A 57,671-nucleotide genomic window follows, 5' to 3' on the forward strand; every position below is an offset into this window, starting at 1 on the left:
GCTCTCCATCCTCGCTACCGGTCGGGAAGACGTTGGTCCCATTGTGCCGCAGCGGGTACGGACTGTTGCTCCGGTGGTTTTCCTTCCACGACATGACGTCGTCCACGCCGTGCAGATCGGCGCGAATGAAGTCCTCGTAATCGGTGGCCCCGGTGTCGCTCGCACAGCTGAAGGAGATGTCGTCGGTCATCAGCGCCCGCAATGCCGCAGGGTTCCATTCGTCGTAGTGGAACCACCATGCCGCAAGGAGAGCAGCGAGATCGCCGGGCGTGGGGGCCGAGTCGTTCATGGAGCCTCGCTTGTCTGCGGTTGTGGACGGCCGGAATCCGGGCAAGTGGGCGGGGCACACCCGCACCCGGCTGTCAGAGAATCAGGATCGGTAATCGAAGAAGGCCGGCGTGTGGTCGACGCGCAGACGGGTGAGGTTCCGGTACGCAATCAGCCACACGCCGTCGACCTTCCGGTACTCCTCGTGGTAGTGACCGTACCCGTGCAGGTGCTCTTCGACCGGGCCGTTGGTCCACCACAACATGTCCTCCATGGCCCGATCCAGCTGCTGCCGGCGACCAGCCCGTCGATGCAGGGCGGCATTTCGACGTCTTCGATGGCTACCGCGACTCAACGCACGTCGAGCGGCGCCTCAACCGGGTACTGGCTCGGGGCCATCTTGTAGAACTCGGTCAACTGCGCAACGAAGGCGGTGTCGTTCATCGGGTCACCCGGCTCCACCACTTCAGTACCCTGAGACCACATGTCGTCGATCAACATCTCGAAGACTTTATCCGGGGTGAGGTCGTCGGTGTGGTCCTGGAAGCGCCGAACCTCGTCGAGATCATCGAACAACAATGCGGTGTAGTGGACGAGCATGCGGGTGTCCTCGTCACCGAATCTTCTGATCTCTTTGTCTCCATTACGGATCGACCAGTGCCCCCCGGGCATGGAGTGCAACTCGGAGGTGATCTCCAGCCCTGGGTAGTCCCGCTGGTCCCTGGAACCGTTGGACTCACGGCGGTGATACATCCGGGAGTTGTCGGTGAGGAACGCGGTATTCCAGAACGGTGAGGCAAACCGAGCGGGAGCACGGTCAGGGCCGTCGGGCCAGTAGGTGAAGCCACCGTCGATGTCGGATTTGTTGAAATAGGTGAGGATCTGCGCCGACTTGACCTCCCATTCGTCGAACAGCCCACACTTCGACATGATCGCCAGGAGCCAGATCGGTGTGTTGAACAAGCCCATTCCGCGAAACACGGCGGTGTCGAAGTGTCCTGCATCGAAGCTGTGCGAGGGGCCGCACAGATTGAACAGAAGATCATGTGCCATACCGTACTTCGCGCCGTGAAGCCCCCGGGCGGTGTCGAGTAGCTTGCGACCGAAATAGATGTCGTGCAGTTCCGGATGGAAGACGACACCCTCGTTGGCAAGGAACCCGCGGAATACCGGCGCGACGAAGTCGGAAAGCTGCGCGTCGGGCTTGCGGTCTTTGCCGCCCGATATCGCAAGATACTCCTCGGTCGACGAAAAGTGCTGCGCGAGAATCAAACGCCACGGACCGTTCTCGCGGACGACCGCGAAGAGCGTCGAAATCTCCTCGGGAGTGTAGAAGTCTTCGATCAGGGACGGCGGCGCAACAGGGACCATCGGATGGCGCTCGCGGGTCGTCACGGGAGCTCCTCTCTACGTTGGATGTCACAGCAATGACGGTGATCCGCGCACGGTATGTCCGGAACAGCGGCCGATCCAGGTCGGGTTCCACCAGTCGGGAGATTGCCCGGGAACCACAATCACGGTCGGCCGGCGTGATCGTGGTGCCCTGGTTCGGAACTACACCCTCCCGCTCACAACGCAGTTCGAGATCGCTCCGGGCTCATTGCCTAGCCAGGAAGGTCGGACCGTTCGAGTACGAAGACCGGGATTGTGCGAGCGGTCTTCTCCTGATATTCGTCGTACGGCGGGTACGCGGCGACAGCACGCTTCCACCAGAGGGCGCGTTCCTCTCCTGTGACCTCGCGGGCAAGGTAGTCGCCGACCGACTCCTTGTCTCGCAGCTCGACATGCGAGTTCGCCTTCAGATTGAAATACCACACGGGATGTTTCGGCAGGCCGCCCTGAGAGGCAACCACGGCGTACACGCCATCGTGCTCGACTCGCATGAGCGGTGTCTTCCGGAGCTTTCCCGATTTCCTGCCCACCGAGGTCAGGATCACCACAGGCATACCCTGTAATTCGTACGCCTCGGCCCCACTGCCTGCTTCGTACGCAGCCACTTGTCCACTGACCCAGTCGCTCGGACTCGGTTCGTACTCGCCGCTCAGCGGCATGGCTTCCTCCTCGTTGCGCGCCGGACGATCACTCGCCGCCGACGGACCTCAGCGGGCTAAATGGTTTGCCCCCCGCATTTCCCGTTCAGGATAGAGATGCCCGCATGGACGCAAAGCCTCGATCTCCCGCTCAGCGGAAGGGTTCCGAGCGGGCGGTGGCGGAGCAGCACGGCGGGGAGAATCGCACCGGCCGCACGGTCTCGGAGGATATGTCCCTCCCAGTGGGAGATGCGCCATCCAAACAGGTGTGACGGCCGTTATGTTCGCCACCGATCACGTCGGTCGCGTGGCCGGCACCTCGGAGCAGAAGGAGCCGGCTGTGCTCACCGACAGCAAGGACGAGCGGGACATCTACCGCGCTATCGTGCGCATCGCTCGCGCGATGGACCAACGCGACTGGGCAGTTATCGAGAACATCGCCGTGCCCGAAGCCACCGGCGACTTCGGTACCGGGCCCCTGAGATCGGCAACCGAAATCATCGCCCTCCTACGCAATTTCCTCGACGACTGCGGCCCGACTCAACACATGATCGGCAACGTCCTGATCGAGATCGACGAGAACACCGCAACCAGTCGGGCATACGTCGCCGACATGCACCTCGGGGCAGGTGACCTCGCGGGACAGTTCTTTCGAACGCTGGGCGACTATCACGATTCGTGGATCCGCACATCCGAGGGATGGCGCCTGACCAATCGCACCAAGAAACACAACGGGGTGCTCGGCAATATCGCAGTGCTCGCTCACGCGTCGTCGCCTGACGCCACCCGGGCGTAGCAGGAGGCACTACGGCCGATTCGGTTCGCGGTTGCGACCGGATCGAGACGAGCGCACTCGAATTCCTGTTTCACAGCGCAATTCAGGAGGAGACGTCATGACCGATTCAACCCTCACTCCAGTGTCGGACACTGCGATCACAACCTGGGGATACGAAGCAGACGTGGTTGTCGTCGGCTACGGCATCGCCGGCGTCGCCGCTGCTGTCGAGGCTGCTCACGCCGGGTCCGAAGTACTTGTTCTCGAGCGTCTCGGCGGGTGGGGTGGCGCAGCCGCAATGTCCGGCGGCTTCATCTACCTCGGGGGCGGGACGCCCCTGCAGAAGGCATGCGGATTCGACGACAGCGTCGAGAACATGAAGACCTTCATGAAGGCAGCATTGGGTCCCGGCACCGACGAGGAGAAGATCGACGCCTACTGCGAAGGCAGTGTCGACCACTTCCGGTGGCTGACCGACCACGGCGTCGTATTCGACGAGTCGTTCTGGGGTGAACCGGGTTGGGAGCCACCCCACAGCGAAGGTCTGATGTACTCGGGGGGCGAGAATGCACATCCGTTCGACACGCTGACACAGCCTGCCCCCCGCGGTCACCTTCCGAAGAAGGCCGATCCGGGCAGCGCCGAGCAGGCGGGCGGCTTCATGCTGATGAAACCGCTCGTCGAAGCCGCCGAAAAGCTCGGTGTCCGAGCCGAGTACGACATGCGGGCACAGCGACTTGTGGTCGACTCCGCCGGCCGCGTCGTCGGTGTCGTCGCGAAGCAGTACGGCTCCGACGTGGCGGTCCGCGCCCGGCAGGGTGTCGTACTGGCGACCGGCAGTTTCGCATACAACGACGATATGGTGCGCGAGCACAGCCCGCGCATTCTCGGACGTCCCACAGCGTCGATCGAGACCCATGACGGCCGCTCCATCCTGATGAGTCAGGCTCTCGGAGCGGCGACTGCACATATGGACGCCACGGAAGTAGCCATCTTCAGTGATCCCCAGCTGATGGCACGCGGCATCCTGGTCAACGGGCGCGGGCAGCGGTACATCAACGAGGACACCTACGCCAGCCGTATCGGGCAAGCCACACTGTTGCACCAGGAAAACCAGGCGTTTCTCGTCCTCGACGAGCAGGCCTACGAGGAAGCCCTGCGCACCATCTCGACCAGCGCCCCGCTTCGAACGGCACCGACGTGGGTATGCGAGACCGTCGAGGAGCTCGAGGCGGAGATGGGTCTTCCTGCGGGAGCACTGGAGACCACTGTGGGACTCTTCAACCGGCACGCCGCCGATGGCGTGGACCCGTTGCTGGGCAAAAACTCTCGTTGGGTGCGACCGATCGGGACACCGATCGCCGCCTACGATCTGCGTGGCCGTACCGGAGGTTTCACGCTGGGCGGCTTGAAAACCGACATCGACTCGGCCGTTCTCCACGTCTCCGGGGAGCCGATCCGCGGCCTCTTCGCTGCCGGCCGCTGCACCTCGGGAATCTGCGCCGGGGGCTACGCGAGCGGCGCGAGCCTGGGTGACGGCAGCTTCTTCGGCCGACGGGCCGGAACCAGCGCGGCAGCACAGACCCGCCTCCCCTGACCGATCCCGACACCCCCAATCAGGAGGACCCGCATGTTCGATTCCCTGCGACGTTCAGCCGCACCAACTCCGGACGGTCCGATGGCCCCCAAGTCGACGACATACATCATCGTGGCCCTGGTACTTGCCGAGTGCGTCAGCGCATTCGAAGCCGGCATGATCTTCATCGCGCTGCCACGCTTCGGTGAGATTTTCGATGCACCGGCATCGACAACAGGGTGGGCAGTAACTGCCTACATGCTCGTGGGCGCGACGACCGCACTCGTCGGAGGTCGCCTCGGCGACATGTACGGCCGCAAGAAGGTCCTCATCATCGCAATGATGGTGTCGACGCTCGGTTCCGTGATCAGTGTCTTCGGCGACTCGATGGGCGCAATCATCGTGGGTCGAGGCGTACAAGGTGCGGCCGGTGCGATCCTGCCCCTCTGCTACGGCCTCGCACGCGAGGTGCTGCCCGCCGGCAAGGTTTCCCTTGCCGTCGGATACATCAGTGGGGCCGCCCTCCTCGCCGGATCCGGTGGCTATTTCATCGCCGGGGTGCTGCTCGATGTGGCTGACTGGCATATGATCTTCGTCTTCGCCGCCGTTCTGGCCCTCGTTGCGTCCGCAGTGGCCGCACTCGCGCTCCCCGGCACCCACACACGCACGGAGCTACCACGATTCGACTATCTGGGCGCAGCACTGCTGACGCCCGGCCTGATCGCAATCCTCTACGGCATCACCCAGGGTCCGGCGTGGGGATGGGCAAGTTTCGGCGTCCTCGGTCTCATCATCTGCGGGCTCGCGATCCTGGCCGTATGGACTGCCTGGGAACTGCGTCAGGAAGAACCTCTCGTCAACCTCCGAGCACTCGCCACCAAGCGGATGACGCTCAATCTGATCGGGGTATCGGTACTCGCTCTCGGTCCGGTCGGCGCGGTGCAGATCGTCACCCCGATGATTCTCCAGGCGCCGACGTCCTTGCCCATCGGACTCGGCATGTCGGCGACCGTGGCAGGTCTCATCGGCGGAATCGGCGCAATTGTGGGGTTCGCCGTGTCTCCGATAGCGGGTGTGGTTGCGGGACGCTGGGGCGGGCGGACCGCGTTCTTCATCGGAGCCGCTCTGTTCGCCGTAGCCAATGTCATGATCCTCGTCGGCCACAAGTCGCTGCCGATCATGATCGGCGTCTTCGTTCTCGCCGCTGTCGCAACGGCGTTCGCCTACACCGGTTATCCGAAGATCGTCATCGAGTCCGTCCCCGAGGACGTCACCAGCGTCACGACGGGCGTATTGGCCACCGCCCGCCAGGCATTCTCTGCGGTGAGCGTGGCCATCGTGTCGGTCATGCTCTCCATCTGGACCGTGCCGGGAACGACCGCACCCGCGTTGTCCTCGTTCAACCTCGCAGTGGGGTGGTTCGTCGTGTGCTCGCTCATCGTCGCCGCCATCTGCTTGTTCATCGGACGGCCCCGGCAGGCGGGCGACTCCGACGAGCACACCGCAGGAGAAGTGGACCCGGAGGTATCTGCGACCTCCGCTTGACATCTCCGGCGAGGTCCGATGTCCCGATGTGCTTTCGCGGTGCAGGCTCGGCGTCGAGCCTGCACCGCACCTGCAGGTAACGATCCGACGCACCGTTGTCGACACACGATCGTCTCCCGCGAGGCGGGAGATGACGGTGCCCCAGTGCTTTTCGTGACCGTAGGGTTCCAGCATGGCTGACGAAACGATATATGTGATCGACCGCGTGGTCACCAAACCCGGATGTGCACGCAAGTTCGTCGACGCGTACGTCACGGAATACGTTCCCGGTGGTCGCCGGCGCGGGATGACACTCGACCGGATCCTTGTCAGCCCACCGATCTGGTTCGACGACGACTCCAACACCGTCACCGTCACGTGGACCGTCGACAGTGTGGGGGCGTGGTGGGAGATGACCCGCCAAGGCCGTCGCGACCCCGGTCTCGGTGAATGGTGGTCGAAAATGGAGGAATTGATCCTCGAACGTTCCCGCTCCATGGCCGCCGGGGCCGACGATGTCGAAGGGTTGACCGATGTATAATGTGACACGCGTTGTCCACTTCGAGGACTCTGCGAACGCCTCGGACCGGGCCGAATACCTGGAGAAGATCCGCCACACGGTGAAGGGGCTCGGCGCGCCGCGCCACCTCGTGGCGCCGACGCTGCCGGGGGTGATCAACGGCGGTGAACTGCTTGTCCACCTGCAACTCCCCGCAGCAGACGGTGCCACCGACGTGATCGGTGCACTCGACCGCGCCCTCGAGGGTCCCGCCACCGCTCGAATCGACGGCGTGCAGTACCCCGCATCTCCGGGGCAGTCACGCCCGGACGCACCTCGGAGTGTCTACCGTGCGCTGCTGCTGCGTATCGCTCCGGGCACGCCGACAGCGACCGTCGAACGATTCGAACGCGATCTGCTGACGATGCCCCGATACATTTCGTCGATCGGCGCGTGGCGGCTCGACCGTGTGGAGAAGTCGGTGGGCCCCACTGCCTGGACCCACGTGTGGGAGCAGGAATTCACCGATCACGCTTCGCTCATAGGCCAATACCTCGACCATCCGGTCCACTGGGGCGTCGTGGATCGTTGGTTCGACCCCGAGTGCCCGGAAGCCGTGGTCCGCGATCGGGTGTGCCATACCTTCTGCCTCATCGACGACACCGTCATCCGATGAATACGCACTCCGACGCCACTCCGGCAGACAACGACGACCGGATCTACGATCGGGACGTCCGTTCGATCATCGACGCGATGCGCGCACGCCGCGCTCCGTCTCTGCAGGCCATCGGAATCGACGCGACCCGTCGTGCACTCGAATCGATCCAGCGGCCACCGGGACCGGACATGCAGGCCGTTCGCTCGCTCGAATTCGACGGTCCTCACGGTCCCGTCCCCGTACGGGTCTACCACCCCCACTCGGTACGGGAGCGGGACGCACCGGCCCTCGTCTGGTTCCACGGAGGCGGGATGATCATGGGCTCACTCGAGTCCTTCGATCGCCTTGCACGCGAGGTTGCCGCAGCAGCGCATGCCGTGGTCGTCAACGTGGGCTACCGACTCGCTCCGGAGCATCGGTATCCCGTCGCCCACGACGAGTCCTATGCGGCCGTGTGCTGGGTACAGGAGAACGCCGGAGAGTGGGGGGTGGACCCGACTCGAATCGGCGTCGGCGGCGACAGTGCCGGAGGTGGCCTGGCGGCCGCGACTGCGCTGCGGGCACGCAACGAGAAAGGACCGCACCTCGCTCAGCAGGTCCTGATCTACCCTGGCCTGGAGCGGCGACGCGAGTCGCCGTCGATGCTCCGATTCGGCGACAGCCCTTTCCTTCGCGCAGGGGACATCGACTGGATGAAATCCTTGTACCTCGGAGACGATCCCTCGACGGACGACGAGTACGGCGTTCCCTCCTCGGCAGCCGATCTCTCGCAGTTACCACCTGCGATCGTGGTGTCTGGGTACGCCGATCCCCTCCGCGACGGAGTGGAGGACTACGGCCGGCGACTGCAGGAGTCGGGCGTGTCGACGGCAATCATCCGCTATCCCGGTGTAGGGCACGGCTTCTTCATGCAGACTGCATCCGTTGCGCGGGCACGGATGGCGATGGCCGAGGTCGGCGCACTGGTCTCCGCGCGCTTCGCGCACGGGAGCTGACGTCCACACGGATCTCCCGCTGGGTAGAACTCCTCCTTCCCGCGAATCCCCCTGTCTTCGTAGCGTCTCCACGGCGGCGCAATCCCGACCGCCCGTACACGCCGAGGAGGCGCGGTGTCTCGAAACCCGGAGTCGCACGCGGAAAGCCACGATGTCCGCGAAGTGGACGTGGTCGTGGTCGGAATGGGCGCCGCCGGCTGCGCCGCAGCAGTGACCGCCCACGACGCAGGGGCCACGGTGCTGGTACTGGAGAAGGCAGCCGCCGCCGAGGCCGGTGGAAATACCCGGGTGTCCGGTGGCGGCTGGTTCCACCACGACGACCCCGAACGCGCAGCAATCTATCTGCGTTCTCTTTGTGGCGACCGTCCGCTGCCCGAGCCTGTCGTGCACGCCTGGGCACACGGCACCCGCGAAGTCTCCAGGTGGGTGGAGTCACTCGGAGTATCGGTGGGCCCCAACGGCAATTACAACGCCACAGGCGCCGAGTACCCGGAGATGCCGGGCAGCGACTGTTACGGTGGCCTGTACTGCGTCGACGGGGTCGTCGGCGACGGTCGGCTCTTCGCCGCGCTCGAAAAGGCGCTGTTCGAGCGCGGAATCTCGGTGCACTACGACTCTCCCGCCTCCGGACTGATCACCGAGCCTGCTTCCGGCGAGGTGACCGGCGTCGTCACTGCAGCGGGCGACCGGATCCTTGCCCGTCGCGGCGTCGTGTTGGCCACCGGCGGTTTCGAGGGGGATCCGGAGCTGGTGCGTACCCACCTCGGGCTCGACGACGCGCCGGTGTGGGGCAGCGTGGCCGCCACCGGTGACGGACTACGCATGGCACAGGAGGCCGGAGCCGATCTGTGGCACATGGACAACATGATGGCGGTCAACGGCATCACCGAACCAGGTTCGCGGCACGGATATTTCGCGATGTTCCTGTACTCGCGGGGTGTGCTCTGGGTGGACGAGACGGGACGTCGTTTCGTCGACGAATTCGTCCCGTCAGGTCACGGCCAAGCTCTGATCGACGGACGATATGTGCTCCATCCGCAGCGTCCGATGTGGGTGATCTTCGACGAGCACACTCGGCTGGCCGGCCCGATCAGTCCCTCGGCCGACGTACTCGCCGTCGGATGGAACGTATTGATGAACGGTTATCGGTGGAGCTCGGACAACAGCGCGGAGATCGCGGCGGGGTGGATTCACCGTGGCGACACCCTCGACGAGTTGGCTTCGCTGACGGGATTCCCGGGTGATGCGTTGAACGACAGCGTATCCGCGTACAACGCCGCGTGTGCGGCAGGAGACGACGGGGATTTCGGTCGTTCCCCCGCCACCCTCGTGCCGATCCTCGAGCCGCCCTTCTACGCCTACCGCAGCGGGCCGCTGTTGGGCTGGACCAACGGCGGCCCTCGCCGGGACGAGCACGCACGTGTTCTCGATACCGCGGGCGCGGTGATCGAAGGTCTGTATGCGGCGGGCACTGTCAGTTCCACGTTCAGCTGGGCGAAGGACGGCGGGTTCCATATAGCCGATGCAATCGTCTTCGGCCGGGCCGCCGGAGAGCACGCCGCCGGACGTAGCCGTCGAAACCCCGAACACTGATCCGGCGCTGTACAACGTTCTGTGAGAGCTGGTCCGGTCGATCGGCCGGACCAGCCCTCACAGAGTCATCGTTCAGCGTCACGCTCCGGTGCCGGCGGGCTGGTTTTCGCTCGCCTGGAACGCCTCGATCCGCGGATCGGAGGTGACGAACCTGCCGGCAGCGATGTTCTCTTCGACTTCCCTGTGCCAGAAACTGATCGCGCGCTCGGTGTCGATCTCGAACTCGAACCGCCGAGTCATCTCGGGCGTGACGTCCTCGACGTCGACGTAGAACTGCTCGTACCAGCGACGCAACTGGTAGACCGGACCGTCCTCCTCGCACAACAGCGGATTGTCGATCTTCGCCTTGTTCCGCCAGATCTCGACGTCTTGGACGAAACCGAGCTCGACGCCCTTGGTGAAGGCCTGCGCAATCCCGGTCGCCTCTTCGTCGGTCAAGCTCTCGGGCTTCTTCACTGCCGCTCCCCATTGCAGTACGAAGCTGGTGGGTGATACCGGGTAGTGGCAGTTGATCAGGACCGTCTCGAGCTCGCCGACCGGGGACGGGCTCCACAGGTAGTCGATCATGTATGACGGTCCGTAATAGGCTGCCTCCGAACGCCCGATCGCATCGTCGTCGCGCGAGTAGCTCGTACCCAGATCCACGTCCGGTCGCGGTTTGGTGTTCATGTTCTGGCTCGCGACGTGGCCTTCGAAGACATTCTTGAAGTACACCGGGAACGAGTAGTGGATGTAGAAGAAGTGGGCCATGTCCACGACGTTGTCCACGATCTCGCGGCAGTGCGATCCTTCGATCGTCAGCCGGTTCCATGTGAACTCGGTCCACTCACCCGTGTCGTATCCCGGGATCTGCGGGATGGTGACCTCGGGTGGCGGTGGGTTGCCCTGCGGGTCGTGCCAGACGTACAGCTGCCCGTTGCGCTCGAGCGTGGTCCACGCTTTCGTCCGCGCCAGAGGCGGAACTCTGCGGGCGTACGGGATGTTCGAGCACCGGCCGTTGCCCGCCCAGCGCCAATCGTGGAACGGGCATGCCACGGAGTCACCCTTGATCGTGCCCTGCGTGAGGTCACCGCCCATGTGGGGGCAGTAACCGTTGAGAACGTTCAACGACCCGGCGCTGTCGGCGAAGACGACCAGCTTCGAGCCGAACGCCTCCACCGCGTGTGGCTTGCCGTCACGGAACTCGTCGAGCAAGCCCAGGCAGTGCCAGCCTCGGGCATAGCGGGCGGGCGGCGGGGCCGACTCTATGACGCGAACTTCGTTGTCGGGAAACGTCATTGTTACCTCCGTGTCGCAGATGACATGAGTTGAATATGCAAGGCGTGAGTGAGGAATGCAGGCCGGAAGAACTCACCGGACTCTAGGAAGCCCCCGAGAGGCGCGGATACCGGCGATTTCGTTCAGTGGAACACAGGATGCCCCTCTCGAGTGACCCGCTTCACAATCACGCTGGGGTGTGGCACTATTCCTAGTAGAAATAGCCACGTCCCCGCGCCGACGGCGCTGCGGTTGTAGGAGCACAATGACGATCCAGGCCGAAGCCGACCCCACGACACCCAGCGCAGTCCTCGACCGCGTCAACCTCGTACTCGATGCATTCAACGGCGTCAGCCGTCTCACTCTCGCCCAAATCGTGCGTCGGACGGGCCTGCCCCGATCCTCTGCCCATCGCATGCTCGAACGGCTGGTGTCGATGCGATGGCTCCACCGCGAAGGCCGTGACTACACGCTGGGATTGCGGCTGATGGAACTCGGCTCACTCGCCGTCCACCAGGACCGGCTTCACGCCACCGCACTACCGCACCTGCAGGAACTCCAACGCGTCACCGGCTTCGTCGTCCACCTCGCTGTTCTCGAAGGTGACGACCTCGTCTACCTCGAAAAGCTCGGTGGACGCCTGGCCACGGTGGTTCCCACCCGCATCGGAGGGCGTCGTCCTGCGCCCAGCACCGCCCTCGGCAAAGCACTCCTCGCCTACGACGGCACACCCGGGCCTTCATACGACCACATCCGCGAGCACGGGATTGCTTTCGAGAAAGAAGAATCTCTGCCCGGATTCGGGTGTATCGCGGTTCCGATCGGCCTCATCGGCTCCGCGGTCGCCGCGGTGTCGGTGTGCGGACCACTATCCCACCTGCGTTTCGACCATAAGTTCGCCACGCCCGTCCGACTGACAGCGACCGCCATCTGGCGCGCTCTCGATCGCAACCATGTCACTCCCACACTTCAGCGCCGCCGTCCGCTCCACTCGACGGCCAGCGCACAGGAACCTCAATACGCCTGAGTGTCGGCCTCGTTCGTGGAAGAGGGCTCGACGTTGTCGCCGCCGAGCCCTTCCGACACCCCGTTCCAGCTACCTGGGTTACGGGGACGCGGCAGACCGAGGTCGTCGATGTCGCTACGCGCGAACTGCGCTGCCGCACGGTCGATATCGTCGAGCAATTCGTTGGACAGCTCGATCTCGGCCCGGAAGTACCGCTCGGCCCACCGCAGGCTCATCTGCGAGAAAGCCCAGCCCGGTTCACGATCGGAGTGTTCCGCATGCTCTCCGGCGCGGCGCAGCTTGTCTTCGAGGTTGACGATATGCTCGCGCACGATCGCCTTCAGCTGGTCCGGATCGTTGAGATGGCCCATATACATCCGAAGCATGACGCCGTGCTTGAGTACGGGCATCTCCACCGGTGCCTCACGCGACCACGTGCGCACCGCGTCGATCCCGGACTCGGTGATGGCATACAACCGGCGACCACGCGTGCCCGGTTCATTCACCAGACGGGATTGCACCAATCCGAGCTTCTCGAGCTTCTTGAGCTCCGCGTAGACCTGACTGACCGACGGACTCCAGTAGTAGAACCCGATACTCCAATCCGCCCACTTCTTCAGTTCGTTGCCTGTCAGTTCCTCCCCGAACGAAAGCATCCCGAGCACCGCCCAGCTCGTGGGGGGTAGCGCGGGGTACTGCTCGCTTTCGGGTTCCGACACCACGAAAGCGTAACAACGGCAGTGCACCACCCGTGCTCCGAATCTCCCGCTACGCGGGAGGACCACGCCTACCCCTGCCACCCCGCCGATAGCCTCGGCCGATCGATCCATTCTCCGCGACGCCCCCAGGAGCACCCGTGACCACTTCTGAAGCAACCGCCCAGGCGGAACGCATTCGAGCTACCGTGACCGCCTACCTCGACGCAGTAGCTTCCGGTGTCGCCACCGACGTCGCCGCGCTGTACACCGAAAACGCCACCCTGGAAGACCCGGTCGGCAGCGAACCCCGCGTCGGGCGCGCCGCGATCACCGAGTTCTACAAGGCTATCGAAACCACCGAGAACACAACGGAATTGTTTACGCTCCGGATCAGCGGCGCAAACGCCGCCTTCCACTTCCGGGTCACCACGAAAGTCGCCGAGCAGACCTACGCGATCGAACCGATCGACGTCATGACATTCGACGAGGCCGGCCGCATTACGACCATGCGCGCATTCTGGGCACCGAGCGACACCGTTCAGCACTGACGGAACGAGACGATCGACGATGCAACCCGTCACCTGCCGCACGTGCGGCACCGATGTACTCGCCGAGAAGTACAGCGAGGCTCACACCAGCATCCAATGGCTCACCGACGCCCCTCGGTCATGCCCGCGGCTTTACACCGACGCCGGAGCAGGCCACACACCCGCATGGGTTCCCTCCTGCACCGAGTTGCGCGACACGATCGACGATCTCGCCCACCGAGGCGTAATGCCCATCAGCCACCGCAGTCAGCCTGTAACCGGCCCTGTACCAGGAGACCTCCCGTGACCGATCGAAACATCCCCGACGTGTTCGCACCGGCGAAGTTGGGCCCGATCACCCTGCGTAACCGCATCATCAAGGCTGCCACGTTCGAAGCCGCCACTCCCGGTGCGCTCGTGTCGGACGACCTGATCGAGTACCACCGCCGACCCGCTGCGGGAGGGGTCGGAATGACCACCGTCGCATACTGTGCCGTTGCGCCCGAGGGTCGCACCGAGGCGAACCAGATCTGGATGCGTCCGGAAGCCGTGCCGGGCTTACGCCGTCTCACCGACGCCGTTCATGCCGAAGGCGCTGCCGCTTCCGCACAGATCGGCCATGCCGGGCCCGTCGCCAACGAAGCCAGCACCGGACTGCCCGCGCTCGGACCGACCCGCCAGTTCAACCCGCTGGGCATGCGCATGGTTCGCGGCGCCACCCTCGCCGACATCGACCGCATTCGGCGAGCACACGGTGACGCAGCCCGCTATGCCGTCGAAAGTGGATTCGACGCCGTGGAGATTCACTTCGGTCACAACTACTTCGCCAGTTCCTTCCTCAGCCCGAAGATCAACAAACGCACCGACGCATACGGCGGATCCCTCGCCAATCGCGCGCGCCTGGTACGCGAAACGGCACAGACGGTCCGAGACGCTGTCGGGGGGAAGATCGCCATCCTGGCGAAACTGAACATGGATGACGGTGTCCCGGGAGGATTCTGGCTCGACGAGGCAGTCCAGGTGGCGCAGTGGCTCGAGCAGGACGGCTCCCTGGATGCCATCGAACTGACCGTGGGCAGCTCTTTGTTGAACTCGATGTACCTCTTCAAGGGCGACGTACCCCTACGCGAGTTCGCGGCGGCGATGCCCGAGCCCGTCCGCACCGGAATGAAACTCGTCGGCAAGCATTTCCTCAAGTCCTATCCCTACAAGGATCTGTACATGCTCGAGGAAGCGCGGCAGATCCGTGCTGCAGTGAGAATGCCGCTCGTGTTACTCGGGGGTGTCACCGATCGGGCTGGGATGGACATCGCGATGGCCGAAGGATTCGACTTCGTGGCGATGGCCCGGGCGCTGCTGCGCGAACCGGATCTGGTCAACAGGATCGAAACGGAGCCGGCCACTCGATCGTTGTGCATCCACTGCAACAAGTGCATGCCCACAATCTTCACCGGGACACGGTGCGTTCTTGTGACCCCCGGCACCCACCCCTGAACGCGTTCGAGCGGGCGTCACGGACGGCGCCGATCGGCGTCGCGACCGACAGCCACAGCTGTTCGTTCCCGTTCTCCGGGATACCAGGCGCGGAGCCCGAACACCCATGACGGACACTGAAGGAGTACCGACAGTGAGAGGAACCAATCGATGACGGCAGAACATGCGGTGCTCGATCCGCGCACGATGCGCGACGTGATGGGCAACTTCTGCACGGGGGTCACGGTCATCACCGCCCTCGACGGCGACAAGCCGCTCGGCTTCGCATGTCAGTCGTTCACGTCGGTGTCGCTGGAGCCGCCCCTCGTCTCGTTCTGCCCCGCGCGCACGTCCACGACCTGGCCCAAGATCCGCGAGATCGGCACTCTCGCCATCAACGTCCTCGCGGAGAGCCAGCGCACGTTGTGTGCCGCGTTCGCCGTCAGCGGTGGAAACAAGTTCCACGGCGTCGACTGGGTTCCCGGCGACAACGGTGCTCCCGCCCTCGAAGGGGCGCTCGCTCGCGTGGAGGCGACCGTAGAAACGGAGCACGACGCCGGCGACCACACGATCGTCGTGGCACGCGTCACGGGCCTGACGGCGCTGCCGTCCAACGGGCCGTTGCTGTTCTACCGCGGCACCTATGGGCACTTCGACCGGCTGTGACGGCCGCCTCCCGGAATAGCCTGCGGCCACTCCCGGTTGCACCGAGGGTGTGCCCAGCTGCCGGTGGCGGGCCCCGGACGAAGGATTCTCGGTGACTGTTCCTCTCTCCATCCTCGATTTGGCCCATATCGGCGAGGGTGAAACCGCTCGCGACAGTTTCGACGCCAGCGTGAAGATGGCACAGCTCGCCGAACGGTGGGGTTACCGGCGCATCTGGTACGCCGAGCACCACAACATGCCGTCCATCGCGTCGTCTGCGACGAGCGTGCTGATCGCGCACGTCGCGGCGCACACGTCGTCGATCCGGCTCGGCGCAGGCGGCATCATGCTCCCGAATCACTCGCCGCTCACGATCGCGGAGCAGTTCGGCACCCTCGCCACCCTTCATCCGGGTCGCATCGATCTGGGGCTGGGCCGGGCGCCGGGCAGCGACCAGAAGACGATGCGGGCGCTGCGACGCGACCCGTCGTCGGCCGACACCTTCCCGCAGGACGTACTCGAACTGCAGGCCTATCTGCGCGGCAACTCACGGATCCCAGGTGTCGACGCGATTCCCGGGAAGGGCACCGACGTTCCGCTGTACATTCTGGGATCATCCCTGTTCGGCGCCAAACTTGCTGCGATGCTCGGTCTTCCGTATTCCTTCGCGTCGCACTTCGCGCCGCAGGCACTCGAGGAGGCGGTGGCGCTCTACCGCCGCGAGTACCAACCGTCCGAACAGCACCCCGAACCGTACGTCATCGCCGGCGCAGGTGTGATCGCCGCCGATACCAGCGAAGAAGCCCATGCCTTGTTCGAGGCCGCCAAGAGGCAGCGTGTCGTGCAGATGGTCGGGCGCGGTCGCACCTTCACCGACGACGAGATCGACATGCTGCTCGACTCCCCCGCCGGCGCGCAGGTGCTCACCATGCTGCGGTACACGGCCGTGGGCACGTCCGACGAAGTTCGCGACTACCTCGACCGGTTCGCCGAGCGCGCCCAGGCGGACGAACTGATCGTGGTGTCGTCGGCGCCGGGACGCGATGCCTGGTTGCGGTCGCTGGAATTGCTGGCGACGGCGAGCGGACTCGTCTCGGCGTAAATCCACTGGCGCTCTAGGCAGTCACACCCGGTGGGCACTCGGGGCGGTGTGACGAATCGGGTCGACACCGCCCCCCGACATGTCTTCGCGGGTACACTGCGGCCGTCGATCGTACGGTCGTACGGTCGTGAGTCCAGATCCCCGATCGTAGGAGCACCATGAACCATCGCACGCGCGCCTTTGCCGCCGCAGTTGTCGCGGCTGTGCTCGCTCTCGCCGCCCCGTCGACAGCACTCGGCGACGAGCTCCCCACCGATGGGCCCACGATCACGATCACGATCACGAACGACACCGACGCACCCATGGTTCTAGCCGGGAAGTGCAATCCGTACGGACGGTGGATCGACGAGCCCGCAGCGGTGGTCTCCGCGCGCGCATCCGAGACCGTCACGGCGGTCGGCTCCGACCGGCGCGGGTTCGGTGTGCAGGTGAGCTACACGATGCCCGGAGAGGCGAGCGTGGTGCTGATGGCGAACGACTTCGGCACCGGCCCTGCCAATCCCGACGGAACAAGGGTGGCCGGCGCCAACCGGCACGGCTACTCCGTCGAACCGAATGTCGATACGGGCTATCCGTTCATGACCATGAACGTCGTCGTCGCCCGCCCCTGAACACTACGGCCGAACGTCACTCCCATAACGGAGTGACGTTCGGCCGCAACGGTGTCAGCGCGTGGCCGCATCCATAACTGCCAGATGCGCGAACAGAGCGCTCGCACCGATCGGGTTGCCACCACCGGGGTAGACGGTGCCGCTCGCCGCCGCCATCGTGTTGCCCGCCGCGTACAGACCGGCGATCGGAGCTCCCGCGGTGTCGAGGACGCGACCGGCCGTGTCGGTGCGCAGCCCGCCCTTGGTGCCGAGGTCGGAGAGACCGAACTGCGCAGCGTGGAACGGTCCCTGCTCGATCGGGACCAGCGGCGAGCCGCCACCGGTGAATGCGACGTCGTACGGCTCCCCACCGCGGTCGAAGTCCTCGTCGACACCCTGAACTGCAAATTCGTTGAACCGCGCGACCGTCGCCTCGAGCGCCTCCGCCGGGACACCGATCTGCTCGGCGAGACCGGCGAGCGTGTCGGCGCTCTTCCACAGCCCTGCCTCGACGTACTTCTCGGTCTCCACGAGCGGCACGTTCGTTGCTCCCACGGGCGGAACGATCCCACCGCGATCGTCGTAGATCATCCAGAACGGCAAGGTCATCTCGCCGGCCTCCATACGGGCGATGACATCGCGGCCGAGACGATCGTACGGTGCGTATTCGTTGGTGAACCGCTTCCCGTCCTGATCGACGAAGATGCCGCCGGTGAAGCACAGCGCGAAGGCGGACCGGCCGTCCGGATGCGTCAGGCCCGGGGACCACCACGCCTCGCCCATCAGGTCGACGTCGGCACCGACCGCGATGCCTGCCTCGTGTGCCTTACCGAGATTCGACCACGGGCCCATCGAGTCGCGCGCAGCACCGGGAACGCCGTACTTGCTGCGCATCTCCTCGTTTCGATCGAAGCCGCCGGCCGCGAGCACGACGCCCTTCCTGGCACGGATCGCACGACGCTCGCCGCCGTTCGAGACGATCGCGCCGACCACCACCCCGTCTTCGACCACGATTTCCTCGAGCGCGGTGTTGCGGTGCAGCTGCACGTCCGGGTACTTCCGCAGGGCGCGGAGGAACCTGCCGACGAGAGCGCGTCCACCGATGAGTGTGTCGGGCAGCGGGTCGCCGTTGCGTTCGCGGCCGAGCGGTCCGCGAATCGACTCGTTGAGTTCGGGATCGTCGCCGATCGGCAGCGGTGCCGGGATGATGTGCCGCCCCTGCGCGCGTGCTTTCGGCGCCTTTCCGAAGTAGTCGGGCCACGGATAGATCATGAACTCGAGATCTTCGTCGGATTCGAGGTAGTCGATCAGCGGTGCACCGCCACGGACGTACGCTTCCTGCAGTTCACGGGGGGCATGGTCTCCGACGACGGCGTGGAAATAGGTCAGCGCGTCTTCGATGGTGTCGTCGTCGCCGGCGCGTTGCAGTACCGCGTTGGTCGGGAACCAGACGCCGCCGCCACCCGAGTACGCGGTGGTGCCACCGAAGTACTCGGATGCCTCCACGAGCGTGACCGACAGTCCTTCACGTGCTGCGGTGTACGCACCACTGCATCCGCCCGCGCCCGATCCGACGACGAGTACGTCGCATTCTTCCGCCCAATCCACCATGCTTGCTTGCCTTCCGCTGGTCCTGTGGAACACGCCACAGTAGGCCGGGGGATGTGGGGTGCGGGACAGGTTTCTCGCTGTGCGGGAGAAATACGGAAACCGGGCCGACATCGAATCGATATCGGCCCGGAATTCGGTGGGTCGTCAGTCGCGCGCGTGCTTCGGCTTCCACACGACGAGCGCGTTTGTGCGCGCCACGGGTACGAGATCGCGGCGGGCGGACCGCAACTGTGCGATCTCCGCGGACATCTCCGCGACCCGCTGTTGCAGTGCCTCGACGTGGTTGGTCAACTCGATGATCCGTTTGATGCCGGCAAGGTTGACGCCTTCGTCCTGCGACAGTCGCTGTACCTCGCGGAGCAGTTCGACGTCGCGCGGTGAATACCGCCGTCCGCCACCGCTGGTGCGGTGCGGGGTAACCAGTCCCAGCCGGTCGTAGTTACGCAGTGTCTGAGCGTGCATCCCGGCGAGTTCTGCGGCGACCGAGATGACATAGACACGCGCATCGGGATCCGGCGGGAGATTGCGGGGAGTTCCCGTATCGCTCATCACGCACCTGCCCATCCTTCACGCGGGTCGAATCCACCGGACTCTTCGGCACGAAGGTATTCGCGCAGCGCTTCCGTCGCCTGTTCGTCGAGCTTCTGAGGGATGGCAACCTTGACGGTCACGAGCAGATCCCCCGCACCGCCCGCGCGCTTGGGGACGCCGCGGCCGCGGACCCGCAGAACCCGGCCGTCGGCCGTGCCCGCCGGGATCTTCAGACCGACCCGGCCATCGAGCGTCGGGACCGATACGGTGCTGCCGAGCACGAGTTCGCCGTAGCTGACCGGCAATACGAGTGTCAGGTTGTCGCCGTCACGACCGAACACGCGGTCCGGCCGGACGTGCACGGTGACGAACAGGTCGCCCGACGGTGCACCCCGCAGACCGGCTTCACCTTGTCCGGCGAGGCGGATGCGGGAACCGTCCTTGATGCCGGACGGCACGCGCACCGTGATCGTACGGGTGCGTTCCTGGACCCCGCTGCCGTGGCAGTCGCGGCACGGGCTGTCGATGATCGAGCCCGACCCGCGGCATTCGTCGCACGGCTCGGAGAACCCGAAGGCGCCCTGGTTGCGGGAGACGATGCCACTTCCGTTGCACTGCGGGCACACTCGGGGGCTCGTGCCGGGCTCGGCACCGCTGCCGTGGCACGTGGTGCACGGCGAGGGGCTCGTCAGGCGCAACGGGACGGTGACACCCTGGACGGCGTCACGGAAGTCGAGAGTCGTCTGGGTCTCGATGTCGCCGCCGCGCCGGGGCCGCGAGCGATTCGCGCCCCCGCTCGCACCGCGGTTGAACAGACCGCCGAAGAGGTCGCCCAAGCCGCCGTCGCCGGCACCACCGCCGCCGAACAGGTCACCGAGGTCGAATGTGGTGTTCCCGCCGGAGAATCCGCCACCGCCTGGTTGGAAGCCGCCGCCGAAACCTCCGGACGCGAACATCCGGCGAGTCTCGTCGTATTCCTTGCGCTTGGCCGGGTCGGACAGCACGGCGTTCGCCTCGCTGACCGACTTGAACCGCTCCTCGGCTGCGGTATCGCCGGGGTTCGCATCGGGATGCAGATCCCGAGCCAACTTGCGGTAGGCCTTCTTGATCTCTTCTTGCGAAGCGTCGGACGAGACGCCCAGGTCCTTGTAGAAGTCCTTTTCGATCCACTCCCGCTGGCTCACCGGGCGTCTCCTCCTCTCGCTCTTGTTGTTCTTACTCTGTGTCGGTGCCGTCGGACGGCGTTTGTTCCGGCGTGTCCGCCGGGTCGCCGTCGGTGACGGTCACCATCGCGTGCCGCAGCACCCGATCGCCGACGCGGTAACCCTTGCGCAGGATCGTGCCGAGCACCGGGTGGGTGCCGTCGCCCTCCATCTGGACCGCTTCGTGCAGTTCCGGATCGAAGACGTCGCCTTCTTCACCGAAACCTTCGAGGCCGAGTCCGGTCAGAATGCGGGTCAGCTTGTCGCCGACCGCCTTCAGCGGACCGGATTCGAGGTCCCCGTGGGCGCGGGCCCGATCCAGGTCGTCGACCACGTCGAGGAACTGGGCCACCACCGACGCCTTCGCGGACTCGCCGATGGCGGCCTTCTCGCGTTCGGCGCGACGACGGTAGTTGGTGTACTCGGCGGAGACGCGCTGCAGATCTGCGGTGCGTTCCGCGAGTTCGGCCGATTCGGGAGACGCTTCGGGAGACAAAGCCTTCTCGACGCGAACCTCCTCGTTGCCGTCCTCGTTCTCGACGATGCCCTCGGCAGGGGTACCGGTGTCCTCACTCGACTCGGTGGTCGCGTCCCGCACCTCGAAGGTCTCGGGATCGATCCGCCGCTTGTCGGTGACGGTCACCGGTTCCTGCTCGGGCTTACCCGACGTCACTTCTTCTCCGAATCGGTCGGCTCGTCGACCACCTCGGCGTCGACGACATCGTCGGCACCGGCCGCGGCACCGTCGCCGGCTGCCGCACCCTCGGCGCCACCCTGCGACTCGTAGATCGCCTGGCCCAGCGCCTGGGACTCGGTCGCGAGCTTCTCGACGGCGGACTTGACCGCGGCGATGTCGCTACCGGCAAGAGCGTCCTTGGCGTCCTTGACGGCCGCCTCGACCTTCTCCTTGACGTCGGCCGGCACCTTGTCCTCGTTGTCCGTGATGAACTTCTCGGTCTGGTGCACGAGCGACTCGGCCTGGTTGCGGACCTCGGCCTCTTCGCGGCGGGCGCGGTCTTCCTCGGCGTGCGCCTCGGCGTCCTTGACCATCCGGTCGATCTCCTCCTGGGACAGGCCGGAGCCTTCCTGGATCTTGATCGTGTTCTCCTTGCCGGTGCCCTTGTCGCGGGCGGTCACGTGCACGATGCCGTTGGCATCGATGTCGAAGGTGACCTCGATCTGCGGGACGCCGCGCGGAGCCGGAGCGATGCCGCCGAGCTCGAACGAGCCGAGCAGCTTGTTGTGCGCCGCGATCTCACGCTCGCCCTGGAAGACCTGGATCTGCACGGACGGCTGGTTGTCGTCGGCCGTGGTGAAGGTTTCCGAACGCTTCGTGGGGATCGTGGTGTTGCGCTCGATGAGCTTGGTCATCACGCCGCCCTTGGTTTCGATACCGAGGGAAAGCGGGGTGACGTCGAGCAGCAGCACGTCCTTGACCTCGCCCTTGAGGACGCCGGCCTGCAGCGCGGCACCCACGGCGACGACCTCGTCGGGGTTGACGCCCTTGTTGGGCTCCTTGCCACCGGTGAGTTCGCGCACGAGATCGGTTACGGCGGGCATACGGGTCGAGCCACCGACGAGGACCACGTGGTCGATGTCGCCGACGGAGATTCCTGCGTCCTTGACGACCTGCTGGAACGGCGCGCGGGTGCGCTCGAGGAGGTCGCCGGTGATCTTCTGGAACTCGGAGCGGCTCAGCTGCTCGTCGAGGAACAGCGGGTTCTTGTCCGCGTCGACCGTGATGTACGGGAGGTTGATCGACGTCGACTGCGAGCTCGACAGCTCGATCTTCGCCTTCTCCGCGGCCTCACGAAGACGCTGCAGGGCCATCTTGTCCTTGGTCAGGTCGACGCCGTGCTGTGCCTTGAACTTGTCGACGAGCCAGTTGACGATGCGCTCGTCCCAGTCGTCGCCGCCCAGGTGGTTGTCGCCGGAGGTCGCGCGGACCTCGACGACACCGTCGCCGATCTCGAGGAGGGAGACGTCGAACGTGCCGCCACCGAGGTCGAAGACCAGGATGGTCTGTTCCTTGCTGCCCTTGTCGAGGCCGTATGCGAGGGCTGCGGCCGTGGGCTCGTTGACGATGCGCAGGACGTTGAGGCCGGCGATGGTGCCGGCTTCCTTGGTCGCCTGACGCTGGGCGTCGTTGAAGTACGCCGGAACGGTGATGACGGCATCGGTGATGTCCTCACCCAGGTACGACTCGGCGTCGCGCTTGAGCTTCATCAGCGTGCGTGCGCTGATCTCCTGAGGGGTGTACTTCTTGCCGTCGATGTCGACGTTCCAGTCGGACCCGATGTGCCGCTTGACGGAACGGATGGTGCGGTCGACGTTGGTGACCGCCTGGTTCTTGGCAGGCTGACCCACCAGAACCTCGCCGTTCTTCGCGAAAGCGACGACGGACGGGGTGGTGCGTGAACCTTCGGAGTTGGCGACCACGACGGGCTCGCCGCCCTCCAGAACGGAAACGACCGAGTTGGTGGTTCCGAGGTCGATACCGACCGCACGAGCCATGATTTCCTCCAATTTTTCGCCGCGATGCTGTGCACACCGCGAAACGTTCATGTTCCCCAACCTGAGCCAGTACGACTCAACTTAGCTCAGCCAAGTCGAGCCTGCACCCGTTCGGGCGCTCCAGTCAAGTGGAGTTGAGCCTGGGTAGCTCAAGTTGTCTGATAGCTCCAACCACAGATCTGCCCGGATCGTTCCCGAATGTGATGCGGTTCATAATCTGCCCACGCGACACTTGCGGCTACGCCTCGACCGCTTCCCGGCGCGGAATCACACCCGCAGGTCCGCAAGGCGGGCAGCCCGACGGGTCGTTTCAAGATTCACCTATCGTGATGTCCGCATACGCCTGTACATTTCCGCGGAGACTGTGCAACATCATGTCGCTCGAATCCGGCGCGGATGGTCACCGTTGCACCAGCTCCGACCAGATTTGGGGGATCTTCCGCATGTCCGTAGGCGTAGGCCTGAGGGTGGGCAACTCCGTGTCCTCGGTTGCGGTCACCTCGTCGTCGCCCGGGCGACCCGACCCCGCACCCATCGAACGACGCAGCGCGGTACACCTGCACTCCGACGGCACCGCAACGCTCGGTGACCACGACTTCTTCGACGGCACCACGAGTTCGTTCACCAATTTCGTCGGCAGCATCGGCCGGTCGGGTGGCGTCCGTGCCAACGACGGTTCGCTCTCCCGCGCCGAAGACCTCGTGGCAACCGCCATGGAATGCCTTCTCGCCGACGCTGCCCGGCTCATCGGCGACCAGCCGTACACCGCAGTCGCGACCCATCCCACCGAATGGCCGCCCTCGACCGTCGCCGTTCTCCGCAACGCGCTCGACTATGTGGGGTTGCGGCACGTCTCCCTCATCTCGGACGCCGAGGCCGCCGCCGCGTGGTACGAATCGCAGGTCGCCCATCAAACCGGCCGGCTCGTCGCGGTGCACCACATCGATCCGCTGGGCTCGACGGTCACCCTCGTTCGCTCCGGCGTGGCGGCCGGTAAGTCCTTCCGATTCGCCGAAGCCGACGCGCCCTCCGTGACGGCGCAGTTGTCCACCGCCCTCGGAGCGTTCGGATGGCTCGTCAGCAACCTCGACGCCATCGTCGTCACGGTGGACGAGGCCATCGATCCCACCGCAGCCCAACTGGTCGCCCAGTCCTTCAAGACCGGACTCGGGGTGCGGAGCGCACTCGCGCCCGAACCCCATCAGACGATGGTGCGCGGCGCGGCACTCGCGGCGGCTGCGGGTTCGGTGGATCTGCTCGGTTCGACGCAGATCCTCCCCGTCACGCGCCTCACCGGTCCCAAGCGCAGCGAACTCGACACCGAAACCACCACCGTGATCGCCAAGATCACCACCACACCGCCGCCGGGTTTCGCCTCGACGGTCCGCGCCACATCCTCACCGACGCCATCGCGGACGCCGGTGCCGTCGCCGCCCAGCGAGGACGACGACGAGGACTCCGATACCAAGAGCCGCTCCTCTTTGTTCACCGTCGGTGCCGCGGCGGCTGCGGTCGCGCTGCTCGTCGGAGTCGGAGTGTGGGTGTTCACGATGCGCGATTCGTCCACCGCGACCGCCAACACCGCGCCGATGGAGACGACGATCGTGCCGACCGGCGAGACCACCGACGCGACCCGGTCGCAGCCCCCGACGAAGGCTCCCCCGGCCGCCTCGACGACCTCCACGACCGACTCGCCCTCGGTCCCACCGGCCGGCGCACCGGCGGTTCCCCAGTCCGGAAGCGTCGGCGGAGAACCCGTGTGGACCGATCCGAGCACCACCCAGGACGCCACGACCCCGTCATCGAGCGTCGGTTCGTCGAGCAGCAGCACCACGACGAGCACCGGATGGTCGCGTCGCAATCCGCCCTCGAGCGGTGGGGGTGGCGGCGAGAACGACTCAGGCGGGTCGAGCACCTCGTCTCCGACGCCGTCGACGTCCCCGCAACCCGAACCCACCGAGCCGACCACTGATCCCGAACCTGGGGAACCGACCACTCCACCCGGAGACGACGGCTCCACCGAGGGCTGAAATCCCACGTGATCTATGGCACATTTTTTGCACTGCCGTTTGTGCCGTAGGCTGTCCCGCGGGTCGGTACCTCGCGTACTGCACTCACGAACATAACCGCAGTTCAGACCACTGATACACCTGTAGAAGGGCCCTCATGCGTCTCTTGCCGGCGTCGCGCGCCGCTCGTTCCACCGCCCGCCGTGTCGCCGTCGCCGCGGCGTCGGCCGTGTTGCTGGTGGGACCGCTGACCACCGTCGCCCACGCCGGCCCGGCAGAGCAGCTTCCCGTCCCCGATCTGCCCTCCGAACTGATCGAAGCGATCACCCGGGATCTCGGGCTGTCGCCGGAGGAATACCTCGACCGCGCCGCCCGCGCTCAGGAGCTGGGCGACTACGCACGTTCGTTCCGTGCCGAGAACCCCGAAGACTACGCAGGCGCGTGGCTCGGCCTGGACGGACAGGCCGTCGTCGCGGTGACCAACCGGGACGCCGCGGAGAAGGCACAGAGCGACGGTTACCAGGCCACGGTCGCCCTGTTGTCCGCCGACGGCCTCGAGCAGGCCCTCGCCGAACTGAACCGGTGGGTTGCCGCGCTTCCGCGCGAGGTGTCGTCACAGGTGAACTCCACGTCCATCGACGTGCTCAACAACCAGCTCGTCGTGGACATCGTGAACTCGCCGGCCGGGCGCGCCCTCAACCTGCCCTCGCTCATCGCGAACGTCCAGGTGCAGCTGAGCCCCGGCCTTCCCCCCAACGATCCGGCTCCGCTCGGCGGCGACACCTACATCACCGCCGACGGCGACGTGAAGACGACGCCGCTCGAGCGAATCGGCATCTGCTCGTTCGGATTCAACGGTGTCGACGCGAACGGCGATGCCGTGAACCTCACCGCCGGCCACTGCGATGCCGTCGCCCGCGAGCAGGGCGGCTCCACCGTGTACCTCCCCAACCGGGAGAACATCGACGCCAGCACCAAGATCGGGACGTTCACCGAGTCGACCGTGGGCACCGACAGCACGCTCGACTACGGCGTGATCTCCCTCGACGAAGCCGGCGTCGCCGCCGGCCTCGACCGGCCGGTCGTGCGCGGCGGCAACGGTTCCACGCTGACCATCACCGGTACCGCCGTTCCCGTCGTCGGCGCGCCCGTCTGCAAGTCGGGACAGTCCTCCTCGTTCACCTGCGGTGTCGTCGCCGCCGAGCGTGTCGAGACCCAGCTCGTGTACAACTCCGGGTATTCGAGCACCATCCGGGGCTTCGCAACAACGGCCTGCACCTTGTCCGGCGACAGCGGCGGAGCCATCGTCACGGGCACCCTCGCCCTCGGCGTGATCAGCGGCTCCAACAGCGCCGGTGCCCCGAACTGCGTCGAAGCGAACCTCGTTCTCGCACCCAACGGCGGCACGTCCAGCCTGGGCATTTCCATCCGCGACATCGAGAACACCACCGGTAGCCGAGTGCGGACGGTGAACGGGGCTTAAGTCCCGCAGGGTTGTTCACAACGGCAACATCCGACACACTGGTCGCTCCCAACCAGCTGTGAGTCGTGCCCGTTACCCCTTACGATCGACCAATGCCGGTCCGTTCGGGTCAGCTACCTTTGCGTGCTCGAGCCGCGGAGGGACAACGAGAAAGGTTTTCATGCGACGCACCTTCGCACGTCAGGCGGCCGTTATCGGCTCAGCCGCCGTGTTGCTCCTCGGCACCGTAGCCACCGTCGCCCAGGCCGAGCCTGCGCCGGCCGCCCCGGCGACCGCACTGCCGGCCGAACTGGTGGAAGCGTTGCAGCGGGACCTCCAGATCGGTCCCGACCGTTTCCTCATCGACGCCCAGCGCAGCCAGGAGCTTGCTCGTTTCGCCGACAAGGCGCGCGAGCAGTTCGAAAGCGTCTTCTCCGGTGTCTGGCTCGACGACCAGGGCACGCCCACCGTCGGACTCACCGAAGGCGAGCAGTTCGACAAGGCCCGCGAGGCCGCGGAGAACTCCGGATTCGTCGTCCAGAAGACCGAAAACAGCGAGACCGCGCTCGAAGGCCGGTTGAAAGAGCTCAACGACTGGCTCGAAACGCAGCCGCCCGCGATCGCCGACCTCATTCGCGGCGTCGCTATCGACGTGGTGAACAACGACGTCGTGGTACGCGCCGAGAATGTCGCAGGCCTCGAACTGCCGCCGTTCCTCGACGGTGTTCGTGTGCTGTTCGCTCCGACCGAACTGACGCCCGACCCCAGCCCGGACTTCGAGTACATCGCCGGGCTCGCGGCACCGGATGCTCTGCTCGGTGGCGACGCTTACGCTGCGCTCGGCGCCGGCATGGGTCTCCGTTGCTCCTTGGGCTTCAACGCCGAGGACGGCTCGGGAAGCCCGGTCAACATCACCGCCGGTCACTGCGACCCGAATCGTTCGCAGGCCGGAACCCGATGGGCGTCCGAGGTCTATCAACTGCTCGGCGATGCGCTCGGACAGCGTCTCGGAACCTTCGAGAAGACCAGCCTCGACAACAACGACTACGGTCTCATCCGGCCGGCAGCAGATGCCGCGGGTCGTTTCGAGAACAACGGGGTCCGCGTTCCCAACGCCGCTCCCCTGCCCATCACGGGCACCGCAGATCCGATCGTGGGAACCCCCGTCTGCAAGTCGGGCCTGCGTACCGGTTACAGCTGTGGTGTCGTGACGTCGGCGCAGCAGAACGTCGAAATCGGTGAGCGCGTGCTCAGCAACGGCTTCTCCACCAACCTGTGCGCACTGCAGGGTGACAGCGGCGGAACGCTCGTGACGGGCACGCTCGCCCTCGGTATCTCGAGCGCCTCGAACGTCGGCCAGTACAGCCTCTGCGAGGTCGCCGGCTTCGTCAGCGGTCTCCTCGGCGAGACGCCCGAGTTGTTCGCGACACCGATCAACGCGGTGCTCGCCGAGAACCCGGGTCTGAAGGTCCGCACCTGGTAATCACCGCACCGGTGAGTACTCCGTACAGACGAGAGGCCCTCCTTCCGATCACGGAAGGAGGGCCTCTTCTCTGTCAGCGACGGATGTATCCGAGTTCGGTGGCCGACGCCACGGCAGCCGTTCGCGAATCGACCCCCAGCTTGGAATAGATGCGTGCGAGATGGGATTTCACCGTGCCCTCGGTGAGGTGCAGTCGCTGCGCGATGCGGTGGTTCGACAACCCTTCCGCGACCAGGCCGAGAACTTCGACCTCACGTCCGGTCAACGAGGTACCGGGAGCGCGGAGCCGATGGACGAGCCGATCCGCGACTGCCGGAGCGAGAGTCGTGCGACCCGATGCGGCGGTACGGATCGCGGCCGCCAACTCCTCCGGAGGCGCGTCCTTGAGCAGATAACCGGTGGCACCGGCCTCGATCGCGGGCAGTGTGTCTGCGTCGGTGCCATAGGTGGTGACGATCACGACGTGCGGAGCCCCGGGACGGGCGGTGATGGCGGCCGTCGCGGCAGCACCCGACATCCTTCCCCGTCCGAACTGCAGGTCCATCACCACCACGTCGACGTCGGAAGCGGTCGCCCGGGCCACCGCGTCCTCGGCGGTCGCCGCCTCGGCGACGACCTCGATTCCCGGTTCCGTCTCGAGGACTGCGCGCAGGCCAGCCCGGACGACAGGGTGGTCGTCGGCGAGCAGTACGCGGATCGGGTCGGTGCTCACGGATGCCTCTCGGAAGACGATTCGGAGGGAAGCGGAAGAACAGCGATGATCGAGGTCCCCTCGCCGTCGCCGGATCGCACGGTGAACGTACCTCCCAGGTCGTCCACTCGGGCGCGCATCGCCGGCAGCCCGAAACCGCTCTCGGGCGCGGGTTCGGGCGCCGAGCCGGGATCGAAGCCCACACCGTCGTCGACGATGTCCACCGCTACGCGGTCGTCCCCGAAGTCGAGGGTCACATCGACACCGGTTGCCCGAGAGTGACGGGTGGTGTTGGCGAGCGCTGATTGAGCCACCCGGAGCAATGCGACTTCGTACTCGGCCGGGAGACCGATCGGGGCGCCGCGTAGGTGGAATCGGGCGTCGATGTGATGCCTGTCGGTCGTCGTTGCGCACAGTCGCTCCAGCGCGCCCGCCAGCGTGGTGCCGTCCAGAGCCGGCGGAGCGAGCGCCGCCACGAAGCGTCGCGCTTCTCCGAGGTTGTCCACAGCGACCGAGCGCGCGCGGCCGACATATCCGGCGGCGACGTCAACTCGTTCGGGGAGTGCCCGCTCGGCGGCGCGCAGCAGGAGCTGGATACTCGAAAGCCCTTGCGCCAGGGTGTCGTGGATCTCTCGGGCGAGCCGTTCGCGTTCTTCGAGAACCCCGGCACTGCGCTGGGCGGCGGCGAGATCCGCGCGCGTGGCGGTGAGTTCGTCGATGAGCATCCGGCGTTGCTCGCTCTCCCGGTACAACGCCTGGTAGCTCCACACCACCGCCACCGCCACCGCGGCGCCCAGTGACGGCCCGATGGCGGTGGCCGGGCTGAAAGCACCCTGGTGGATCGAAAAGCCGACGACGGCCGCGGCGGTGGTGAGCAGTACCGCAACGAGCCCGCTGCGCCGGGGCAACAGGTGCAGTTGCACGAAATAGAGAGGGAACGCCAGCCAGACTGCCTCCGCCGAGAGCGTCAGGAGCACCAGCCACGCCGCCCCCACCGCGCTGAGCCATAAGACGGCTCCGGTGTAGGACCGGCCGACGGCGGGCAGCAGGGGTCCGAGACCATAGGTCACCGCTGTGATCGCCGCCACGACCGCGACGAGGCCCGCGTCGGGTGCCGAATCCGCGAATGCTCGAACCACGGCGAGTGCAAGCAGCCCGGCGACGAGCAGATGCAGGCACCACGCCAGGAAGCGGACGGTAGGGGTCAACGTATTCACTTCAGTCGAGCGTACGGGCGCGCAGCGGCCTGCACATCCACCGAAAGATACAACCCGGCGCGTCTCCTTCGGCCTGCAAAGTCCTCTCTCCTGCCCGATGTCCTTCCGCTCCCTCGCAGCAAGAGTGGAGAGCACACCGTTCCCGATCAGAAAGCAGCCCACGCCGTGTTCGTTGCCTGGAGAGACCTGAGATTCGCCAAGGGCAGATTCGCCCTGATGGGATCCGTCGTCGTATTGATCACCCTGCTGGTCGGATTGCTGTCCGGCCTCACCGCCGGTCTCGGCCGTCAGAACACCAGCGCGATCACAGCCCTGCCCGCCGACCACATCGCGTTCGATACCCCCGCGGACGGACAGGACCTGTCGTACGCCGAGTCGGTCGTCACCGAAAGCCAGTGGAGCCGCGTGGCCGCCACCGCGGGCGTGAGCAGCGCCGAGCCGGTGGGGATCTCCACCAACAAGGCGGCCGCCGGGGAGTCGAGCCTCACGGTGTCGACTTTCGGCGTCCGGCCCGGTTCGCCGCTCGTCCAGGGCGGCGCACCGGAGGGCGAGGACACCGCGGTGTTGACCGCGCCCGTCGCCGAAAGTCTCGGCGTAAGGCCGGGCGACGCGATCACGTTGGCAGGACATGATCTGACGGTCGGCGCAGTGCACGGCGACGAATCCTTCGGTCACCTTCCGGTGATCTGGATCGATCTCGGCACGTGGGGACAGATCGCGCCGCCCACCGGTACCGGCACGGAGCGGACCGCCACGTTCGTCGCGCTCCGCACCACTGCGGATTTCGACGCCACCGCCGCCGACCGTCTCGCGGGGACGACGACGGTCTCGAAGAGCGCGTCGCTGTCCGCCATCGGCTCCTACGCCTCGGAGAACGGCTCGCTCCAGTTGATGCGTGGATTCCTGTTCGCCATCTCCGCGCTCGTGATCGGCGCCTTCTTCACCGTGTGGACCATCCAGCGCAGCGGTGACATCGCCGTGCTCGAGGCATTGGGGGCCTCCACCGGCCGCCTCGTCCGAGATGCCCTCGGGCAAGCCCTCGTCGTGCTCACCGCTGGTACCGCCCTCGGCACTGCGCTGGCGGCCGCTGCCGGTGCGGCGTTGTCCGGGTCCGTTCCGTTCGCACTGACGCCGGCCACCCTCCTGATACCGGCGGCGGTGATGATCGTGCTGGGTTCCCTCGGCGCGGCGATCGCTGTTCGCCGTATCACCTCCGTCGACCCCCTCACCGCTCTGGGAAGTGCCCGATGAGTCTGATCCTGACCGATGTCTCCCTCACCTACGCCGACGGCGACGACCGTGTGCTCGCCCTGGACAACGTCACGCTCGATGTGCCCGCCGGCACCGTCACCGCAGTGGTCGGCCCGTCCGGCTCCGGTAAATCGAGTCTGCTCGCGGTGGCCGCCACCCTGATCGCTCCTGACTCCGGAACGGTCGTGATCGACGGCGTCGCCACATCCGGCCTGTCTCGCGCTCGTCTCGCGGAACTGCGGCGGCGCACGATCGGCATCGTCTTCCAGCAGTCGAACCTCGTACCGTCGCTCACGGCTGTCGAGCAACTGCAGGTGATGGCCTGGATCGACGGGCGCTCGACCCGCGAGGCGAGGTCCCGAGCGATGTCGTTGCTCGAATCGGTCGGCATGGCGGATCACGCCGACCGCCGACCGCATGCGTTGTCCGGTGGCCAGCGGCAGCGGGTCAACATCGCGCGCGCCCTGATGAACGAGCCGAATGTGCTTCTGGTCGACGAACCGACGAGCGCCCTCGATCAGGAGCGCGGCGAGGAGATCGTCGAACTGGTCACCCGGTTGTCCCGTGAGCGGCACACCGCCACAGTTCTCGTCACGCACGACCGCTCGCTCCTCGGTGCCGCCGACCGAGTCGCCGAAGTCCACGACGGACGGCTGTCGACCGTCCCCTCGCCACCGCCTCTCACGCCGTCTCTCCCACAATGACAGAAAACGGCCCCGCCACCGATGAGGGTGACGGGGCCGCTGCCCTGCGTGCAGAGTGCTACTTCGCCCACTCGCTGGTGCCGGGAGCCGCCAGAAGCGTCTCGACGACTGCGATACCGGCGATGACTGCTGTCGGACCGCCTGCGACGAAGGCTCCGATAGTGCCGCCGACGCCTGCACCGGCCGCGCACCCGAGGATCGTGCCGGCACCCGGAACGATGCTCCCGGGGATGGCTCCCACGACACACCCGATGATCGCGCCTGCGACGGTGCCGATCGCGGTCGCCATACCCAGCTGCGACACGAAGTTCTGCTGGGCCTTGAGGTTCTCGTCCGGCGACGCGACATCCGAGAGCTTGAGGCCGACAGGCGTGATCCCCATCGCGACCGTGTCTTCGGGCTCGACCGGATTGGCCTTGGCCGGGTCGAGGACCGGAGTAAGGGTCAGGGTCTTGCCGTCTTCGCTGATTTCGCGCTCGAACGGCAGCTGGAGATCTCCGAGCTGCACAGCGAGCGGCAGGCTGATGACCGCACGGCCGTCGTTGTCCTGGAGTTCGACACTCTCCCCGTCTCCGGAGATCTTGAACGAGCCGGTGTCGATGACGGTCACGACCGACTCGCCCTCCGGACGAACCTCGTAGTTGATCTTGTCTTCAGCCGACGGAGCGGCCGGAGCTGCGTAGGAAGTACCGGCCGCGACCCCCATTGCGGCGGCAGTCATCGTCGCAACGACGGCAAGCTTCTTGAGCCTCATTTGTGTCCATTCTGTGACATGGCGCACACCCCTTAGGGACGCCCCCATTTTCCCTGTTCGCGTGGCATGCACAGACCCCCCGACGGTGAACCAATTGCCCGGATGCCACGTCCGGACCGAATCATAACCGACATCACATTCACATTCGTGATGCGAGTTTTTGCATACCGTCACGATTCGGCATCGGACCGCGACCCCGCACGAGACTCCGGACCGGAGCCAGTTAGGGCAGCCTGGCTGGATGAGGCGAAAGGTTTAACCATTAACGTGGCCGGGCACACACATCCCCGCTGCACGAACCCAGTTACCGGCTAGTAACATATTCGCGACTCCGCCTAAGTTACCAGCCAGTAACTTATCCTGCGTTACGATGCGGTGGCTTATACCAGGCGGCTCGGTGCTGCCCCCGACACGAAAGGCCACGTATGAATGCCCTGACGATCACGTTGGGCACGATCGGCGTGCTGCTCAGCCTCGTGTGTTGGTTCGCGTTCATCAGCGGTGCGTGGACGATGGTCAAGACCATCCGAGTGGGTCAGCCGGCCCCGGATCGGTGGCGGCCCTTCTTCCCGCGCTTCAAGCAGATGCTCGTCGAATTCATCGCGCACACGAAGATGACCAAGTTCCGTACCGTCGGCTGGGCGCACTGGCTGGTGATGGTCGGATTCCTGCTCGGTGCGATCGTCTGGTTCGAGGCCTACGGCCAGACCTTCGACCCGACCTTCCACTGGCCCATCATCGGCAACACAGCCGTCTACCACTTCATCGACGAGATTCTGGGCATCGGCACCGTGGTCGGCATCCTCACGCTGATCGTCATCCGCCAGCTCAACCACCCGCGTCAGCCCGGCCGGTTGTCGCGGTTCAGCGGCTCCAACTTCAAGGCCGCGTACTTCGTCGAGGCCGTCGTCCTCCTCGAGGGCCTCGGCATGATCCTCGTGAAGGCCGGCAAGATCGCCACCTACGGCGGAGGTCACCTCTCCACCGACTTCTTCACGATGCAGGTCGCGCGAATCCTCCCCGCGAGCCCCGAACTCGTGGCGGTGTTCGCATTCGTCAAGTTGATGTCCGGCATGGTGTGGCTCTACATCGTCGGCCGCAACATCACATGGGGTGTCGCGTGGCACCGCTTCTCGGCGTTCTTCAACATCTACTTCAAGCGTGAAGACGACGGTGGCGTCGCGCTCGGCGCAGCGAAGCCGATGATGTCCAAGGGCAAGCCCGTCGACATGGAAGATGCCGACCCCGACACCGATACGTTCGGCGCCGGAAACATCGAGGACTTCTCCTGGAAGGGCTGGCTCGACTTCACGACGTGCACCGAATGCGGTCGCTGCCAGTCGCAGTGCCCTGCCTGGAACACCGGTAAGCCCCTGTCGCCCAAGCTGCTCATCACGTCGCTGCGCGACCATGGCAACGCCAAGGCCCCGTACCTGCTGGCCGGTGGCCGCAAGGACATCGGCGGAGACGAGATCGGTCTCGTCGACTCGGAGGGCAATGCCGACGAGGCCGCGCTCGCCAAGATTCCGGCGGCGGCTCGCAGCGAAGCCGAGCGCAAGCTCGTCGGTGACACCGAGGCAATGGTCGACGCCGGCGAACTCGCGCCGGTCATCGACACCGAAACCCTGTGGAGCTGCACCAACTGTGGTGCGTGCGTCGAGCAGTGCCCGGTCGATATCGAGCACGTCGACCACATCATCGACATGCGCCGCTACCAGGTGCTCATCGAGTCGGACTTCCCGTCCGAGCTCGCGGGCCTGTTCAAGAACCTCGAGAACAAGGGCAACCCCTGGGGCCAGAACGCCAAGGACCGTCTCAACTGGATCAACGAGATGGAATTCGACATCCCGGTCTTCGGCCAGGATGCGGACAGCTTCGAGGGGTACGACTACCTGTTCTGGGTCGGCTGCGCCGGTGCCTACGAGGACCGTGCGAAGAAGACCACGAAGGCCGTCGCCGAGTTGCTGGCGACCGCAGGCGTGAAGTTCATGGTGCTCGGTGCCGACGAGACCTGCAGCGGTGACTCGGCTCGCCGCGCGGGCAACGAGTTCCTGTTCCAGCAGCTGGCCCAGCAGAACATCGAGACCCTCAACGGAGTCTTCGACGGCGTCGAGCAGAGCAAGCGCAAGATCGTCGTCACCTGTGCGCACTGCTTCAACACCCTCAACAACGAGTACCCGCAGGTGGGCGGCTCCTACGAGGTGGTTCACCACACGCAGCTGCTCAACCGGCTGGTCCGTGCGAAGAAGCTCGTGCAGGTCGCGCCCGTCAGCCAGGACGTCACCTACCACGACCCGTGCTTCCTCGGACGCCACAACAAGGTGTACAACGCACCGCGTGAGCTGATGGAAGCGTCGGGCGCGAAGCTCGTCGAGATGCCGCGTCACGGCGAACGTTCCATGTGCTGTGGTGCCGGTGGTGCCCGCATGTGGATGGAAGAGCGCATCGGTAAGCGCATCAACATCGATCGCGTCGACGAGGCACTCACCACCAACCCCGCCAAGATCGCGACGGGTTGCCCGTTCTGCCGCGTCATGCTCACCGACGGTGTCACCGCACGTCAGGAAGAGGGCAAGGGCGAGGGCGTCGAGGTCGTCGACGTCGCGCAGCTCATGCTCGAGTCGATCTCGCGCGTCGAGGCCGCGAAGCTCAGCGACAACCTCAAGGTCGTCCGGCAGCCGAAGACTGCGGCCGAGGCCGAAGAGACCGCCGAAGAGGTCGAGAAGGAGCGCGTCGAGGAGGTCGAGGCGGCAGCCGCGGCACCTGCGGCTCCGAAGACCACCGGTGCTCCGAAGGCCGGCGGTCTGCAGATGAAGGGCGGTCTGAAGGGCCCGGGCGCCAAGAAGACGGCGGCCCCCGCAGCAGCGGCACCGGCGGCCGAGGAACCGGCACCCGAAGCATCCGCGGCGCCGAAGGCCAAGCCGGGCGGACTTCAGATGAAGGGCGGCCTCAAGGGCCCCGGCGCCAAGAAGACGGCGGCCCCCGCAGCCTCCTCGAAGGCCGACGCCCCGGCAGCCGATGCTCCCGCAGCGGAGACATCCTCCGCGGATACGCCCGCGGTCCCGAAGGCGAAGCCGGGCGGACTCCAGATGAAGGGCGGCCTCAAGGGCCCCGGCGCCAAGAAGACGGCGGCCCCCGCGGCGGCCAAGGCGCCGGACTCGGGGACAGAGGCTCCGGCCGAGCAGGCACCCGAGGCACAGGCGCCTGCGTCGGACGCTTCGGCCACCACGGCCGTCCCGAAGGCCAAGCCGGGCGGACTGCAACTCAAGACAGGTCTGAAGGGACCGGGCGCCAAGAAGACAGCGGCACCCGCGGCTCCGAAGGAACCCGCCACGGAAGCACCCGCCACGGAAGCACCGGCCGCTGAGGTACCAGCGACCGAGGCACCGGCCGAGGAGCCGAAGGAGGCGTCGATCCCGAAGGCGAAGCCGGGTGGGCTCCAGCTCAAGAGCGGTCTGAAGGGACCGGGCGCCAAGAAGACGGCGACCCCCGCGGCTCCGAAGGCTTCCGAGCCTGTCGCCGACGAAGCTGCTCCCGAGGCCGACGCTGCGCCGGAACCGGAAGCCGTGCCCGCACAGGACGCTGCGTCCGAACAGGAAGCCCCGGCTACCACCGCAGCCTCCGAATCGGCCGAGCCGAAGGCTCCGGCAGCGGATATCCCGCCGCCGCCGAAGGCGAAGCCGGGCGGCCTGCAGATCAAGGGTGGCATCCGGCCCCCCGGCCGCAAGTAGGCACCACCGCAACACGAGCCGAGGCTCGCAACACCGGGAAGTACACGGTGTTGCGAGCCTCGGCTCTTTGCGTGGGTCGGCACCGCCGGGCGACGCAGCGCGCGTCCTACGAGCCCAGGAGTGACGCCTCGATCTGCGGCCACGACCGCTTCAGTTCGTCCTCCCAGTATCCCCAGGAGTGGGTGCCCTCTTCCCGGAAGTGGACGGTCGCCGGGATGTCGAGTTCGGCCAGCCGTTCGGCAAGACGCTGAGTGCACACGTTCGTCGCAGCTTCGATGACCCCGCCCACCAGAACCTGTTCGTGCAGTTCCGGTGCCTGGGCCGACCGTGGCAGCATCGGATTCTCGTACGGGCCCGGCAGTCCGCTCCCGTTCGAAACGTAGAGGGAGATGCCCCTGAGCCGTTCGGCATTGACGGTGGGGTCGTGGCGGCGCCACTCCTCGTCGTCGTACGGTCCCCACATGTTCCTCGCGTCCGTCTCACCCATCACTTCGACGACGGTGCGGAGGAACGCCTGACCCATCGGGTCGCTGGTCTGGGCGCAGCCACTGTAGGAGGCGACGCCCCTGTACAGTCCGGGCGCCTGGATGGCGAGATCGAGAACGGACGTGCCCGCCATCGACAACCCCGCGATCGCGTTGACGCCTGTCGTGCCGAGCGCGCGGTCGACTATCGGAGGCAGTTCGCGGGTCAGGAAGGTCTGCCACTTGGCGCGGCCCACCACCGGATCCTCCCGAATCCAGTCGGTGTAGTAGGTGAACATCCCTTCCGCCGGGATCAGGACGTTCACGTTCTTGTCGGCGAGGAAGTCGAGGATCTTCGTCTGATTCAGCCAGTTCGCGCCGTCTTCGCCGCCACCGGCACCGTTGAGCAGGTACAGCGTGGGGCGGGGCACGCTGGTGTCGGCCGGACGGATCAACTGGAGCGGAATCTCCCGTCCCATCGCCTGCGAGTACACATGCATGTCCCAGCGAGCTCCGTCGACCTGCTGGATCCGGATCTCCCCGCTCCCGGGCGTCGAAGCCCCGGCATGTGTTCCGGGAACGGTGAGGGCAAAAGCCATGACGGCACAGGTCATGCCGCGTTTGAGACGGTGTGTTTTCATCGTGCGAACTGGCCCTGTCGGTCGTCGTCGGATGGAGATGCGAAGACAGTACGTAGCACCGGGCCGACGACCGCAAGTGCCTCGGGCGAAGTCATGCGCCAGTGCGTGACCGGCACTGAACGCTCACGGACCTGCCCGCTGACGGCGTCGGCCCATCCGGTGGCACCACCGCGCCCGTCCTCGCCGGCGGAGAAGTACAGAAGGTCACCGTCGAACCGGGAAGGCCGGTGCCGCGCCGCCGACGCCGCATTGTGTTCCGCGGCCGCCCTCAATTTCCGGACGAGCCGGTCGGTGTCGTGGACCGTATTGCCGGTCAGGTCGGCGACGACGCGCACGAGGTCGTCGACGGTGCCCGGTTCATTGCCGTCCGTCTCCAAACCGAACCCGGCGAGCAGATCACCCATCGGCACCATCTCGTCGATGCCGCCGGTCGCGGTGCCGAACTCGGTATCGGCGAAACTGTCGAGCATCACCAGCGACGCCACGGTGTCGCCGGCGGCCTGCAACTGCACAGCCATTTCCTGGGCGATCACACCGCCCATCGACCAGCCGAGAAGCCGGTAGGGGCCGCGCCCCTGGACGCGCCGGATCTCGTCGACGTACCTGGCTGCGAGGTCCTCGAGGCTGTCGGGGAGATCGTCGAGCGGAGTCTGCAGTCCGTACACCGGCAGCGACGGGTCGAGATGCGGTACGAGCGCGGTATAGCACCACGACAATCCCACGATCGGGTGGACGCAGAACAACGGCGTGAGGTCTCCCTGTTCCCGAAGCGGCTGCAACACCGCGAATTCCGGTCCCGGGGTGTCACCCCGATCGATCTGCAGCGACAGCGCCTCCACAGTCGAGTGGGAGAACAGCCACTGCAACGGGACAGCAACACCGAGCGCGTCCCGGATCCGCGCGACGAATCGTGTCGCGACCAGCGACGTCCCACCAAGCGCGAAGAAGTCGTCGTCGAGCCCGACTTGCCCGATCCCGAGGATCGAGGAGAATGCTTCCGCGACAGCATTTTCCGTATCGGTCGACGGAGCACGGAAGTCGTGCGCGCGGATCTCCGGTTGCGGCAGCGCCTTCCGGTCGAGCTTGCCGTTCGGAGTCGTGGGCATCGCTTCCAGCACGACGAACTGTGACGGAACCATGTACGAGGGCAGGGACTTACCCATCTCCGCGCGCAATTGCTGCACATCCGGCTCACCGGCGGGGACGACGTAACCGACGAGTTGATCGGGCCACGCCACCACAGCGCCGGCGGCTACCCGCCCGTTCGCGCGCAGCACCGACTCGATTTCTCCGAGTTCGATGCGCTGTCCCCGCAACTTGACCTGGAGGTCGTTGCGGCCGACGAACTCGAGTTCACCCCGGCGATTGCGCCGCACGAGATCACCCGTTCGGTACAAGCGCGTTCCGGGGGCGTCGAACGGGTTCGCCACGAACCGTCCGGCCGTGAGAGCGGCCCGCCCCGCGTATCCGCGGGCCAGCTGCGCACCCGACAGATAGAGTTCGCCGACCACGCCCACGGGCACCGGGTGCAGGCGGGTGTCGAGCACCCACGCGCCGGTGTTCCATACCGGCGTACCGATGGGAACTGCCGTCCCGCCGTCGACGGAGCTGCCGGGGTGGTGGGTGGCCTGCATCGCGGTTTCGGTGGGCCCGTACAAGTTGTGCACGTCGCAGCCGAACCGGGTTCGCACGCGCTGCGCGGTCGTGCCGGAGAGCGCCTCCCCACCGGTGAACACCAGCCGCAGCGACGATGCCGGAGCCTCCGCCACATCGAGGACCGCGTCCAGGACGGTCGGCACGAACTGCGCCACCGTGACCTCGAAGTCCACCAGAGCGCGCGCCAGATACTCGGGATCGCGATGTCCGTCCGGTGCGGCGACCGCCAGTCGCGCCCCCGTGTGCAACGGCCAGAACAACTCCCACACCGACGCGTCGAAGGTGAGCGGTGTCTTGAGCAGCACCGTGTCGCCGCCGTCCGCGAGGAATTCCTCCTGTAGCCAGCTCAACTGGTTCACCACCGCCGCGTGCGACACCGTGACCCCCTTGGGCCGGCCTGTCGATCCCGACGTGAACAGGACGTACGCCGCGTTGTCCGCGCGCAGCGGCGCGCGTCGTTCGTGGTCTCCGATCGGTGCATCCGAGACGCCGGACAGGTCGACGACGCCGAGATCCACGACCGTGCGGTCGCCGTACGCGTCGCGGTGAACCGACGACAACACGAGCACCGGGTCTGCGGTGTCGAGCACATAGGAGGTCCGCTCGGCCGGCTGCCCGGGATCGAGCGGGACGTAGGCACCACCGGCAGCAACCACCGCGTGTACGGCGACCACTGCGTCGATCGAGCGTTCCATCACGACCGCGACGTTCGCGTCCGGCCCGACCCCTAGCGAAACAAGGTGCCGTGCAAGCCGGTTCACGCGCGACGCGAACTCGGCGTAGCTGTACGACACCGTGCCGTCCGTTACCGCGACGGCGTCCGGGGATCGCTCTGCCTGGGCGTCGAGTCTCTCCGGGAGTGTGCCGAACCCACCATGGGTGCGCACGGTCGGCAGGCCGAGTGCCCGCAGCACCGAATGCTCGTCGGGTGCGAGCCAGTCCAGATCGCCGACCGGTGTAGCGGGAGCGTGCACCACCGCGTCGAGAATCCGGACCACACGATCGGCGATGGCGACGACCGTGGCATCGTCGAACAGGTCCGTGGCGTACGTCCACGTCATGGAGATGCCCGAGGGTTCCCCCGTCTCGGAGAACGATTCGTGCGCGGTGATCTGGAGGTCGAACATCGCTCGGTCGAGGGGAGGATCGACCGGCTCGATCCCGACATCGCCCAGCCGGAACTCGCCGGCCGGCATGTTCTGCAGGGTCAGCATGACCTGGAACAGCGGATTGCGTGCCTGCGATCGCGGGGGCGCCAGTACTTCGACCAGCCGCTCGAACGGCACCTCGGCGTGCGCGAAGGCGCGCAGATCGACCTCCCGGACGGATCGGAGCAGGTCGGTGAACGTACTGCCGGCGTCGACCGCCGTGCGGAGCACCAGGGTGTTGACGAACATGCCGACGAGGTCGTCGAGAGCGGCGTCGCCGCGACCGGCGACCGGCGTGCCCAGTGCGATGTCGGACGAGCCGCTGAGCCGCGAGAGCGCCACCGCCGTCGCACTGTGCAGCACCATGAACAGCGTCGCCCGGTGGGCTCCGGCCATCGTGAGCAGACCGGCGTGGAGCGTCCCGTCGAGCGTCACCGCGTGCGACGCGCCTCGATGCGACACAACCTGGGGTCGCGGCCGGTCCCAGGGCAGTTCGAGTTGATCCGGCAGGGATGCCAGAGTCTCGGTCCAGAAGTCGATCTGCTCGGCCATGACGCTGCCGGGGTCGTCCTCGGACCCGAGGACCGTCCGTTGCCACAACGAGTAGTCCGCGTACTGCAACGGCAGCGGTGCCCATCCGGGTGGGTTGCCTCGGACTCGAGACGCATACGCTGTCATCACGTCCCGAGTGAGCGGACCCATCGAGAAACCGTCGGCGGCGATGTGGTGGACCACGAAGACGAGAACGAAATCTTCCGGGGCGGGCCGGTACAACCGCACTCGTACCGGCACCTCCGCGGTCACGTCGAATCCTGCCGAGACGAACTCGGCGACCACGGCGAGCACGTCGTCCGCACCGACCGGTACGGGTGTCAGGTCCGCCACCACCGCCGAGGATGCCAGCACCTGCTGGATGCCCTCGCCGTCGACCTCGGGATACACCGTCCGCAGCACCTCGTGCCGGGCCAGCACGTCCTCCACCGCTGCCTGCAATGCGGTGGTGTCGAGGCGGCCCGACACGCGAAGCACCGCCGGGATGTTGTAGGTGGCGGAATCGGGATCGAACCGGTTGAGGAACCACAACCGCTGCTGTGCGAGCGACAGGGGAATTCGCGCGGGTCTCTCACGGGCGGTGAGGGCCGGCCGGGCACCGGCACCGGCGGTCGATGCCACGGCGGCCGCGAGGGCCACCACGGTGGGTGCCTCGAAGACGGCGCGCACCGGCACGGTCGTGTCGAGGGCCGACCCGAGGCGCGCGGCCAATTGCGTCGCAATGAGGGAGTTTCCTCCGAGCGCGAAGAAGTCGTCGTCGAGACCGACCCGGTCGATGCCGAGCAACTCGGCGTACACGCCGGCGACGGTCTGCTGGACGGGATTCTCCGGAGCGCGGAAGGCCCGCGCTTCGAAACCGGGCACGGGCAGTGCTTTTCGGTCGAGTTTGCCGTTCGCGGTGATCGGCAGTGCATCCAGGACAAGGATCTGCGCGGGCACCATGTAGGACGGCAGTTCGGCGCCGATCCGGTCCCGCAGCGTCCGGGGATCGGCAGTGGTGCCGGCGGTGGGGACGACATAGCCGACGAGCCGATCGCCGGTGTGGGCGTCGGTGTGCACCACGACGACGGCCTGGGCCACCGAGTCTGTACTGGTGAGGACGGCTTCGATCTCATCGAGTTCGATGCGCAACCCGCGCAGCTGCACCTGGGCGTCGCGACGACCCACGAAGCGGATTTCCCCGGTCGCAGTGCGACGCACCAGATCTCCGGTCCGGTACATGAGACCGCCGGTGTAGGGGCAGGCGACGAACCGGGCTGCGGTCAGCTCCGGACGGCGGTGATAACCGCGGGCGAGACCGGCACCGGACAGATACAGCTCACCGACGACACCGTCGGGCACGGGGTGGAGCCGGTCGTCGAGGATCACCGCGCCCGAACCGTGGATGGGCACACCGATGGTGATGTCGTCGCCGGGGCTCATGGGTCCGGCCTCGGTGATGATGATGGTGGTTTCGGTGGGTCCGTAGCTGTTGAAGAATCGGCACACCGGCCCGAACTTTGCGACGAGTTCCGGCGGGCACACATCCCCGCCGACCATGACGGCTTCGAGATCGGGGAGATCTGTGGGGGTGACGGTGCCGAGCGCGGCGGGGGCGGTGAGCACGTGCGTGACCCGTTCGCGCCGTAGCAGATCGGCCAGCTCGGCGCCTCCCACGACCTCCGGCGCCGCGACGACCATGGTGGCGCCGGCGGAGAACGCGGCGATCTGCTCGAACACCGACGCGTCGAAGCTCGACGACGAGAATCGGAGCACCCGCGACTTCGTGCTCACACCGAGTTCGGGGCGGTGCTCCGCGGTGAAGGCGGTGAGGCCGCGGTGCGTGACGACGACGCCCTTCGGGGTGCCGGTCGAACCGGACGTGTAGATCATGTACGCGGCCGACTGCGCCACCGGTGACCGATCGTGTGCGATCGGCGCATCGGAATATCCGCCGGCGTCGTCGACACGGACCCACGGGATGTCGGCGGAGGGGCCGTCACCGTGCGCGAGCCCGAGCCGCACACCGGAATCCGACAACAGGTAGGCGATTCTCGCTGCCGGTAGCCCGGGGTCGACCGGTACGAATGCGGCGCCGGTCTTGGCCACCGCCCAGAGCGCGACGATTCCGTCGACGCATCGCGGGAACGACAGCGCCACGAACGTTTCCGTCCTCGCTCCGAGGTCGGCGAGTTTGCGTGCGAGCCGGTTGGATGCACGATCCAGTTCGGTGTACGTCAGGTGACGGGTGCCGTCGGTGACGGCGACACCGTCCGGGTTCGCAGCGACACCGGCCGCGAGGATCTCCGGCAACGTGAATGCGGGCATGTCTGCGGGCACGGCATGTTCGAGTGCGGAACGGGCCTCGTCCTCGGTCGACAGCGACACGTCGCCGACCGGTCCGGCCGGGTTCGCGGTCACCGCGTCGAGTACTCGCACCCAGCGCTGCGTGAACGATTCCGCGGTCCCGGCATCGAAGAGGTCGGTCGCGTATGTGAGCGACGCGGCGAGGGCACCGCCGTCGTCGTCCCGAACCGTGAATTCGAGGTCCACCTTGGCGACATCGACGCCGGGCTCGACGGGTTCGATACGGAGGCCGGGGAGTTCGAGGACACCGGTCCCCTGGTTCTGCAGCGACAGCGACACCTGGAACAGCGGTGCATGGCTCTGAGAGCGAACGGGCCCGACGGCGTCCACGACCTGCTCGAACGGCACGTCGGCATGCCCGAAGGCGGCGAGGTCGGTGTCGCGGGTCCGCTCGAGTACCTGTCCGAAACCGTCGGTCGGGTCGAAGCGGGTGCGGAGCACGAGGGTGTTGACGAACATGCCGACGACGTCGTCGAGCGCGGCGTCTCCGCGGCCCGCGACGGGAGTGCCGACGCAGACGTCGTCGGTGTTGCCGAGTCGTGCGAGCAGCACCGACAGTGCCGCATGAAGCGCCATGAAGCGCGTGGCGCCGTGCGAGCGCGCGAGTTCGTCGAGGGCACGCACGGTGCCGGCACCGATACGGAAGTCGACGCGGGCACCCCTCTGCGAGGCGACGGCAGGACGCGACCGGTCGGCGGGCAGGTCGAGCACCGCAGGGACGTCGGCGAGTGCCTCGGTCCAGTACGCGAGCTGACATGCCGCGAGCGACCCGGGGTCGCCGGGATCCCCGAGTACGCCGCGCTGCCAGAGCGCGAAGTCGGCATACTGCACCGCGAGCGGCACCCACGACGGGGAATCGCCTGCGAGCCGGGCGCCGTAGGCGACGAAGATGTCACGGGCCAGCGGCACGGTGGATGCACCGTCCGCGGCGATGTGGTGGACGACGACCACGAGCACGTGGTCCTCGTCGGCGATCCGCAGCAGCGCACCTCTGATCGGGGTATCGGTGGTGAGATCGAATCCGCGCGAGACCAACGCGAGCATCTCGTCACCGAGTGTGTCGGCGGTGACCGGGCGCGGGCTCAGGTCCACGGCGGCGTCGTCGCGGATCACCTGCGCCGGGCCGTCGGCGTCGGCGTCGGCGTCGGGGAAGACGGTGCGCAGGACCTCGTGCCGCTGCACCACATCGTGCGCGGCGGCGCACAGGGCGTCGTGGTCGAGACGGCCCCGCAGTCGCACCGCGACCGGAATGTTGTAAGCCGGCGAGGTTGGGTCGAAACGGTTGATCAGCCACATCCGCTGCTGAGCGGGTGAGAGCGGGAGGTGGTCGGGCCGGGGTCCGGAGACCAGCGGCGGCCGCTGCTCCGACGCGCTGTCCCCGACCACCGCGGCCAGGGACGCCACCGTCGGGTTCTCGAACACCGCACGCACCCCCGCCGAGGCGTCCAGTCGTGCGACGACCCGGGTCGCGGACAGGGAATTCCCGCCGAGTGCGAAGAAGTCGTCGTGCGCGCCGACCCGTTCGAGGCCGAGGACGTCCGCGAACGCGCCCGCGACCCGGCGTTCGGCCTCGGTGCGCGGTGCGACGAATTCGGCGGCTGTGAAGACGGGTTCGGGAAGCGCCCTCAGATCGACCTTGCCCGCCCCCGTGAGGGGAAGGGCATCGACGACGGTGATCGCCGCGGGCACCATGTAGTCGGGGAGCGTCCGCGCGGCATGTGCGGCCACGTCGGCGGCATCGACGACGAGTCCGGGCGCAGCCACGACATACGCCACCACGGCGCCGCTCTCGTCGTGCGGCACGCTCACCACGGCCTCGACGGACGGATGAGCGGACAACACTGCGTCGATCTCGGACAGTTCGATGCGATGACCCCGCACCTTCACTTGGAAATCATTGCGTCCCAAAAAGTCCAATGTGCCGCCGGCGTTCTTCCGAACGCGGTCGCCGGTTCGGTACACCACTCCCCCGGAAATCGGGTCTGCGACGAAGCGTGAAGCCGTCAGTGCGGGGCGCGCGTGGTATCCACGGGCGAGTCCGGCACCGGATACGTACAACTCTCCCGGCACGCCCGTCGGGACTGGTTGCAGCCGGTCGTCGAGAACCAGCACCGACGTGCCGATGACAGCGCGGCCGATGCGGACCGGCTCCCCCGGCACCATCGGACCGAAATGAGTTGCCATGATGGTGGATTCGGTCGGACCGTACGCGTTGAACATTGCGCGTCCGGGCGCCCACCGGGCCACGAGCGACGGTTCGCACGCTTCACCGCCGACGACGACCACCCGAACGTGCGGCAGCGTCTCGGGGTCGACTGTCGCCAGTGCCGCGGGGGTGAGGAAAAGGTGTGTCACGCCGGTGTCGGCGAGCACCGTCTCGAGTTCGGTGCCGCCGTAGATTCCGGTTGGCACGAGCACGAGCGTCGCTCTTCCACCGACCGCCATCAGCAGTTCTAGCAGCGACGCGTCGAAGCTGGGTGACGCGAACGCCGCGACGCGGTCACCGGGCCGCACGCCATAGTGGCGTTGTTGCTCGGCGACGAACGCTGCGAGGCCGCGGTGGGTGACGACCACGCCTTTCGGCACGCCCGTGGAACCGGACGTGTAGATCAGGTAGGCGGGTTGGTCTAGGTGGGGTACACGCGCGGGGACGGGCAGGTCGTCATCGGTCTGCGCGGTGGCGTCGAGCCACCGCACGTCGTCGGGCAGGGCGTTGCGGTGTGCGTCGGTCGTGAGCCCGAGCCGTGCGCCCGAGTCGGTGAGCATGTGCTCGATGCGAGCCGCCGGATAGGTCGGGTCGACGGGCAGGAAGGCGGCGCCTGTTCGGGCGACCGCCCAGACGGCGAGTACCGATTCCACCGAGCGCTCCACCGCGACGGCGACAACCGTCTCCGGGCCTGCACCGGCCTCGATCAGCATGTGTGCGAGCGCCGCCGAGCGGCGGTCGAGTTCCCCGTAGGTGACGACGCGCGTCCCGGAGACGAGCGCGGGCACCTCGGAATCGGTGACAGCGGCGGCGAGTAGCTGCGGGAGGGTCCGTGCGTCGACGAATTCAGGGCGGCGCAGCAGTTCGTCGTGCTCGTCGTGCGAGAGCAGGTCCAGGGTGCCGATGGAGGCATCCGGATCTGCCACAGCCGACTCCAGCACGCGCACGAAACGATCGGCCAGCATTGCGGCAGTGGATTCTTCGAACAAGTCCCGGGCAAAGGTCAGCGTGACGGTCGCGTGCCGCTCGTGCTCGGTGACCGCGAATTCGAGATCGAACTTGGCGATTCCGAAATCTACGGGCAGCACCTCGATCTCGAGTTCGGGCAACGTCACCGAGCGGGGCTGCGGCACGTCCAGGGCGAGCACCGTCTGGAACAGGGGCTGGTGCGAGGTCGAGCGGGTCGTGGCGAGCGCTTCGGCGAGTTGCTCGAACGGCAGGTCGGCGTGGGAGTACGCGGCAAGGTCGTTGTCGCGCACCACGGTCAGGGCCGCGGCGAACGAGAGCGAGGCATCGAAGCGGGTGCGCAACGGGAGCGTGTTGACGAACATGCCCACCACGTCGTCGAGCGCTCGGTGCCCGCGACCGGCGACGGGGGTGCCGACCGTGACGTCATAGGTTCCGCTCGTGCGGGCGAGGAGGACGGCGAGGGCGGTGTGCAGCACCATGAACAGCGATGCCTCGTGCGCCCGTGCGAGTTCGGTGCACGCGGTGTAGACCGCCGTGGGCACGTCGACGGTGACGGTGCCGCCGCGGAACGACGGGACCGACGGTCGCCGGCGGTCGGTGGGCAGATCCAGCAAATCGGGCGCTCCGGCCAGGGTTTCGCGCCAGAATGCCAGTTGAGCAGCCGCGACCGATTCGGGGTCGTCGATGCCCCCGAGAAGCCCGTGCTGCCACAGGGCGTAGTCGGCGTACCCGACCGGCAACGGCTCCCACGCCGGTGCGGCGCCTGCGCTACGTGCACCGTAGGCGGCGACCAGATCGCGGGCGAGTGCCTGCATCGACCAACCGTCGATCGCGATGTGATGCACGACCAGCGCGACGACGTGTCGGTCGGCGTCTTCGCGGACGACGTTCAGCGCGAGGGGGATCTCGCGGGTGACGTCGAAGCCGCGGCCGACCACCTCGACCAGCCACTCGTCAAGCGTCCCGGTGAGGTCCTCGACGGTCAGGGTGAGTGCGTCGACCGCGCTCGCGACAGGCAGGATCTCCTGCCGGGGACCGTCGCCGTCGTCCGGGTAGCGGGTGCGCAGCGTCTCGTGCCGGCCGACGATGTCGGTGACGGCATTGCGCAGCGCGTCGACGTCGAGCGTGCCGGTCAGGCGTAGCGCGACCGCCACGTTGTAGGCACCCGACGCCGGGTCGAAGCGGTTGACGAACCACATGCGCGCCTGCGCCGGTGAGAGAGGGATGCGCTCAGGGCGCGGTCCCGCGACGAGCGCCGGACCCACCTGCCGATCCTGCTGTCCGTCGATGAGAGCGGACAGCCCGGACACCGTGGCGTTGTCGAACAGATCCCGGATCTGCAGCCGGGTACCGAAGGTGTCGTCGAGCCGGGCGAGCAGCCGGGTCGCAGTCAGCGAGTTGCCGCCGAGATCGAAGAAGTTCGCCGTCGCGCCGGGTCGATCACGTCCGAGCACGTCGGCCACGATCGTCGACACTGTCTTCTCGGTCGCGGTCGCCGGAGCGACGTACTCGATGCCGGAGCCGAATTCCGGCGCGGGAAGGGATTTGCGGTCGAGCTTGCCGTTGGCCGTGAGCGGTAGCGCGTCGAGCACCATCACGACGGTGGGAACCATGTGCCGCGGAAGGCGGGTGGCGGCGTGGCGGAGGACGGCCTCGCTGTCGAGTGTCCCCACGACGTAGGCGACCAGGTGTTCCCCGGCGACGGTGTCGCGATGCAGTACGACGACGGCCTGCGTTACGTCGTCGTGTTCGAGGAGTGCGGATTCGATCTCTCCGAGTTCGATGCGCTGGCCCCGGAGCTTGACCTGGAAGTCACTGCGGCCCACGTACTCGAGGACGCCGTCGACGCGCCACCGCACCACGTCGCCGGTGCGGTACAGGCGTGCTCCCCCGGAGGGATCGGCGACGAAACGTGCGGCTGTCAGGCCGGGGGCCGCGTGGTAGCCACGGGCAAGCTGCACTCCCCCGAGATACAACTCGCCCTCGACACCCACCGGGACCGGCCGGAGTCGCGAATCCAGCACGCGCACAGTGGTGTTCCAGACCGGTGTTCCGATGGGCACCGGGTTCTCGCCCGGGACGGTCTCGTGTGCGGTCACGTCGACCGCGGCCTCGGTGGGTCCGTACAGGTTGTGCAGGGGCGCGCCGAGAGCGTCGGCGAAACGCGCGACAGTCGTGGCCGGCAGTGCCTCACCGCTGGTGAACACCTGACGCACGCTGCCGCATCGCGTCAGGTCGGCTCCGGTGAGGAACACGTCGAGCATCGACGGTACGAAATGCAGCGTGGTGATCCGGTATTCGTCGATCACCCGGGAGAGGTAGCGCGGATCGCGGTGCCCGTCCGGGCTCGCGAGCACCACCGAAGCACCGGTGAGCAACGGCCAGAACAGCTCCCACACCGACACGTCGAATGTCGCGGGGGTCTTCTGCAGCACCACATCGTCTCCGGTAAGCGGATACGTGTCCTGCATCCAGAGCAGACGGTTGACGATGCTGCGGTGTGAGATCGCGACGCCCTTGGGCCTTCCGGTGGAACCGGAGGTGAACAGCACGTACGCCAGGTCGTCGGGACGGAGCGGCGCGCGGCGGTCGCGGTCGGTGATTGGCGCGCCGGAGAGCCCGGACACGTCGGGGAGAGCGTGGAGAACCCGTACCGGGGCCGCTGTCTCCAGCACGTGCGCGGTGCGCGCGGCGGGCTGGTCGGGATCGATCGGCACGTAGGCCGCGCCGGCGGTGACGACGGCGTGGATGGCGATGAGCTGGTCCAGCGAGCGCGGCATCGCGACACCCACGAGATCACCGGGGCCGATACCGTCGGCGACCAGTGCGCGCGCGACGCGATTGACCCCCGGCGCAAATTCGGCATAGCGCAGTGTGGAACCGCCGTCGACGAGTACGGCCTCCGCGTCGGGAGTGCGCCGAGCCTGTCGCGTAAGGAGATCCGCGAGGGTCGACATGGGGAGTGCGCGGACCGCGCCGCGTTCGAATCCGGCGACGGTGTCGCGCTCGCCGGGCAGGAAGACATCGACGTCACCGATCCGCGTCTCCGGGGAGGTCGCCACGGTGTCGAGCACTCCGACGAGCCGCTGCGTCAACCGGTCCACCGTGGCGGAATCGAACAGATCGGTCCGGTAACGCACGCTCAGCCGCAGTTGCGGTTCGAGGATCGCCATCACGGTGAGCGGGTAGTGCGTGGCGTCGCGGGCGTCGATCCCGGTGACTCGCATACCCGCGAAGTCGGTGGTCTCGTCGAACCCGGCGCGGTCGACGGGGTAGGACTCGAACACGGTCAGGGTGTCGAACAGTGTTCCGGCACCTACGGCGTGCTGGATACGGCCGAGACCCACGTGGTGATGGTCGAGCATCGACACCTGGGTGTCCTGCACACTGCGCAGTAGATCGGCGACGGTGTCCTCGGGTTGCAACCGCACCCGCACCGGAACGGTGTTGATGAACAGACCCAGCATGTTCTCCACGCCGGGCAATTCGGCGGGTCGTCCGGAGACAGTCGCGCCGAAGACCACGTCCGAGCGCGAGAGCAGCCGTCCGAGGACGAGCGACCACGCGACCTGCACCATGGTGTTGACCGTGACGCCGGTGTCGCGGGCTCGTGCGGTGAGCGCGGTGAGCAGTGGTGCGGTCAGTTCGACGCCGATCTCGCCGGGGTTGTCTTCGAAGCTGTCCCCGGCGTTCGGGGCGACGAGTGTGGGCTCGGTGACACCTTCGAGCAACCCGGCCCAGGCCTGCAGCGAACGGTGCTCGTCCTGCGCATGCCACCACCGGAGGTAGTCGCGGTACGGCACCGGGTCGGGCAGGGCGTCCCGGGAAAGGTAGTGGGTGAGCACTTCTCGTACCAGAAGCGGCATCGACCAGCCGTCGAGAACGAGATGGTGGTTGGTGAGCACGAGTGTCGCCCGGTCGTGCCCGGTGCGCACGAGCACCGCCCGCAGCAAAGGTGGCCGAGCAGGGTCGAACGGTGCTGCGCGTTCGGCGTCGAGCACGGCCGAGCGCTCATCGGCGTGTACCTCGCGCCACGGCACCTCGACGCGATCGAGGACGATCTGCACCGGGTCACCGGTCTCGTCGTGGACGAACGCGGTGCGCAGGTTGGCGTGTCGTGCGACGACCGCGTCCACGGCAGCGCGCAATCGATCGCTGTCCACGGCCCCGGCCAGTTCGAGGCTCAGTTGCGCAACGTAGACGTCGAGTGAGCCTGCGGCGAGCCGGGTGTGGAACAGCAGGCCCGCCTGGAGTGGAGGAAGCGGCCAGATGTCGTGGACGCCGGGGTACTGCGATTCCCACTGCTCGATCTGCCGCTGACGAACCACGACGAGCGGAACGTCGGACGGTGTGAGCCCGCCCGCGTCGGCGTGCCCGACGTGCGTGGCGAGGCCGGTGAGGGCGTCGAGCCACAGTTCGGCGAATTCCTCGACGCGCTCGGCCGAGACCACGCGCGGCACATACGCGAACGTTGCGGTCAGGTGCGGCCCGTCTGCGCCGTCGACCACCATCGCGTTGATGTCGATCGCTGATGCGGCAGCGAGTGCAGACGTGCGGTTGGGGTCGAGATCGACGTCGTCGGGCACCCAGCCGATGTCGCGGATCTCGTCGGGAATGTGACCGGAGGTGAGCCGGCCGAGGTAGTTGAACGACAGTTGCGCTCCGGGCAATTGCGCCAGCACGCGGCCGGATTCGTGGTCCAGGTGCCGCAATACGCCGTAGCCGACACCGTGGTTCGGTACGGCGGCGAGTTGTTCCTTCACTGCCTTGATCGCGGCTCCCACGTCGGACCCGCCGGGCGGTGTGTCGTGGAGGTCGCCGGAGACGGAGAGGCGCACCGGGTAAGCGCTCGTGAACCATCCGACGGTACGGGCGAGATCGGCGGGACCGATCGCGTCGGGATCGCGGCCGTGCCCTTCGAGGGTCAGCAGCAGCGAATCGCCGGCATCGCCGTCCCAGCGGGCGGCGGCAAGTGCGAGCGCGGTGAGCAACCCGTCGGCAGTGCCGCTCCGGTAGAGCGCGGGCAGCCTGGTCAGGACGGCCTCGGTGACCACGGGGTCGATCTCGACCCGGACCCGGCGAGTCGTGGCGAGGGTATCGAGTGCCGGGTCGAGAGGTGCGACGCCGCGCAGCGGGCGTACTCCTGCGAGAGTGCGTTGCCAGTATCCGAGTTCGCCGGCGAACGCACCGTCGCGCGTCGCGTCGTGCAGTGCGTGCGCCCAGCGACGGAACGAGGTCCCCACCTCAGGCAGCGCGGGCTCCCGGGCGGCCACGACCTGCATCCACGCCTGAGCGAGATCGGGTAGCAGCACCCGCCAGGACACTCCGTCGACAACGAGGTGGTGTGCGACGAGCAGGAGTTTGCCCTTCGCGTCCGGGGCTTCGACATCGAACCACACGGCCGCGAGCATCACCCCGGCCCGGGGATCCAAAGCCGCTGCGGCACTGTCGCACCGAGATGTGATCAGATCGTCGATGTCTTCGACGCGGGCGACCGGGACGCGCGTGACGAGAGTGTCGGGGTCGACGGCGTCGGCCGCGACTTCCCAGGTCTCGTCCCGCAGTGCCGAACGCAGCATGTCGTGGCGAGCGAGAAGGGCGCCGAGCGCAGCGGACAGCTGACGGGCGGTGAGATCGGCGGGCGTGGTGACGAGCACGGCCTGGGCGAACGTGGAAAAGTCTCCGCGCCCGAGCATCTCGTGCACGATGGGGGTCAACGGGATCTCGCCGGTGCCACCGCCGGGCAGTTCCGTCATGACCGGGGTCGCGGCCACGCTCGTGGCAACGCGAGCGAGGGCAGCAATCGTCCTGTGCTCGAAGATCTGTCGTGCCGTCAGGTGCAGACCGATGTCCTTGGCGCGCGCGGCGAACTGCATCGCCACGATGCTGTCCGCGCCGAGAGCGAACAACGAATCGTCGACACCGACCAGCTCGACGTCGAGCAGCCCGACCGCGAGTTCGGCGAGGGCGATCTCGGATTCGGTTTCGGGAGCGCGGAATTCGGCCGAGGCGAAGCGCGGCGCAGGCAGCGCGGCGCGGTCGAGCTTGCCCGCGGGTGTCACCGGGATGTGATCGAGCTCCATCATCGCGGCGGGCACCATGTGCGACGGGAGCATCCGGCCGACGCCGTCGAGGAGTGCGGCGGCGTCGAACCGGTGACCCGGTTCCATCCGCACGTAGGAGATCGGCACGCTCGAACTGCCGGTGTCGTGGACGACCGACGCCGCGTAGTCGACGCCGGTCTGCTCGAGCAGCGCCGCGTCGATTTCCCCGAGTTCGATGCGGAATCCGCGGATTTTCACCTGGAAGTCGGATCGGCCCAGGAACTCGAGTTGGTGGTCGGCGGTCCAGCGCACGTCGTCGCCGGTGCGGTAGAGCCGGCCTCCGGGCTCGAAGGGGTTGGCGACGAACCGGTCCGCCGTCTGTCCGGGCCGACGGTGGTAACCGCGCGCCAGCGCGGGTCCGCCGATGTACAACTCCCCCACGAAGCCCACGGGCACCGGCCGCAACCTGCGGTCGAGGACGACCGCGACGACGCCGTCGAGTGGCCGGCCGATCGTGACCGGGTCGCCCGGTTCCAGCGGCGTCCCGGCGGTGACGACGATCGTCGTCTCGGTCGGACCGTAACTGTTGGTGAACCGGCTGACGACACCGAAACGCTCGACGAGGTCGGGGGTGCAGACGTCTCCACCCACCACGACTGCCTCCAGGGCGTCGAGCCCGGCGGGATCGACCGTGGTCAGTACCGTCGGTGCCGAAACGATGTGGGTGACACGGCGGCTGCGCAACAGTAGGGCGAGGTCGTCGCCACCGAGGATGTCCGGTGGGGCGATCACCATCGCCGCGCCCGCGCTGAAGGCCTGCAGCATCTCGAAGATCGACGCATCGAAACTCGCCGACGAGAAGCGCAGCATCCTCGACGACGGGGTGAGGCCCAGTTCGGGGCGTGCATCCGCTTCGAACGTGGCGAGCCCGGCGTGGGTGACCACCACACCTTTCGGGGTGCCGGTCGAACCGGACGTGTAGATCATGTACGCGGGGTGCTCCGGCCGGGCCTTCACGACCGGCGGGGACTCCACGGCCGGGTGCTCGTCGTCGACGGCGAGCAGGCGCGGACCGGCGGGCAGGCCGGCCATCCGGTCGCGCGTGGTGACGGCGAGACGCGCCCCGGAGTCGCGGATCATGTAGGCGAGACGCTCGGCGGGCAACGCCGGGTCGATCGGCACGAACGCCGCGCCGCTCTTGGCAACCGCCCACAGCGCGATCAGCGCTTCGGCGCTGCGTTCCATGCTGAGCACGACGAAGGTCTCCGGTGCGGCGCCGGCGTCGGCGAGCACCCGGGCGAACCGATCGGATCGTTCGTCGAGGTCCCGGTAGGTCAGGGTCCGGTCCCCGTCGAGGACGGCGACACCGTCGCGGTTGCGGCGTACCCCTTCGGCGAGCAGGTCGGGCAGCAACCGGACGGGCCGCGCCGGACGGCCGCGGAACGGGACGAGGGTGTCGCGTTCGTCGTCGTGCAGCACGTCGATCGTGCCCACCATTCCGTCGCACCGGACGAAATCGGCGAGGAACTCGGTGAATCGGCTGTGGTGCGAGCGCAATTCGTCGGGGGAGTACAGATTCGGGTTGGCTTCGAGGTCGAGGCGGGCCGGCCGGCCGGGTTCGCTGGGATAGATGTTGAGCGAGAGGTCTTCGACGGGTCCGGTGCTGAGTACGTGCAGTCGACCCACGAGATCACCGAGCCGGATCTCGGTCCCGAACATCATGATGTTGACGGCGGGCCCGAAGAATCCGCGATCGGCGCCGCCACGGCCGGTGTCGCGTCGCATGTCTTCGTGCCGGTAGCGCTGGTGGCGCAATGCTCCGGTCAGTTCGACCTGCACGCGGGTCGTCAGGTCCCGGGTGGTGTCCTCGGGGTCGACCGCCACGCGGATCGGCACGACGTTGGAGACCATGCCACCGGAGCGGCGCAGTTTGACGGTCGTGCGCGCCGATACCGGCAGGCTGAGCACGACGTCGGACTCGCCGGTGACCCGCGCGAGGAATGCGGCGAACGCCGCGACGACCAGGCTTGCGAAGGTGGCCTGCTCGTCGCGCGCGACGACACGTTCGACGGATGCGGACACGTCGTCCGGCAGCGGCGCGCCGTACCGGACGGGATGCGGACCGACGGGCGCCGCTCGGCCGGAGAGCCCGATGGGATGCGGCAGGTCGTGGACCCGATCGGCCCAGTACGCGCGGTCGCTCTCGAACCTGCTCGATTCCCGGTAGCGGTTCTCGTCTTCGACGATCTCGTGGAGCGCGTTGACGGCGAACGGTGCGGGTTCGCGGCCTTCCTTCGCTGCGTTGTACCGCTCGGCGGTGCGGTTGGCGAAGGTGGTCGCACCGAATCCGTCCAGCGCGACGTGGTGGATTCGGGTGTAGACGAAATAGCGCGCGTCGGCGATGCGCAGGATCGCGCACACGATGAGCCGGTCCTCGAGCATGTCCAGCGGGGTCCGGTACTCGGCGTGCATCCACGCGAGGGCAGCGGCTTCCGGATCGGGGCGATCGCGCAGGTCGAGGACGGTGGCCCGATCGTTGAGATCGGGATCGATCACCTGGTAGGGCTGTCCGTCGTGCTCGAACAAACGGAGCATCGCGGTGCCGAGTTCGCGACCCGTGGCCGCTCCGGCATCGGCGAACGCCTCGACGTCGAGGTCCCCGTGGACGTCGATGTACTGGGCAATGGTGAGCGGGATGTCGCCGAGCAGATGCTGGGCGAACCAGATCCCGCGCTGCGCCGACGAGAGCGGGAAACCCGACCGGGGCTCGTCGTCGGTGAGCACAGGTCCACGCGCATACTGCTGTTCCACTCGGCTCCCCGACGCTGGTGAAAAGATTCCGGAACGTTATTCGGACAAGATTGTTCCGTAATATAGCGTCAGTCAGTCGGAGAATCTCGCAAGAAGCAGATCCCGTTTCGGGGGATGGATGTTGATTCGCGACAGATCCCGGCCGTAGTGCTCCAGCAGTCGCTGATCCATTACCCGTCGCCACAGCGGCGGAAACAGCGAAAGGATGATCAGCACCGCGTATCCGGCCGGGAGCTGAGGAGCATCCGGCATCGACCGCAGGGTCTGGTAGCGCCGCAGCGGGTTCGCGTGATGGTCACTGTGGCGCTGAAGGTTGTAGAGGAAGACGTTCGAACAGACGTGGTTGCTGTTCCAGCTGTGTTCGGGTGCCACCCGCTCGTACCCGCCGCCGGGACGGTTCCTGCGCAGGAGCCCGTAGTGCTCGATGTAGTTCGCGCCTTCGAGGAACATGATCGCCAGGCCAGCCTGCACGACCAGCCAAGGCGCGATCGACCAGCCGAACAGTGCGATCACCGCCGCGTACAGCGCTACGCTCATCAACCACGCGCCGAGTACGTTGTTGTGCCGCACATTCCACCACGACAGTCCGCGGCGACCGAGCCTCGCCTTTTCGTATCGCACCGCCGACCGGAGGCTGCCGAACACCGAACGCGGCAGGAACCGCCAGTAGCCTTCACCGAATCGCGCGGTCGCCGGGTCGTCCGGTGTCGCGACCCTGATGTGGTGCCCGTGATTGTGCTCGACGTAGAAGTGGCCGTAGAACGATTGTGCGAGCGCCACTTTCGCGAGAGTGCGCTCGATCGATGTGCGCTTGTGCCCGAGTTCGTGCGCAGCGTTGATTCCCACTCCGCCGACGATGCCGAGGGTCGCGGCGAGCGCGAAACGCTCGGCGCCGCCCATCGGCTGCGACACCCACAGCCAGCACCCGAACACGAACCCGGCATACTGCAACGGCAGGTAGAGGTAGGTGCAGTACCGGTAGTACCGGTCGTTCTCGAGTGGCTTCATCACCTCGTCGGGCGGGTTGCTCGTATCGAGCCTCGCGACGGCGTCGATCAGCGGGCAGACCACCGCGATGATGATCGCGCCGGTCGCCCAGAAGACACCGAGACCGAATTGCTGCACCAGCACGTAGGCGAGAAACGGACTCAGCGGCATCGCCAGGCCGTACAACCAGAGGTAGCGCTTCGGATCCCGCCATCGCACACCCGAGCCTGCGTGCCCGCTGTCGCCCCCCACGCTCATTCCACCTCACATCGGTTCCCGTCCCCCGACGGTTCATACGACTGCACATCGACCACAACGCGGGTCGCTGGATCGGATACACAGTATCCATGGGGGTCTCTCGCCGGGACGACCCGGATGCGAACCGGCCGCAGACACGGCGACGGCGCCGCACCCTTGGGTGCGGCACCGCCGCGCGGTCAGCAGAGATGCGCTCAGATAGTGCGCACGCCCTGGGCCTGCGGGCCCTTCTGACCCTGGCCGATTTCGAACTCGACGCGTGCTCCCTCGTCGAGCGACTTGAATCCCGAACCCTGGATCTCGGAGTAATGAACGAAAACGTCCGCGCCCCCGCCGTCCTGCTCGATGAATCCGAAGCCCTTTTCTGCGTTGAACCACTTGACAGTGCCCTGCGCCATACCACTTGCTCCTAATCTTCCCGCCCGTCACCCCGACGCGCGGCCTTGCTGGAGACCCAATCATCGCACTGATCCGGACATTCGGCGCGGTGGATCCCGTCTTAATTATGCGTGTCGGGAAAATCCGGGTGAAAACGGTTTGGTGGACGGTGGCACCATGGAGCCGTGACTAACGAGGAACAGGGCCAGCTTCACCACCGCATGAGCCGCCGTTTGGAGCAGTCGTCCAAGCTCCAGAACGTGCTGTACGAGATCCGTGGACCGGTGCACGCACACGCCGCGCGACTCGAGGCGGAGGGCAATCGCATCCTCAAGCTCAACATCGGCAACCCCGCGCCCTTCGGGTTCGAGGCGCCCGACACGATCGTGCAGGACATGATCGCGGCGCTACCCCACGCGCAGGGGTACTCCGAATCCAAGGGCATCGCGCCGGCCCGGCGCGCGATCGTCACTCGCTACGAACTGGTGCCGGGCTTCCCCAAGTTCGACATCAACGACGTCTACCTCGGCAACGGTGTCTCCGAACTCATCACCATGACGATGCAGGCGCTGCTCGACGACGGCGACGAGGTGCTCATTCCGGCACCCGATTACCCGCTGTGGACTGCGATGACGTCGCTCGGCGGAGGCACGCCCGTCCACTACCTGTGCGACGAGAGCAACGGCTGGAACCCCGATATCGAGGACATCGAGTCGAAGATCACCGAGCGCACCAAGGCGATCGTGGTGATCAACCCGAACAACCCGACCGGTGCCGTCTACTCCCGCGAGGTGCTCGAGCAGATCGTGCGGCTGGCGCGTAAGCACCAGCTGTTG

Annotated in this window: 37 protein-coding genes and 1 pseudogene (2 of these 38 running past the window's edge); 20 read left to right on the top strand and 18 right to left on the bottom strand. The window is 66.8% G+C overall.

Features of this window, described 5'->3' with window-relative positions; all coding sequences use genetic code 11:
* The 4 genes and pseudogenes from RDCOP1_RS17135 to RDCOP1_RS17150 all read right to left on the bottom strand — a co-directional run.
* Positions 1-289 carry the 5' portion of a hypothetical protein gene (locus RDCOP1_RS17135; protein ID WP_072703029.1) on the bottom strand. The gene continues 197 nt to the left of window position 1, outside the view, so only the first 289 of its 486 coding nucleotides appear in the window; the start codon lies at positions 287-289; its stop codon lies off the left edge, out of view.
* 81 nt (positions 290-370) lie between these two features.
* Positions 371-544: pseudogene (locus RDCOP1_RS17140) on the bottom strand (nuclear transport factor 2 family protein); the annotation flags it as partial.
* A gap of 74 nt (positions 545-618) precedes the next feature.
* A complete protein-coding gene (locus RDCOP1_RS17145; RefSeq protein WP_084722672.1) occupies positions 619-1,662 on the bottom strand; it encodes a hypothetical protein in 1,044 nt (347 codons plus the stop codon).
* A 209-nt stretch (positions 1,663-1,871) separates the two neighbouring features.
* Complete coding sequence (locus RDCOP1_RS17150; protein ID WP_072703032.1) at positions 1,872-2,318, bottom strand: nitroreductase family deazaflavin-dependent oxidoreductase; 447 nt, start codon at positions 2,316-2,318, stop codon at positions 1,872-1,874.
* Positions 2,319-2,577: 259 nt separating this feature from the next.
* Here RDCOP1_RS17150 and RDCOP1_RS17155 point away from each other — a divergent pair, with 259 nt between their 5' ends.
* The 7 genes from RDCOP1_RS17155 (at position 2,578) to RDCOP1_RS17185 (ending at position 9,917) form a co-directional block, all read left to right on the top strand.
* A complete protein-coding gene (locus RDCOP1_RS17155) occupies positions 2,578-3,093 on the top strand; it encodes a nuclear transport factor 2 family protein (RefSeq protein WP_084722673.1) in 516 nt (171 codons plus the stop codon).
* 97 nt (positions 3,094-3,190) lie between these two features.
* Positions 3,191-4,669: an FAD-dependent oxidoreductase gene (locus RDCOP1_RS17160; RefSeq protein ID WP_072703035.1), complete on the top strand. Its 1,479-nt coding sequence runs from the start codon at positions 3,191-3,193 to the stop codon at positions 4,667-4,669.
* Between the two features lie 33 nt (positions 4,670-4,702).
* Positions 4,703-6,193, top strand: coding sequence for an MFS transporter (locus RDCOP1_RS17165; RefSeq protein ID WP_084722674.1), 1,491 nt, complete (start codon positions 4,703-4,705; stop codon positions 6,191-6,193).
* Positions 6,194-6,365: 172 nt separating this feature from the next.
* Positions 6,366-6,713 carry a hypothetical protein gene (locus RDCOP1_RS17170; RefSeq protein WP_072703038.1) on the top strand — a complete coding sequence of 116 codons (348 nt, stop codon included), beginning with the start codon at positions 6,366-6,368 and terminating at the stop codon, positions 6,711-6,713.
* Positions 6,706-7,347, top strand: a complete 642-nt coding sequence (locus RDCOP1_RS17175; protein WP_072703041.1) for a Dabb family protein — start codon at positions 6,706-6,708, stop codon at positions 7,345-7,347. The genes RDCOP1_RS17170 and RDCOP1_RS17175 overlap by 8 nt, the downstream gene beginning before the upstream one ends.
* Positions 7,344-8,324, top strand: a complete 981-nt coding sequence (locus RDCOP1_RS17180; RefSeq protein WP_072703044.1) for an alpha/beta hydrolase — start codon at positions 7,344-7,346, stop codon at positions 8,322-8,324. Before RDCOP1_RS17175 ends, RDCOP1_RS17180 begins: the two co-directional genes overlap by 4 nt.
* A gap of 114 nt (positions 8,325-8,438) precedes the next feature.
* Positions 8,439-9,917 (top strand): FAD-dependent oxidoreductase, encoded by a 1,479-nt coding sequence (locus tag RDCOP1_RS17185; protein WP_084722675.1) that lies wholly within the window; start codon positions 8,439-8,441, stop codon positions 9,915-9,917.
* 78 nt (positions 9,918-9,995) lie between these two features.
* Here RDCOP1_RS17185 and RDCOP1_RS17190 read toward each other — a convergent pair whose 3' ends face one another.
* The gene (locus RDCOP1_RS17190) at positions 9,996-11,195 is read right to left on the bottom strand and encodes a 3-ketosteroid-9-alpha-monooxygenase, oxygenase component (RefSeq protein WP_072703047.1); all 1,200 of its coding nucleotides are present in this window, start codon (positions 11,193-11,195) and stop codon (positions 9,996-9,998) included.
* Positions 11,196-11,439: 244 nt separating this feature from the next.
* On the opposite strand from RDCOP1_RS17190, the gene RDCOP1_RS17195 reads away from it, so the two are divergent.
* Positions 11,440-12,201, top strand: coding sequence for an IclR family transcriptional regulator (locus RDCOP1_RS17195; protein ID WP_072703050.1), 762 nt, complete (start codon positions 11,440-11,442; stop codon positions 12,199-12,201).
* On the opposite strand, the gene RDCOP1_RS17200 is transcribed toward RDCOP1_RS17195, so the two are convergent.
* Positions 12,189-12,899: a PadR family transcriptional regulator gene (locus tag RDCOP1_RS17200; protein WP_231922891.1), complete on the bottom strand. Its 711-nt coding sequence runs from the start codon at positions 12,897-12,899 to the stop codon at positions 12,189-12,191. The genes RDCOP1_RS17195 and RDCOP1_RS17200 overlap by 13 nt on opposite strands.
* Positions 12,900-13,036: 137 nt before the next feature.
* Between RDCOP1_RS17200 and RDCOP1_RS17205 the strand changes: the two genes are divergently transcribed.
* From RDCOP1_RS17205 to RDCOP1_RS17230, 5 genes are all read left to right on the top strand, one after another.
* On the top strand, positions 13,037-13,426 hold the full coding sequence (locus RDCOP1_RS17205; protein ID WP_072703053.1) for a nuclear transport factor 2 family protein: 390 nt from the start codon (positions 13,037-13,039) through the stop codon (positions 13,424-13,426).
* A gap of 282 nt (positions 13,427-13,708) precedes the next feature.
* Entirely contained in the window at positions 13,709-14,899 is a 1,191-nt protein-coding gene (locus tag RDCOP1_RS17215) for an NADH:flavin oxidoreductase (protein WP_072703059.1), read from the top strand.
* A 150-nt stretch (positions 14,900-15,049) separates the two neighbouring features.
* The gene (locus RDCOP1_RS17220) at positions 15,050-15,544 is read left to right on the top strand and encodes a flavin reductase family protein (RefSeq protein WP_072703062.1); all 495 of its coding nucleotides are present in this window, start codon (positions 15,050-15,052) and stop codon (positions 15,542-15,544) included.
* 91 nt (positions 15,545-15,635) lie between these two features.
* On the top strand, positions 15,636-16,625 hold the full coding sequence (locus RDCOP1_RS17225) for an LLM class flavin-dependent oxidoreductase (RefSeq protein WP_072703066.1): 990 nt from the start codon (positions 15,636-15,638) through the stop codon (positions 16,623-16,625).
* A gap of 158 nt (positions 16,626-16,783) precedes the next feature.
* Positions 16,784-17,236 carry a hypothetical protein gene (locus tag RDCOP1_RS17230; RefSeq protein ID WP_072703069.1) on the top strand — a complete coding sequence of 151 codons (453 nt, stop codon included), beginning with the start codon at positions 16,784-16,786 and terminating at the stop codon, positions 17,234-17,236.
* Positions 17,237-17,290: 54 nt separating this feature from the next.
* Here the strand turns inward: RDCOP1_RS17230 and RDCOP1_RS17235 are convergent, their stop codons facing one another.
* From RDCOP1_RS17235 to dnaK, 5 genes are all read right to left on the bottom strand, one after another.
* The gene (locus RDCOP1_RS17235; RefSeq protein ID WP_072703072.1) at positions 17,291-18,826 is read right to left on the bottom strand and encodes an FAD-binding protein; all 1,536 of its coding nucleotides are present in this window, start codon (positions 18,824-18,826) and stop codon (positions 17,291-17,293) included.
* 144 nt (positions 18,827-18,970) lie between these two features.
* Positions 18,971-19,375 (bottom strand): heat shock protein transcriptional repressor HspR, encoded by a 405-nt coding sequence (locus RDCOP1_RS17240; protein ID WP_072703075.1) that lies wholly within the window; start codon positions 19,373-19,375, stop codon positions 18,971-18,973.
* Positions 19,375-20,541: a molecular chaperone DnaJ gene (gene dnaJ, locus RDCOP1_RS17245; RefSeq protein WP_072703078.1), complete on the bottom strand. Its 1,167-nt coding sequence runs from the start codon at positions 20,539-20,541 to the stop codon at positions 19,375-19,377. Before dnaJ ends, RDCOP1_RS17240 begins: the two co-directional genes overlap by 1 nt.
* Positions 20,542-20,572: 31 nt before the next feature.
* Complete coding sequence (grpE, locus tag RDCOP1_RS17250) at positions 20,573-21,232, bottom strand: nucleotide exchange factor GrpE (RefSeq protein ID WP_072703081.1); 660 nt, start codon at positions 21,230-21,232, stop codon at positions 20,573-20,575.
* Positions 21,229-23,073: a molecular chaperone DnaK gene (gene dnaK / locus RDCOP1_RS17255; RefSeq protein WP_072703791.1), complete on the bottom strand. Its 1,845-nt coding sequence runs from the start codon at positions 23,071-23,073 to the stop codon at positions 21,229-21,231. The genes grpE and dnaK overlap by 4 nt, the downstream gene beginning before the upstream one ends.
* Positions 23,074-23,516: 443 nt before the next feature.
* On the opposite strand from dnaK, the gene RDCOP1_RS17260 reads away from it, so the two are divergent.
* From RDCOP1_RS17260 to RDCOP1_RS17270, 3 genes are all read left to right on the top strand, one after another.
* Positions 23,517-25,103 carry a DUF7159 family protein gene (locus RDCOP1_RS17260; protein WP_072703084.1) on the top strand — a complete coding sequence of 529 codons (1,587 nt, stop codon included), beginning with the start codon at positions 23,517-23,519 and terminating at the stop codon, positions 25,101-25,103.
* A 136-nt stretch (positions 25,104-25,239) separates the two neighbouring features.
* Complete coding sequence (locus tag RDCOP1_RS17265) at positions 25,240-26,565, top strand: S1 family peptidase (protein WP_072703086.1); 1,326 nt, start codon at positions 25,240-25,242, stop codon at positions 26,563-26,565.
* Between the two features lie 160 nt (positions 26,566-26,725).
* Positions 26,726-28,027 carry a S1 family peptidase gene (locus tag RDCOP1_RS17270; protein ID WP_072703089.1) on the top strand — a complete coding sequence of 434 codons (1,302 nt, stop codon included), beginning with the start codon at positions 26,726-26,728 and terminating at the stop codon, positions 28,025-28,027.
* Between the two features lie 73 nt (positions 28,028-28,100).
* Here RDCOP1_RS17270 and RDCOP1_RS17275 read toward each other — a convergent pair whose 3' ends face one another.
* Together RDCOP1_RS17275 and RDCOP1_RS17280 are read right to left on the bottom strand one after the other, a co-directional pair.
* Positions 28,101-28,739, bottom strand: a complete 639-nt coding sequence (locus RDCOP1_RS17275; RefSeq protein ID WP_072703092.1) for a response regulator — start codon at positions 28,737-28,739, stop codon at positions 28,101-28,103.
* Positions 28,736-29,935, bottom strand: coding sequence for a sensor histidine kinase (locus tag RDCOP1_RS17280; protein ID WP_072703095.1), 1,200 nt, complete (start codon positions 29,933-29,935; stop codon positions 28,736-28,738). The genes RDCOP1_RS17275 and RDCOP1_RS17280 overlap by 4 nt, the downstream gene beginning before the upstream one ends.
* A 165-nt stretch (positions 29,936-30,100) precedes the next feature.
* On the opposite strand from RDCOP1_RS17280, the gene RDCOP1_RS17285 reads away from it, so the two are divergent.
* Entirely contained in the window at positions 30,101-31,186 is a 1,086-nt protein-coding gene (locus RDCOP1_RS17285; RefSeq protein ID WP_072703098.1) for an ABC transporter permease, read from the top strand.
* Positions 31,183-31,890 (top strand): ABC transporter ATP-binding protein, encoded by a 708-nt coding sequence (locus RDCOP1_RS17290; protein ID WP_072703101.1) that lies wholly within the window; start codon positions 31,183-31,185, stop codon positions 31,888-31,890. The genes RDCOP1_RS17285 and RDCOP1_RS17290 overlap by 4 nt, the downstream gene beginning before the upstream one ends.
* A 58-nt stretch (positions 31,891-31,948) precedes the next feature.
* Here RDCOP1_RS17290 and RDCOP1_RS17295 read toward each other — a convergent pair whose 3' ends face one another.
* The gene (locus RDCOP1_RS17295; protein WP_072703104.1) at positions 31,949-32,644 is read right to left on the bottom strand and encodes a DUF8020 domain-containing protein; all 696 of its coding nucleotides are present in this window, start codon (positions 32,642-32,644) and stop codon (positions 31,949-31,951) included.
* A 425-nt stretch (positions 32,645-33,069) separates the two neighbouring features.
* Here RDCOP1_RS17295 and RDCOP1_RS17300 point away from each other — a divergent pair, with 425 nt between their 5' ends.
* Complete coding sequence (locus RDCOP1_RS17300) at positions 33,070-36,375, top strand: (Fe-S)-binding protein (protein WP_072703107.1); 3,306 nt, start codon at positions 33,070-33,072, stop codon at positions 36,373-36,375.
* A 106-nt stretch (positions 36,376-36,481) separates the two neighbouring features.
* Here RDCOP1_RS17300 and RDCOP1_RS17305 read toward each other — a convergent pair whose 3' ends face one another.
* The 4 genes from RDCOP1_RS17305 to RDCOP1_RS17320 all read right to left on the bottom strand — a co-directional run bounded on the left by RDCOP1_RS17305 (position 36,482) and on the right by RDCOP1_RS17320 (position 56,855).
* Positions 36,482-37,480 carry an alpha/beta hydrolase gene (locus RDCOP1_RS17305; RefSeq protein ID WP_084722678.1) on the bottom strand — a complete coding sequence of 333 codons (999 nt, stop codon included), beginning with the start codon at positions 37,478-37,480 and terminating at the stop codon, positions 36,482-36,484.
* Positions 37,477-55,212, bottom strand: coding sequence for a non-ribosomal peptide synthase/polyketide synthase (locus RDCOP1_RS17310; protein ID WP_111731628.1), 17,736 nt, complete (start codon positions 55,210-55,212; stop codon positions 37,477-37,479). Before RDCOP1_RS17310 ends, RDCOP1_RS17305 begins: the two co-directional genes overlap by 4 nt.
* A 72-nt stretch (positions 55,213-55,284) precedes the next feature.
* Positions 55,285-56,457 (bottom strand): alkane 1-monooxygenase, encoded by a 1,173-nt coding sequence (locus tag RDCOP1_RS17315; protein ID WP_072703113.1) that lies wholly within the window; start codon positions 56,455-56,457, stop codon positions 55,285-55,287.
* Between the two features lie 194 nt (positions 56,458-56,651).
* The gene (locus tag RDCOP1_RS17320) at positions 56,652-56,855 is read right to left on the bottom strand and encodes a cold-shock protein (RefSeq protein ID WP_072703116.1); all 204 of its coding nucleotides are present in this window, start codon (positions 56,853-56,855) and stop codon (positions 56,652-56,654) included.
* Positions 56,856-57,056: 201 nt separating this feature from the next.
* On the opposite strand from RDCOP1_RS17320, the gene RDCOP1_RS17325 reads away from it, so the two are divergent.
* Positions 57,057-57,671: the 5' portion of a pyridoxal phosphate-dependent aminotransferase gene (locus tag RDCOP1_RS17325; protein WP_072703119.1), read on the top strand. The gene runs 606 nt beyond the window's last position; only the first 615 of its 1,221 coding nucleotides appear in the window; the start codon lies at positions 57,057-57,059; the stop codon falls past the right edge of the window.

The organism is Rhodococcus coprophilus NBRC 100603, from assembly GCF_001895045.1.
Classification (GTDB): domain Bacteria; phylum Actinomycetota; class Actinomycetes; order Mycobacteriales; family Mycobacteriaceae; genus Rhodococcus; species Rhodococcus coprophilus.

Coding starts and splice junctions, on each gene's coding strand:
- RDCOP1_RS17150 (WP_072703032.1), bottom strand. CDS start 2,318: ATGCCGCTGAGCGGCGAGTACGAACCGAGTCCGAGCGACTGGGTCAGT.
- RDCOP1_RS17155 (WP_084722673.1), top strand. CDS start 2,578: ATGTTCGCCACCGATCACGTCGGTCGCGTGGCCGGCACCTCGGAGCAG.
- RDCOP1_RS17160 (WP_072703035.1), top strand. CDS start 3,191: ATGACCGATTCAACCCTCACTCCAGTGTCGGACACTGCGATCACAACC.
- RDCOP1_RS17165 (WP_084722674.1), top strand. CDS start 4,703: ATGTTCGATTCCCTGCGACGTTCAGCCGCACCAACTCCGGACGGTCCG.
- RDCOP1_RS17170 (WP_072703038.1), top strand. CDS start 6,366: ATGGCTGACGAAACGATATATGTGATCGACCGCGTGGTCACCAAACCC.
- RDCOP1_RS17175 (WP_072703041.1), top strand. CDS start 6,706: ATGTATAATGTGACACGCGTTGTCCACTTCGAGGACTCTGCGAACGCC.
- RDCOP1_RS17180 (WP_072703044.1), top strand. CDS start 7,344: ATGAATACGCACTCCGACGCCACTCCGGCAGACAACGACGACCGGATC.
- RDCOP1_RS17190 (WP_072703047.1), bottom strand. CDS start 11,195: ATGACGTTTCCCGACAACGAAGTTCGCGTCATAGAGTCGGCCCCGCCG.
- RDCOP1_RS17195 (WP_072703050.1), top strand. CDS start 11,440: ATGACGATCCAGGCCGAAGCCGACCCCACGACACCCAGCGCAGTCCTC.
- RDCOP1_RS17220 (WP_072703062.1), top strand. CDS start 15,050: ATGACGGCAGAACATGCGGTGCTCGATCCGCGCACGATGCGCGACGTG.
- RDCOP1_RS17230 (WP_072703069.1), top strand. CDS start 16,784: ATGAACCATCGCACGCGCGCCTTTGCCGCCGCAGTTGTCGCGGCTGTG.
- RDCOP1_RS17235 (WP_072703072.1), bottom strand. CDS start 18,826: ATGGTGGATTGGGCGGAAGAATGCGACGTACTCGTCGTCGGATCGGGC.
- RDCOP1_RS17240 (WP_072703075.1), bottom strand. CDS start 19,375: ATGAGCGATACGGGAACTCCCCGCAATCTCCCGCCGGATCCCGATGCG.
- dnaK (WP_072703791.1), bottom strand. CDS start 23,073: ATGGCTCGTGCGGTCGGTATCGACCTCGGAACCACCAACTCGGTCGTT.
- RDCOP1_RS17260 (WP_072703084.1), top strand. CDS start 23,517: ATGTCCGTAGGCGTAGGCCTGAGGGTGGGCAACTCCGTGTCCTCGGTT.
- RDCOP1_RS17265 (WP_072703086.1), top strand. CDS start 25,240: ATGCGTCTCTTGCCGGCGTCGCGCGCCGCTCGTTCCACCGCCCGCCGT.
- RDCOP1_RS17270 (WP_072703089.1), top strand. CDS start 26,726: ATGCGACGCACCTTCGCACGTCAGGCGGCCGTTATCGGCTCAGCCGCC.
- RDCOP1_RS17290 (WP_072703101.1), top strand. CDS start 31,183: ATGAGTCTGATCCTGACCGATGTCTCCCTCACCTACGCCGACGGCGAC.
- RDCOP1_RS17295 (WP_072703104.1), bottom strand. CDS start 32,644: ATGAGGCTCAAGAAGCTTGCCGTCGTTGCGACGATGACTGCCGCCGCA.
- RDCOP1_RS17300 (WP_072703107.1), top strand. CDS start 33,070: ATGAATGCCCTGACGATCACGTTGGGCACGATCGGCGTGCTGCTCAGC.
- RDCOP1_RS17305 (WP_084722678.1), bottom strand. CDS start 37,480: ATGAAAACACACCGTCTCAAACGCGGCATGACCTGTGCCGTCATGGCT.
- RDCOP1_RS17315 (WP_072703113.1), bottom strand. CDS start 56,457: ATGAGCGTGGGGGGCGACAGCGGGCACGCAGGCTCGGGTGTGCGATGG.
- RDCOP1_RS17320 (WP_072703116.1), bottom strand. CDS start 56,855: ATGGCGCAGGGCACTGTCAAGTGGTTCAACGCAGAAAAGGGCTTCGGA.